This is a genomic window from Halobacteriovorax sp. JY17 (assembly GCF_002753895.1).
GTDB lineage: Bacteria > Bdellovibrionota > Bacteriovoracia > Bacteriovoracales > Bacteriovoracaceae > Halobacteriovorax.
Map to the genome: position 1 here is coordinate 115,343 of NZ_NJER01000002.1, position 57,671 is coordinate 173,013.

Annotated in this window: 50 protein-coding genes (2 of these 50 running past the window's edge); 39 read left to right on the forward strand and 11 right to left on the reverse strand. The window is 34.7% G+C overall.

Features of this window, described 5'->3' with window-relative positions:
• The 9 genes from CES88_RS08925 to fliD form a co-directional block, all read right to left on the reverse strand.
• Window positions 1-1,204, reverse strand: the 5' portion of a protein-coding gene (locus tag CES88_RS08925) for a HAMP domain-containing sensor histidine kinase (protein WP_290733511.1). 491 nt of this gene lie to the left of the window's left edge; only the first 1,204 of its 1,695 coding nucleotides appear in the window; it begins with the start codon at window positions 1,202-1,204; the stop codon falls past the left edge of the window.
• On the reverse strand, window positions 1,156-1,773 hold the full coding sequence (locus CES88_RS08930; protein WP_290733513.1) for a hypothetical protein: 618 nt from the start codon (window positions 1,771-1,773) through the stop codon (window positions 1,156-1,158). Before CES88_RS08930 ends, CES88_RS08925 begins: the two co-directional genes overlap by 49 nt.
• An 8-nt stretch (window positions 1,774-1,781) precedes the next feature.
• Window positions 1,782-3,488 (reverse strand): glycosyltransferase family 9 protein, encoded by a 1,707-nt coding sequence (locus CES88_RS08935; protein ID WP_290733515.1) that lies wholly within the window; start codon window positions 3,486-3,488, stop codon window positions 1,782-1,784.
• Window positions 3,475-3,618 (reverse strand): hypothetical protein, encoded by a 144-nt coding sequence (locus CES88_RS08940; protein WP_290733518.1) that lies wholly within the window; start codon window positions 3,616-3,618, stop codon window positions 3,475-3,477. Before CES88_RS08940 ends, CES88_RS08935 begins: the two co-directional genes overlap by 14 nt.
• Before the next feature lie 21 nt (window positions 3,619-3,639).
• Entirely contained in the window at window positions 3,640-5,292 is a 1,653-nt protein-coding gene (locus CES88_RS08945; RefSeq protein WP_290733520.1) for a glycosyltransferase family 9 protein, read from the reverse strand.
• A gap of 1 nt (window position 5,293) precedes the next feature.
• Window positions 5,294-5,968 (reverse strand): hypothetical protein, encoded by a 675-nt coding sequence (locus CES88_RS08950; RefSeq protein WP_290733522.1) that lies wholly within the window; start codon window positions 5,966-5,968, stop codon window positions 5,294-5,296.
• A gap of 232 nt (window positions 5,969-6,200) precedes the next feature.
• On the reverse strand, window positions 6,201-6,608 hold the full coding sequence (locus CES88_RS08955) for a hypothetical protein (RefSeq protein ID WP_290733524.1): 408 nt from the start codon (window positions 6,606-6,608) through the stop codon (window positions 6,201-6,203).
• On the reverse strand, window positions 6,608-7,012 hold the full coding sequence (fliS, locus tag CES88_RS08960; RefSeq protein WP_290733526.1) for a flagellar export chaperone FliS: 405 nt from the start codon (window positions 7,010-7,012) through the stop codon (window positions 6,608-6,610). Before fliS ends, CES88_RS08955 begins: the two co-directional genes overlap by 1 nt.
• A 15-nt stretch (window positions 7,013-7,027) precedes the next feature.
• Window positions 7,028-8,416 (reverse strand): flagellar filament capping protein FliD, encoded by a 1,389-nt coding sequence (gene fliD / locus CES88_RS08965; protein ID WP_290733528.1) that lies wholly within the window; start codon window positions 8,414-8,416, stop codon window positions 7,028-7,030.
• A gap of 466 nt (window positions 8,417-8,882) precedes the next feature.
• On the opposite strand from fliD, the gene CES88_RS08970 reads away from it, so the two are divergent.
• The 7 genes from CES88_RS08970 (at window position 8,883) to lepB (ending at window position 15,370) form a co-directional block, all read left to right on the forward strand.
• Window positions 8,883-10,211, forward strand: a complete 1,329-nt coding sequence (locus CES88_RS08970; RefSeq protein WP_290733531.1) for a hypothetical protein — start codon at window positions 8,883-8,885, stop codon at window positions 10,209-10,211.
• Between the two features lie 61 nt (window positions 10,212-10,272).
• Window positions 10,273-10,491 carry a hypothetical protein gene (locus CES88_RS08975; protein WP_290733533.1) on the forward strand — a complete coding sequence of 73 codons (219 nt, stop codon included), beginning with the start codon at window positions 10,273-10,275 and terminating at the stop codon, window positions 10,489-10,491.
• Between the two features lie 474 nt (window positions 10,492-10,965).
• Window positions 10,966-11,721 (forward strand): inositol monophosphatase family protein, encoded by a 756-nt coding sequence (locus tag CES88_RS08980; RefSeq protein WP_290733535.1) that lies wholly within the window; start codon window positions 10,966-10,968, stop codon window positions 11,719-11,721.
• 69 nt (window positions 11,722-11,790) lie between these two features.
• Window positions 11,791-12,699, forward strand: coding sequence for a sigma 54-interacting transcriptional regulator (locus tag CES88_RS08985; RefSeq protein ID WP_290733537.1), 909 nt, complete (start codon window positions 11,791-11,793; stop codon window positions 12,697-12,699).
• 20 nt (window positions 12,700-12,719) lie between these two features.
• The gene (locus CES88_RS08990; protein ID WP_290733539.1) at window positions 12,720-13,313 is read left to right on the forward strand and encodes an RlmE family RNA methyltransferase; all 594 of its coding nucleotides are present in this window, start codon (window positions 12,720-12,722) and stop codon (window positions 13,311-13,313) included.
• Window positions 13,314-13,415: 102 nt separating this feature from the next.
• Complete coding sequence (locus CES88_RS08995) at window positions 13,416-14,609, forward strand: penicillin-binding transpeptidase domain-containing protein (protein WP_290733541.1); 1,194 nt, start codon at window positions 13,416-13,418, stop codon at window positions 14,607-14,609.
• Entirely contained in the window at window positions 14,609-15,370 is a 762-nt protein-coding gene (gene lepB, locus CES88_RS09000; RefSeq protein ID WP_290733543.1) for a signal peptidase I, read from the forward strand. Before CES88_RS08995 ends, lepB begins: the two co-directional genes overlap by 1 nt.
• Here lepB and CES88_RS09005 read toward each other — a convergent pair.
• On the reverse strand, window positions 15,359-17,725 hold the full coding sequence (locus CES88_RS09005; protein WP_290733545.1) for a Smr/MutS family protein: 2,367 nt from the start codon (window positions 17,723-17,725) through the stop codon (window positions 15,359-15,361). The genes lepB and CES88_RS09005 overlap by 12 nt on opposite strands.
• On the opposite strand from CES88_RS09005, the gene CES88_RS09010 reads away from it, so the two are divergent.
• The 16 genes from CES88_RS09010 to CES88_RS09085 all read left to right on the forward strand — a co-directional run bounded on the left by CES88_RS09010 (window position 17,724) and on the right by CES88_RS09085 (window position 38,771).
• Window positions 17,724-19,076 carry an NFACT RNA binding domain-containing protein gene (locus tag CES88_RS09010; protein WP_290733547.1) on the forward strand — a complete coding sequence of 451 codons (1,353 nt, stop codon included), beginning with the start codon at window positions 17,724-17,726 and terminating at the stop codon, window positions 19,074-19,076. The two genes, CES88_RS09005 and CES88_RS09010, sit on opposite strands and share 2 nt — an antisense overlap.
• 57 nt (window positions 19,077-19,133) lie before the next feature.
• Window positions 19,134-19,940 (forward strand): hypothetical protein, encoded by an 807-nt coding sequence (locus CES88_RS09015; RefSeq protein ID WP_290733550.1) that lies wholly within the window; start codon window positions 19,134-19,136, stop codon window positions 19,938-19,940.
• Complete coding sequence (locus CES88_RS09020) at window positions 19,941-24,053, forward strand: hypothetical protein (RefSeq protein WP_290733552.1); 4,113 nt, start codon at window positions 19,941-19,943, stop codon at window positions 24,051-24,053. It abuts the gene before it with no gap.
• 8 nt (window positions 24,054-24,061) lie between these two features.
• Window positions 24,062-25,234 (forward strand): class I SAM-dependent methyltransferase, encoded by a 1,173-nt coding sequence (locus tag CES88_RS09025; protein ID WP_290733554.1) that lies wholly within the window; start codon window positions 24,062-24,064, stop codon window positions 25,232-25,234.
• Window positions 25,235-25,242: 8 nt separating this feature from the next.
• The gene (locus tag CES88_RS09030; protein WP_290733556.1) at window positions 25,243-26,190 is read left to right on the forward strand and encodes an AAA family ATPase; all 948 of its coding nucleotides are present in this window, start codon (window positions 25,243-25,245) and stop codon (window positions 26,188-26,190) included.
• Complete coding sequence (locus tag CES88_RS09035) at window positions 26,190-27,032, forward strand: DUF58 domain-containing protein (protein WP_290733558.1); 843 nt, start codon at window positions 26,190-26,192, stop codon at window positions 27,030-27,032. Before CES88_RS09030 ends, CES88_RS09035 begins: the two co-directional genes overlap by 1 nt.
• Window positions 27,029-27,811 carry a hypothetical protein gene (locus tag CES88_RS09040; protein WP_290733560.1) on the forward strand — a complete coding sequence of 261 codons (783 nt, stop codon included), beginning with the start codon at window positions 27,029-27,031 and terminating at the stop codon, window positions 27,809-27,811. Before CES88_RS09035 ends, CES88_RS09040 begins: the two co-directional genes overlap by 4 nt.
• Window positions 27,798-28,787: a VWA domain-containing protein gene (locus CES88_RS09045; protein ID WP_290733562.1), complete on the forward strand. Its 990-nt coding sequence runs from the start codon at window positions 27,798-27,800 to the stop codon at window positions 28,785-28,787. Before CES88_RS09040 ends, CES88_RS09045 begins: the two co-directional genes overlap by 14 nt.
• Window positions 28,784-30,571, forward strand: a complete 1,788-nt coding sequence (locus CES88_RS09050) for a VWA domain-containing protein (protein WP_290733564.1) — start codon at window positions 28,784-28,786, stop codon at window positions 30,569-30,571. Before CES88_RS09045 ends, CES88_RS09050 begins: the two co-directional genes overlap by 4 nt.
• Window positions 30,572-32,221 (forward strand): BatD family protein, encoded by a 1,650-nt coding sequence (locus tag CES88_RS09055; protein ID WP_290733566.1) that lies wholly within the window; start codon window positions 30,572-30,574, stop codon window positions 32,219-32,221.
• On the forward strand, window positions 32,221-33,144 hold the full coding sequence (locus CES88_RS09060; protein ID WP_290733568.1) for a bifunctional riboflavin kinase/FAD synthetase: 924 nt from the start codon (window positions 32,221-32,223) through the stop codon (window positions 33,142-33,144). Before CES88_RS09055 ends, CES88_RS09060 begins: the two co-directional genes overlap by 1 nt.
• A complete protein-coding gene (locus CES88_RS09065) occupies window positions 33,138-33,800 on the forward strand; it encodes a hypothetical protein (RefSeq protein ID WP_290733570.1) in 663 nt (220 codons plus the stop codon). The genes CES88_RS09060 and CES88_RS09065 overlap by 7 nt, the downstream gene beginning before the upstream one ends.
• A 102-nt stretch (window positions 33,801-33,902) precedes the next feature.
• Entirely contained in the window at window positions 33,903-35,579 is a 1,677-nt protein-coding gene (gene pilB / locus CES88_RS09070; RefSeq protein WP_290733572.1) for a type IV-A pilus assembly ATPase PilB, read from the forward strand.
• A gap of 11 nt (window positions 35,580-35,590) precedes the next feature.
• Window positions 35,591-36,721, forward strand: coding sequence for a type IV pilus twitching motility protein PilT (locus CES88_RS09075; protein WP_290733574.1), 1,131 nt, complete (start codon window positions 35,591-35,593; stop codon window positions 36,719-36,721).
• A 6-nt stretch (window positions 36,722-36,727) separates the two neighbouring features.
• Complete coding sequence (locus CES88_RS09080) at window positions 36,728-37,948, forward strand: type II secretion system F family protein (protein WP_290733576.1); 1,221 nt, start codon at window positions 36,728-36,730, stop codon at window positions 37,946-37,948.
• A 244-nt stretch (window positions 37,949-38,192) separates the two neighbouring features.
• Window positions 38,193-38,771 carry a type II secretion system protein gene (locus CES88_RS09085; RefSeq protein WP_290733578.1) on the forward strand — a complete coding sequence of 193 codons (579 nt, stop codon included), beginning with the start codon at window positions 38,193-38,195 and terminating at the stop codon, window positions 38,769-38,771.
• A 9-nt stretch (window positions 38,772-38,780) separates the two neighbouring features.
• Here CES88_RS09085 and CES88_RS09090 read toward each other — a convergent pair whose 3' ends face one another.
• Window positions 38,781-39,395, reverse strand: coding sequence for a hypothetical protein (locus tag CES88_RS09090; RefSeq protein WP_290733580.1), 615 nt, complete (start codon window positions 39,393-39,395; stop codon window positions 38,781-38,783).
• A gap of 218 nt (window positions 39,396-39,613) precedes the next feature.
• On the opposite strand from CES88_RS09090, the gene CES88_RS09095 reads away from it, so the two are divergent.
• The 16 genes from CES88_RS09095 to CES88_RS09170 all read left to right on the forward strand — a co-directional run.
• Window positions 39,614-40,516: an ABC transporter ATP-binding protein gene (locus CES88_RS09095; RefSeq protein WP_290733582.1), complete on the forward strand. Its 903-nt coding sequence runs from the start codon at window positions 39,614-39,616 to the stop codon at window positions 40,514-40,516.
• Window positions 40,513-41,277: an ABC transporter permease subunit gene (locus CES88_RS09100; protein ID WP_290733584.1), complete on the forward strand. Its 765-nt coding sequence runs from the start codon at window positions 40,513-40,515 to the stop codon at window positions 41,275-41,277. The genes CES88_RS09095 and CES88_RS09100 overlap by 4 nt, the downstream gene beginning before the upstream one ends.
• A complete protein-coding gene (locus CES88_RS09105; protein WP_290733586.1) occupies window positions 41,277-42,044 on the forward strand; it encodes an A24 family peptidase in 768 nt (255 codons plus the stop codon). The genes CES88_RS09100 and CES88_RS09105 overlap by 1 nt, the downstream gene beginning before the upstream one ends.
• A gap of 84 nt (window positions 42,045-42,128) precedes the next feature.
• Entirely contained in the window at window positions 42,129-43,232 is a 1,104-nt protein-coding gene (gene pilM, locus CES88_RS09110) for a type IV pilus assembly protein PilM (RefSeq protein ID WP_290733588.1), read from the forward strand.
• 1 nt (window position 43,233) lies between these two features.
• Window positions 43,234-43,845, forward strand: a complete 612-nt coding sequence (locus CES88_RS09115; protein ID WP_290733590.1) for a PilN domain-containing protein — start codon at window positions 43,234-43,236, stop codon at window positions 43,843-43,845.
• A 9-nt stretch (window positions 43,846-43,854) separates the two neighbouring features.
• Entirely contained in the window at window positions 43,855-44,511 is a 657-nt protein-coding gene (pilO, locus tag CES88_RS09120) for a type 4a pilus biogenesis protein PilO (protein ID WP_290733592.1), read from the forward strand.
• A gap of 6 nt (window positions 44,512-44,517) precedes the next feature.
• Window positions 44,518-44,994, forward strand: coding sequence for a hypothetical protein (locus CES88_RS09125; RefSeq protein WP_290733594.1), 477 nt, complete (start codon window positions 44,518-44,520; stop codon window positions 44,992-44,994).
• An 89-nt stretch (window positions 44,995-45,083) separates the two neighbouring features.
• Window positions 45,084-46,913 (forward strand): type IV pilus secretin PilQ, encoded by a 1,830-nt coding sequence (gene pilQ, locus CES88_RS09130; protein ID WP_290733596.1) that lies wholly within the window; start codon window positions 45,084-45,086, stop codon window positions 46,911-46,913.
• 6 nt (window positions 46,914-46,919) lie between these two features.
• The gene (locus CES88_RS09135) at window positions 46,920-48,071 is read left to right on the forward strand and encodes a CDC27 family protein (protein WP_290733598.1); all 1,152 of its coding nucleotides are present in this window, start codon (window positions 46,920-46,922) and stop codon (window positions 48,069-48,071) included.
• Window positions 48,072-48,160: 89 nt separating this feature from the next.
• Window positions 48,161-48,604 (forward strand): type II 3-dehydroquinate dehydratase, encoded by a 444-nt coding sequence (locus CES88_RS09140; RefSeq protein ID WP_290733599.1) that lies wholly within the window; start codon window positions 48,161-48,163, stop codon window positions 48,602-48,604.
• A gap of 10 nt (window positions 48,605-48,614) precedes the next feature.
• On the forward strand, window positions 48,615-49,193 hold the full coding sequence (efp, locus tag CES88_RS09145; RefSeq protein ID WP_290733601.1) for an elongation factor P: 579 nt from the start codon (window positions 48,615-48,617) through the stop codon (window positions 49,191-49,193).
• A gap of 9 nt (window positions 49,194-49,202) precedes the next feature.
• The gene (gene accB, locus CES88_RS09150) at window positions 49,203-49,637 is read left to right on the forward strand and encodes an acetyl-CoA carboxylase biotin carboxyl carrier protein (RefSeq protein ID WP_290733603.1); all 435 of its coding nucleotides are present in this window, start codon (window positions 49,203-49,205) and stop codon (window positions 49,635-49,637) included.
• 13 nt (window positions 49,638-49,650) lie between these two features.
• Entirely contained in the window at window positions 49,651-50,994 is a 1,344-nt protein-coding gene (accC, locus tag CES88_RS09155; protein ID WP_290733605.1) for an acetyl-CoA carboxylase biotin carboxylase subunit, read from the forward strand.
• Window positions 50,995-51,053: 59 nt separating this feature from the next.
• Window positions 51,054-52,637, forward strand: a complete 1,584-nt coding sequence (locus CES88_RS09160) for a hypothetical protein (protein ID WP_290733607.1) — start codon at window positions 51,054-51,056, stop codon at window positions 52,635-52,637.
• Window positions 52,638-52,686: 49 nt separating this feature from the next.
• The gene (locus tag CES88_RS09165; protein ID WP_290733609.1) at window positions 52,687-56,664 is read left to right on the forward strand and encodes a translocation/assembly module TamB domain-containing protein; all 3,978 of its coding nucleotides are present in this window, start codon (window positions 52,687-52,689) and stop codon (window positions 56,662-56,664) included.
• Window positions 56,652-57,671, forward strand: the beginning of a protein-coding gene (locus CES88_RS09170) for an outer membrane protein assembly factor (RefSeq protein WP_290733611.1). The gene runs 1,854 nt beyond the window's last position; only the first 1,020 of its 2,874 coding nucleotides appear in the window; the start codon lies at window positions 56,652-56,654; its stop codon lies off the right edge, out of view. Before CES88_RS09165 ends, CES88_RS09170 begins: the two co-directional genes overlap by 13 nt.

Consider the following 57,671-nt stretch of genomic DNA (forward strand, 5'->3'; position numbering starts at 1 on the left):
AGAAATTATCAATAATTGTTTGACACCTTTTACTGTTGATAGAGATATCTTTAATTATTGAGGACATCTCTTCATCGAAATCTTCAAGTAATAAAAGATCAGAGGCCATACTAAGCCCAAATAGAGGATTGCTGAGTTCGTGCTTTAAAGTGTTGAGTAGTTCACCCAGGAGTGAAACCCTTTGATGATGATAGATGTCAGAAGTATTAGACTCATTATCAATACCAATTTCAAAAAATTTCTTTCCAGATAAATTCTCTACAGAGTTTAATTCATCTAAATCTTGAATGTCGGTGAACCTCGCGGCATCATTAAGGGGTGTATTGTCTAAAAAGAGAGGATTGGGATAAGTCTCTAATAAAGACTTGTACACTTCTGTTCTAAGCTTATTTAATGAAGCAATGAGAATACTTTGAATTACGTCAGAAATAAAACTTACTGAAGAATTAAAAATATTAATCTCCATATCTGATGGAGGGAGAAAGTCATTCCTTGAAACGATAACTAGAATTGAATGCTTAGATAATTCAATGTCTTTTGCAAGAAAGGTTCCTACAACACCAATGTCTGATTCTAGAATTTGAGATTGATTAAAAAGTTTGTTCTTACTTTTTTTAACAAGATTAAAGATTTTACTGAAAGTTGTTACAGCAATTTCTTTCTTACTATGACCTAGATTTGTATCATAGAAGAATGTTTCTATGATGGGACTACCCTTCTCGTGAATTATTATTTGGCACGATTGATAGGCCTTGAATAATTTTGATTGTAAGATATATTCAGGTAATTCGCTTGTGTCCTTAATTTTCAAAGATTGATTTAAAATAAAGTTTTTAAATTCTAAAATTTCAATGAATAATTTTAGATCCGAGGAAGAATTTTTAGAAATATTAGAAGTTGTAAGTGAAGAGTATTTTCTCTTCTTATAGTTTTTACCATCATATCTAGCATTTAAGAGCTGGTAGATGGCCTTAGGAGATGTCTTAGAGGAAATTTTGAGAACAGGTTCACCAATAATTGAGCCGCCTCTATGAATATCGTAGAGGTTATCATTTAGGTAAATAGAATAATCAGAATGAATTTGAGACTTAGTGAATTCAATATTTGGAGACGCTGCAAATACACCGCCTCCTATACTTTCAGATAGGTATAACTTTAAAGATCTCTTAGTTTTTTTAGCTCTGGTATGGCCTTTATTTTCCACTGAGTCAGGTTATCTATAAGTTCATACTCTAGCAAGTCGTTCAACATAATTATGTCGTTTTTCTCTTTCGCAGGGATAAGCGCTTTCATAATAGAGAGAAGGTGAATTTCTAGAGTTTGAAACGTATTTGTATTCTTCAATTGCTCTTGGTGTCTTCTTCTCACTGTCTTATAGATTTTAGCCATTAATTGTACATATAGATCCATGATTTCAACAACTTCACCGAACATCATATTGGCTTCGTGTTTCTTGTTCTCACTTTGAAATTCAGAGTAAAGACTAATCTTCTGGACAATAGTATCAATATAAGATGAGCAATCGTTTAGTGCATCAAATGCAAGCTCATAGCTACTTGTTGTTGAAAAGTTGATGTCCTTATATCTTTCTACTGGCAGAGTAAGGGAAGATTGCTCTTCTTCATATGAAAGTTGAACGCCATCAATATCAATGGAAGTAATCACTTCATCATCGTGAAGAACTTCATTTAAAACAAAGTTCATTAAGTCATTCACGCTGGCATCATGCTCTGGTTTATTAATTGTTTTGTTGTTAACAGTTACTGAGACCATCCTGGTTCCTACCTTATTGTTGCTTGAGGTTTAATATTTTTATTTCTTTGATTCTGAGTAAGTGTCTTTTCACATAGTTCGTACATTACACTTGTTACATTTGCTTGATCATGAAAAGAGTAAAATGAGCTTTCAGTTAATTCTACTAAATTTTCTCCATGAAGATTTGCTCTAGAGACTTTTCCAAAGTTTATTATTGGGCTTAGCTGTGGATATGTTTCTGAGACAATATCTGATAAGCGTTCTATTTCATCAACCTTCTTAGAGTAATCTTTAATTTGATTGATATTTGGAGTATTCGATGAAATTTCTTCAAGAATGTACCTTGAATACTTTTTACCAAACTCACTTAATTCAAACAATTGCTGTAAACCCTGCATATCTTGAAGAATCCTCTGGTGTGTTTTATCGCTTATTTCTGGGAAGTCACTATGAGCTTCGACTTCATTGATAATATAGCTCCAAGTAATCATAAAGAATTTTTGAATTGTTTCAGTATATGTTACTTCGTTACCGAGTACTGATTGTAAGCTAAGTAAACCGAGGTTGTTGTACTTAGATCTAGAGATATTGATAGAGTTTAAGTGAAAGTGAGAAAGGTTCTTATTAAGTAACTCTTTAGTAACTTCTTCACCTTTAGATACCAACGAAAGAACTTCATTCACGGCCTGGTAGGGAATGTCTGCATGACATTGATAGAAGTCACATGAAGTGTCTGGCTTACATGGAAAGCATTTTGTCTGCGGTGACAAGCTATAGGCGCCATCGATATAGGGTATTGTTTCTCTTGTTCTTACTGGACCAAGTGAAATTGTAATAATAGGAATCTTCTTTAAAGAAGCTAAGTGACTAACCATTGAATCGTGACCAATAAACATAGAGTCGTCATCAAATAAGTTCTTAAGCTCTGTTATATTATGCTTGCCTGTAAGGTCTACAATTCTATTAGAGAACGAACTTAGTAGAGGGCTCGATGTTATTTTTTGGCAAGCCTCTCTGTCTGACTTGGCACCAACAATAAAGACTTTCTTTGATTCATTGTCTTTTAAAAATTTAAAGATAACTTCAACCCACTTCGTGTCACTCCATACCTTTTTCTTGTCAGAAGCGAACGGATGAATAAAAACTTTATTCTTTGGTCCAGAATTTACAGTGTTGTTTTCATCTTTCTTAGGAGCCACGCCAACAATAAGCTTGTAGAGGTCTACTAAGTTAAATGAATTAAAGCTTGTTTCTAGAACATTGGCATAGAGGTATTGTGACCATTTATCTTTAATCTTAATAGAGGCATCTGTATCATAAACAGGACCGACTTTATGATTGGCCTTAATTAGGCTCATTAGATAATTGGCCGTTTTTGAGTAAGATAAATTTATACAAACATCAATATTATGAGAGGAAATTCTATCTTTCAGTTCTTTTATATTCTTTAAAGAGTTTTCAAGATTAACTACAGGACTTTTTAAAACTAAATCTTTTAGATCAATGGTAATACATTCGTCGAATACTTCTTTAATTTGCTCGGTGAGGTGGTTCGCAAACTGCTTTCTCGCAATAAGAAGTAGCTTGTATTTATCACCATACTCAGCCCTTAGGGACTTAGCCATTTGAATTGTCTGTATTATATCTCCTAGACGGAGAATCTGAACAATCGCGATTGTCTTTTGAGCTTCTTGTGGAGGTATGTCTACACTGTCTTTCTTAGCTGTTTCCATGTCCTTCCTCTTCTAATAATGAGGCCAGGAATAGTACTTCGAGGTCATCTTGAGTTAGAGCAGTACCCGCTTGAGTACTTTTCTTTATCTCTTCGATTTTAGCTACAACCTCTGTTGCGAAATTACTCATACACCTTCCTTGGCATAAATATTATAAACTTGCTTGGTTAACTCTATTCGACGCTTTATTTTCAATTGCCGAGTTAGCTTCATGCTCTCTAGAGTTTTCTTCAATCGTTCTAAGAACTTCATAAACTTTTTGAAGTTCATTCTTCATCTTATATAAGTGACCCTCTACTTCTTTAACTGAATCTTCTAGTCTGTTAGAAGCAATCCCTTCAAGTCTTGCTCTTAAGAAAAGGCTTGGGATCGCCGTCATTGTAGAATCTTCACTGTGTGACAGTAGGTGACCTAATGAGTTTATAAAACTCTTGGACTGATTGGCACCTTCTCCAATTTGGATTAATGAGCGAATCGCACCGAGAAGATCTTTTGTAATATTTGTTACAGCTTCTTTTTCATTTGCAATCCATCTCTTAAAGTTTTCCCCTTTTAGCTCTAGAATCATTTCGCAATATGAATGATCATCCTTTGCAAGAAGAGTTTTTGAAAGATACATGCGAGAGGCAATTCTCTGGGCCTCTATTTCTGAATTTACTTCTCCCTTAACTGCAAAGTAGGAAGTACCTAGATTATCTTTGTAAGGTCTATAGAGAGTATAGCCTTCGCTTATCTCTGTATTCTTGAAGGACTTTAGTCCGAGTAGAAGTAGAGTTGAATTAACTATATCGTCGGATTTTAAGTCAGATGTCGTGTCATTTTTTGAGAAGTGTCTATCTTCAATATTTTTTGAAAGAATAATTGATTGCTCATTTATAGAGCCTTGCTTAAGAAACGGAGAAGCGCCTAAACTTACTTCTACACAAGGGGTTTGAACTAAATCACTTAGGTGCTTAATAGCCGTATCTGGAGTAATTAGACAATCGAGATTTACAACAACACTCGTTAAGGCATGAAAGTCGGACTCGACAGAAACAAGTCTTCCTTCAAAGTGATCATTTATATGTGCAGCCTTTTCTTTTTCTTCATCTGTAGGAGCGACTAAAAGCATTGTTACAACATCTCTCTGATGTAGCTTTTCAATGACTTCAATAATCACACTCTCTGGAATATTCTTTGACTCTTCAGATGTGAAGAGCTGAATACCCACTACTTTCTTATTCTTTCCTTCTTCTGCTCTTCTTAAAAAGTTTATATTTTTAGATGCATTCTCATTATGGTTAGTACTAGTTTTTAATTTGATACCATCTTTAACAGGAGTAACTCCGAGCATATTGTGATAGATATCGTTAAAGTGGATAGGTGAGAACTCGAGCTCTGTGACGACATCGTTTAGAAGCATTCCCCATTCAGAATTATATGAGTTTTTCATTTCTTGGGTGAAGCTTAGCCCAACTCTCTTCTCTGTCTTCATAAGAGATGTAATGTGAGTAGAGACCCTATCGTTTGAGTAGTTAATGACTTGGTCCCATTCTTTACTCGTGACAGGTTGCAGATCTTTGCTAAATTCCTCTAATGAGTAAGCATTGTTAAATATATCACTTTTACAAACTGTAATTATTCTCTTTCTATCAATTGTGAAAATATTTGAGAGACCCTCAATATTTAGAGCAACTTTTTCAAACTCTTTGTAGATAAGAAGAGATACTTCGTACTCACCACTTTTAATCATTGAGTTGATAAGGTGAGTAGAGCTATAGATATCTCCAAAACGTCTTAAATTTACTAGTAGTACTTTCTTCATTTTACTCTCTACCTTCTAATTCAAGTGATCCTTTAACCATTTCTTTAAATGCCATTAAAAAGTGATCGTTATTATTGACGGGAGCTTCTTTGGGATAAAGACTCTCGTCGATTGCGGACATTAAGTCGAGGTTAGGGTTTAGATTTTTTATGCTTTCCTTAACATCTTCGGTGCTAAGGTAGTCAGAAAAACTTCCAACTGTTCTTGGTGCTTTGTATGAAAGTAAATTTTTAAAGTAGTTTTCATACAGATTGAAGCTTGCTGGATGACTTATTATTCCTGGCTTATTAAGTAGATAGTTCACAAACTCTTTCTTCTTATAAAGTTCGGAAATCTCTTCGGCGGAATAGATTTGTATATTTGGATTGTCTATAAAAGAATACTTCTTATAGTCTGAATATACTTTCTCATTTGGTTCGATAACGACAATTCTATATTCTTGTCCCCATTCTTTTTCAAGGAGCAGTATGGCTTCAGCTATATGGTATCCGAATCCAAGTCCAAGAATAAGAAGCTCGTTCTTCACTTTCAATAAAGAAGTATTCTTGACCATAAGGCCAGCTGCCTCTTTTATAGGGTTATAAATTGAGTGGAGGTGAACATCATTAACAACAGGAACTTTGTGTTCTGTTTTAGAAACTTTAACTTCATACCTATATAAAGATAGCTCTTCCATGGATTTATCCTGAGTGTTATATGATTGTGAATTTTCTGTATTTGAATGATCAGACACGCTTGCTACCTCTTCCTTAAGGTTAAACTGTGAATTTAGAAGGAGAACGAATCCTAGTTCTCGCTCCTATATTTCCTCATGTCTGCGTATTTTTGTCAATGAGATTATAAAAAATAGCCGATTAACACTGAACTCATAACGACTTGATTTGTTATGAGTTCAGGAAAAATTAAGGTTATTTTTTGGTACTGTTAAGGTTGTAGCCCTTGAATTGCTGTCTTGACGTAAATATCGTAGCAATTTCCTTGGTTGTTTCAAGTTTTTGATCTTCAAGGAGTTCTGAGGATTTTAAGTCTATAGCTTGAACTTCACATGACCAGTTATATAGATCACCTTGCCAGGCTTTTAGAATTTCAATTATTTCTGGAGTAACTTCGTCGGCCTTTAGTGTTGCGACCATTTCCTCTACTTCAGTTTGAAATTTCTCTAAAACATTTACAATTCTTTCTCTATTATCGGCTTCAAAGTTTACTAGGTTGATATCTCCCCTTGAAGTTGCCAAATAGATACTATGGGTAATTTTGAGACCACTGTCTAAAAGAGCGGTGTGCCTCATTAATAGATTGTAGATACGATTAATCATTAAGCCCCCTGTTGCTCTTTTTGAGCATTTTCTTTTCTAAGGGTCTTAATAGCTTCACCCCAACCTTCATAGAGAGTATTTAAAACGTTTAGACATCCATTTAGTGGCTCAGCATCTATCTTAATATTTGCCTGAGTACTAGAGAAGAGAATAAAGTCATAAAGTGATGATAGCTCTTTTGCTATATCTCCACCGACTTCAAAGTCTAAACTATTATTTAGCTCAATGACGATGTCCTGAAGCTTTCCAATGTGTTCACCTTTGGCCGGAATGTTTTTCTCGCCAATGGCCTCTATTGCTTTCTTGCAACTTTTAATTGCCGCTTGATAGAGCATTAGTAAGATTTGTTCCTTACTTGCAGTGTGAATTGATGTTTTCTTATAAGCACCTAAACCATAACTCATAACCACCTCCAATGGTTAACCGAGTTGAGTCACAGGATCTGAACCACCAGCACCAAGCGCTGCTATTCCTGAACCTTGACTCTTCATTCTCGAAATTGTTCCTTCTAATCTTGCAAATTTATCTTTTAAATTCTTTTCTTTTTGTTCAATCATTCTTTCTTTATTACTTATTCTTCTATCTATTTGGTCAATATTAGACTGAAGAGAATTCTTTCTTGTTTGTAATAATCCGTTAGGAAACTGAAGAGATGCCTTTACGGTGTCTCCTAGGTGATCTATGAAACCTGGACTTTTACCTTCTTCAGTGAAGTGTCCCGTTAAAATCTGAGTCACTAATTTATAGTTTGAAGCTAAATTATTATTAAGTGTTTCCGTTTCAACTTTTAAAAGACCATCTCTTTGAAATTTAATTCCTAAATCACTAAATCTCTTAAATCCAAATTCTGTCTTGATATCCTTGAAGATGGTCGATCTAAGACGTCCTTCGAGTGATTGGAGTAGGATATCTCCACCAAGAGTTCTCGATGTATCTGTTGTTTCATCCATATTGTTCTGTTGTTTAATAAAACCTAGAACAGAGTTGATACTTTCTACAAGTCCTTCAACTTTTGCAGTAACAGCTTGTGTATCTTCATCAATTTTTAAAGTAAATTCCTCTCCTGGGCGTGCTTTCTTTAAGTCTAAACTCACTCCAGGAATTAATTCGGAAGATTTATTTTCTGGAAGTTCGATCTCAAATCCATCTAGCTTAATTTTGGCATCGTGTGCTTCTCTTTCAAATTCTAAATAAAGATCATTATCTCCATCTACAAAATAAAAGTAAGGAAACTCCGCACGCTTTTCATCCCCCGTTTCTTCAAGAGACATGATCATTCGCCATGGTTGATCACTTCCGCTTCCGTCATTGACAACAGAGGCTCGAAGACCATTACCACTATCTTTATTTATGAGTTTAGCGACAGCGTTTAAACTAGAATTATCAGAATCAATATAAATTTCTTTACTCTCACCATCAGGTAGAAAATATTGAATAAAACCAACACCAACATAACTATCATCAGGACTTTCAAATCCAGATGACATTGCTGATGATTTTTGTGCTAGTTGAGATACCTCTATTTGATATGTTCCGGGTTGGGCAATGTTCTTATCTGCATTAACACCTAAGATATCTTCATTTGTTTGAACTTTTAATTCTCGGAGTGATCTTGCACTTGCGTTTTGTAAAACATTTCCACGCACACCTTCCATAAGCTTTATAAGCTCACCAACGAGTGCTTTCTTATCGCCAACTTTCTCTTTACGAGTTTCCATATTTTTAACAGGAATTTTTTCAGCAGCGATAATCTGCTTAACAATATCTTTTGGAAGCCCTGTTGCAATGGAGCCAAAAGAAATACCCAAATCTTCCTCCTGAAGTTTCTCCTCTCATCCTAAGAGAAGTCGGTATACGCCTTTAAATAATAGCATATGGGGTATTCGACGCAATCGAACGGAGCATGGGGCAGTATTTTCTGTGAGGGATTTAGGGGTGTATAAAAAGAAATTTTTATAAATACTTAAAATGACTTTCGGTAAGTTAATTAATGGCCTAAAATAAAAATGGCCGGATTGGGGATCCGGCCGTTTCGAGCGAGTAATGGACATTTGGAATCAATGAAGACTCTCAAATGTTGTACTAATATGATCGGTTATTATGGATAATACTTTAGAAAAAAAGTCAGGAATATTGTATTTAAAGTCAAAGTTCTTTTTATATCGAATAGTTATGTACTTTTCTTTCTTGCTAATTCCTGTCTATGTTCAGAAATCGTTAACTTTGAAGCCTATCTATCTCTTCATCTCAATGATTCTTTACTGTTCATTTATAATGAGTCAGTGGTTTTTTCTTGGAAAAGAAATTGATCATCGCTTAAAAATCTACTTTAGAGTGAATTCATCAATCGATCGTGTTGTTTATAGGCTCTTTCTTGGAATGTTCTTCTTCATTCTGATTTTTAACTTACTCTATTTATTACCTTCAAAATGGGTTTATAATTCATTTTGGATTATATGGGGTTCTCTTGGATTATTTTATTCGTGGCCAACAAGAGGAAAGATCATTCAAGAATCTGTTACGACAAATTTCTCAGAATTCAGATATCTCGATAGTTTTGAGAAAACGCTAGTTTTTCTAATCGTCAGCTTAATACTATTCTCTGTTCCCGAGATGCCATCTTTGGCCCAGAGAGATGCATTGATTTTCTTCTTAGATCCAGCTCATCAAATAAATGAACTATTCTGGAATTTTCTAACGGTAACGTTCTATCCCTTTAAAAGCTACCCTAGCCTTTTTAAGATCGGCTGGGCCACTTACTTTTATACAGTAAATATTTCGATGTACCTCCTTACCTTTTATGCTTTTTTAAGATTCTTTATATCGAGACGCTTATCTTTATTGGGAGTATTTGCATTAATCTCCTCTTGGAGTTTTTCTAAAATAATTGGAAATAATTTGGGAACAACTTTGGTTGATACCTATACCCTAGCATGGCTTTGGGGTCTGCTTTGGGTGACAAAAAGTTCTACATATAGAACTGGACTATTCATTGGTTTGCTAGGTTTCTTTGGAACGATTGTAAACCAGTCTTATGCGCTTATCTCAGTGATTCAGATCGCTCTTCTTTTAGTATTTTTCTTAAGAGACAAGACGCCCTGGTTTAAGAAGCAAACATTTAAGTACGTCTCCTTTGGTTTGGGTCTGACTTTAGTTACGTTTGTTCTAAGTTTCGACCTTTCAAATATATTTAATCCAGGTGGAATGATAATCTTCGATAATTTAGCTACTCTAATAGATAGAAAAGCTTTTTTCATTCTCTCTGTCTTTGGAGTTTTGATTCTGTTTTTAAGAAGTTTTGTTCCAAGAATTAAATCGATACAAGTGTTAAAGTTTGGATCGGTTAAGATGGAGGAACTCACTATTGGTTTAGTTGTGATTCTTCTCTTTGGTACCTTTGTAAATATTTCAGCAGTAAGTAAATTTTCTCTACTTTGGATGATTACTCTCTTTAGTCTTATTCCTTTAGAGCTAATCTTTTTACATATTAGTAGATTACGTTCTAGTAGGAATATGATTTACCTTATTTATATTTTGATTTGTCTATTAGACTCTCATTTTGAAGGAAGGGTTAAAATATTCCTTAAACTATTTAATAGTTAAAAGTTAAATCTATGATAGAATTGATATAAGAGTACGGTACAGCATAGGAAAAGGAGTTTCTTTGTTTAAATCGAACCTTACAAAAAAGCTATATGCAGACTTCTTAGACCATTTTGAATTAACTAATTCAAAAATTCATTCCTCACCATTTGTATTTGTTGACCCTCTGTACGGAGAAATCAGACTTGTGACAAGTATGACTTCGAATTCTGTTGGAGATGTCATAGCCAATTCTGTGGCCTCTCACGGTGAGCTGGAAATTCTCTCAACGGGAGAATAGGTCGAGGAGAAATTATTCGTTTGTTTAAACGAATAGCCTACAAAGTCAGAGTCACTTTGATACTATTCCTTTCACTTTAGAATTAAATAAAATGTTAGTTTTCCCTAATATTTCGACTAAGAAATGTGGATAACTAGATGACATATATTTTGAGAAAGTAAAGTACATAAAGTACCAATTTGTGGATAACTTTTGAAATTTTGTGAATACCTTTTGGTGCGTAATGTAAGAATGTTTCAGAGTGTTAATATCTCTATGTTAAGCTCCCGAAAATAGGACTTTCTAAAGAGGGACTTAATCACTTCAAATAATTGACAGGAGTACTGTGACATTGTGGATAACTTGTCTGATTTTGTGAGTAAAAACATCATGTCAATCAAAATATTATTTAAAAATTACTTTTTTTAGGTTCTTGTTAAGGTTAAGGTTCTATGGTGTATAATGTCAGACTTATGAAAAAAATGGGAATCAGATGTGTTAAATGAAGATTTTTTAAAATTGCTTCGAACTGAAGTGTTAGAAATTGTAAAAAACCGAGTAGATAGCTCTTCATTAAAGGAGTCACTAGGAATTTCTAAGAAGTCAGATTTTTCAATCGTGACTCTTGTAGATCAGGAGGTGTCTGATCTTGTGCATAAGAAGTTCAGTCACTTAATTAATGAGGGTAGTTATCATTTTTATAGTGAGGAAGATCAGCAAAGTTTTGGTTTTCCATCAATTATCTTAGATCCAATTGATGGGACAAGAGAATTGGCAATGGGCCTTGGTGAGTGCGTGGTCTCATTGGCCGTAATGGAAACACCTAGCTCTGGTTTTGCTTGGCTATTTAATCCCTTTACAGGTTTCGAAATAAGTTCGCTCTCTCCCTATGTAAATCCGGTGACATTCAATACTGAAAAGCTGTTTGGTTACGTCTCAAAAGGGGATAAGAAGAGAGGATTATTAGATCATGTTTTTGCTAGTGATGAATTGGTAATTTCTGCAAAAGGGAGTATCGCCTTTAAGCTTGGCTTATTGGCAAGTGGTGCGTGTGACTTTGTCTATTCCAAAACGCCGAAGAATATCTGGGATATTGCTGCAGGAACACTTCTTTGCTGGGAGAGAGGAATGAAGCTTTATCAAGAGGGGAATGAAATAGTTGCTCTAGAAGAGGTGAAAATTAGCGGAGAGCTTATCTGGTGTCGTGAAAAAGACATTTATTTTTTGACAAATTCATTAGTGAAAAAATGAAAGAAATTAAAGTATAGTTTAATAAAAACAAGAGTCGCCATGTTAGGTTTCCATAAAATAGGGGGACTAATGCAAGCACTTTTCAATTCTACTTATCCAATTTTAATTCAAGGTGAAACGGGAACAGGTAAAACAAACTTAGCCAAAGAAATCCATTATCGCTCACAATTTCAAAATAAAGATTATATCCATTGTAACCTAGCAGGTCTCTCGGATGGTCTTTTTGAAAGTGAACTCTTTGGGCATTTGAAGGGAGCTTTTACTGGGGCATGTTCTGATAAAATAGGGTTTTGTGAGATGGCCAACGGAGGAACTCTATTTTTTGATGAAATAGGAGATATCACTTTGGCCCAGCAGAAAAAACTTTTACAGCTTTTAGACTCTGGCGAGTTTTATAGTGTGGGAGGAACATTGAAAAAGAAGTTTATTGGGCGTTTTATATTTGCGACACATAGAAGCCTAGAGCTACTTGTTAGGAGAGGTGAGTTTAGAGAGGACCTTTACTTTAGATTGGGAGGAGCTGCGATCTCTTTAAAGCCAATCAGAGAAAAAAGTGAGAGCGAAAGGGTGAGCGCTCTGAGAAAAATTATTAAAGAGGCGAAAGAGAAGTATGAGCTAAAAGAAAAGTATTTTTGTGAGGAGGCTTTCGATGTGCTCCTCTCTTATTCATGGCCGGGGAACTATAGGGAAATGAAGACAAGTATTGAGTTAATTTTATTGAAATCCCCTCGTATGAAGATATCAAAGGGAGAAATCCCTTCTAAGTTTGTGCTTGAAAAGAATGAGGGTGGAAGATTTAAAAGCCAAGTTGCAGAGTTAGAGAAAAAAATCCTTTATAATGAGGTTGTAAATAAGGGGGTAGGTATTACTAAGGCCTCAAAATCATTAGGTATTAGTAAGACCACCTTAATTGCAAAGTTGCGTAAATATGGTATTAGTGGTCAAAGTTTAGAAAGAGTAGAAAAGAGTGTCGCCTAATAGGCGTCGAGGAAGAAGTTATGGGTTTCAAGGTTCAAGATCACTATTTTAAAAAAGCAAAGAAAGATGATTTCCTCGCTAGAAGTGTTTACAAGCTTGAAGAGATCGATAACAAGTATAAAATTATAAATAAGAGCGATTATGTCGTAGATTTTGGTTATCATCCAGGTTCATGGGTGCAATACACAAGTCGAAAAGTTCAAGAAGAAGGTAAAGTAATAGGTATTGATATAAGACCATTAAACAAGAAACTTCTGACATTAAAGAATGTAACACTATTTGAAAAAGATATTTTTGATGTCGAAACAACATCGCAGCTTGGGGCAGATAATAAATTCAACGTTGTCCTATCTGATATGGCACCTAATACAACAGGAATAAGGTCGGTTGATCAGGATAGAAGTTTAAACCTAGTAGAGAAGGTATTCGAAGTTTTACCTGTTTTTCTGAAAGAAAATGGAAATATGGTGATTAAAGTCTTCGATAGCCACCAAGCGCAGAAGTTTTTAAAAGAAAACAAGAATATGTTTAAGGAGTATGACTTCCTTAAACCGAAGTCGACTAGATCTGTGAGTAAAGAATTTTTTGTCATAGGCCGCGGATATAAGGCATAATAAAACCTTATGAAATATATAAAAAATAAAAGAAATTTATTCTTAATGCTAACGCTTCTAACTTTTCTTTCTGGACTGGGCTTCCATAAAATGTGGGAGAACATGAAGAAAGAAGAAAGAAGAGAAGAAATTATAACAACTAGGTCACTTGTAAAAGAGAACCTTAACGAAGCATTTAAATTTAGCAAGAAGACATTTCCAAAGAAAGTAGATTTAAAAGAAGAGCAAGTCGATATTAAGTATTCTTTTAATGAAGACTTAACGGCTTATATCAAGAAGATTCTGAAGAGATATAGATCGGACTATTCGTCAGTGATCGTAATTGATAATGAGACAGGATACATTCTCTCCGCCGTAGGTTATGAAAGAAAAGATAATCAATTTAATATAACACTTCCATTTAGTTCAACACATCCTTCTGCGAGTTTATTTAAAATTGTCACGACTGCTGATCTACTAGAGAAATCAGAAGTAACTAAAGATAGTGTGTTTAAATTTAGAGGTAGAGGGACGACTCTTTATAAGTACCAATTAAAAGATAAGAAATCGAGATGGCAAAGAAGGCAATCATTTGAAAGAGCTTTTGCTTATTCAAATAATGTGATTTTTGGAAAGGCTGCAATCAAAAATACAACAGGTGAAAGACTGTTTGATATGGCCGCAGATTTTGGATTTAATGAAAAGTTAATGGAAGAGATAAGCTTGTCGAAATCAGTGTTTGAAATGCCTGATACTGACTATGAGTTGGCTGAGAAGGCTTCTGGTTTCAATAAGAAGACAATGATCTCTCCAATACATGCCGCAGTTATGGCTTCAGTTGTTGCAAATGATGGTGTTCTTAACTATCCAAGAGTCGTCACAGAAATCAGTGACAACGTCACAAAGAAAGTCATATGGAGTCCTCAACAACGAACAAAGAGGGTTCTTGAAGTCCCTACTGCGAGAGAGCTTCAAGAGCTGATGGAGGTAACAGTTAAAAGAGGAACGGCGCGAGGATCTTTTAGACGTGTGAATAGAAAGCTTTTAAACGGACTTGAAATAGGTGGAAAGACTGGGTCTATTACTGGTGGAATTCCATTTGGAAAAAGAGATTGGTTTACTTCCTTTGCAGTACCTGTGAATAAAAATCATGGAAAAGGAATTTCTATCGCAGTAATGAATATAAATTTAGAGAAATGGTATGTTAAGTCGTCGTATCTTGCCAGAAAAGTAATAGAGTACTATTACAAAGAGGTGAATCCATTAAATGATAATGTCTCTACTGCAAAAGAGGCTGAGTCGGATAAGGATACATAGTGGAAGAATATGAAGAAGAGTATCCTGTAGAAAAAAAATCTCCAAATTTAAAGAAAGAAGTCTTTCTAATTATTTCTATAATATTCACGGTTCTTGTCTTTAGATCGTCGCTCTATGAGCCATATCGCATTCCATCGGGCTCCATGATTCCAACTCTTCGAATTGGAGATTACATAATTGTAAATAAGTTTGCATACGGATTAAAAGTTCCTTTTTCTGACATAGCTGTTGGGGACATTAATTTAAACCCAAAATATATTTTTGAACAAAAACTGCCAAAGAGGGGAGATGTAATCGTTTTCAAATTCCCAAAAGATCCCTCTGTAAATTACATTAAGAGAGTTATTGGACTCCCAGGAGATTCGGTAGAAATAAAAGATAAGGTTGTTTATGTAAATGATGTTGAAACAGCAGCATCATTGGTAGATGCCCAACCATTTCTAAAAGATATGGATACTAAGTTTAAAAAACATAAGCTTAAGTTTTTTAAGGTTGGAAAAGAAGAAGAGGGCTATGTTATTCAACAGGATAGCGATAACTATTTCCTCGTGAATAAGGACAAGATTATTGTTCCTGAAGGGGAGATCTTTGTAATGGGAGATAATCGTGACTTCTCTTATGACTCAAGGTTTTGGGGGACAGTGCCACTTACTTTCGTAAAAGGAAGAGCAGAACTAATTTGGTTCTCAATTAGCTTTCCTGAAAATGATGAGGGAGAATTCTTATTTAGACCTTCTAGAATAGGATCTTCAATTAATTAGGGTAACTCTTGTTGCCCCGTCATTTCCATCTTCTGCCTGCCACTCTAGCTCTCTAAATCCTTTTAAGTAACCACGTAGCCATTTTTTTAGAATACCTTCTCCGTGTCCATGAACAATATTTAGGAAAGGAATGTCTCCGTTAATTAACTCATGAATAGAGTCATCGGTGAGTCTTTGAAATTCCTCTAGTCGCATTCCACGACCATCAATTTCAAGCTTGCCTGAAACTGATTTGGTGAAGTTTACTTGAATAGACTGTGGTGGTCTCTTACTCTGTGTAGAGGGTGAAAGGTTCTTAATACTCATCCAGAGTGTCATTTTTCCATTTAAAACTTGAATTTCTTTCTTGCGAATATTGACTGCGAGAACCTTTAGATTCCTATTAAATGTTGGGGAGTGTACGAAATCGCCTTCTTTAATACTATCAATAGAAATCTTTTTTTCGGAAACGGTCTGAGTTAAATGATCTGTAAACTTTTGTTTCTTTGGATCAGGAATGCTCCCAGTGAGAGCAATTACTTTTTTGTTAAATTGCTTCCTTGAGTCAATGTTTCCTTTTTTCGTTTCAATTAAGAGAGATTCTGCTTCAGTGATGATTTTATCAAGCTTCTTTTTATAATCAGAAGTGATGCGTTCTTTTTCTAAAAGAACTAGTCCATCCATAGATTTTTTCTGATTTTTTAGACTAATGTTTAATTGTCTATTCTCTAAGAGTTTTCTACCTAACTCAGATTTCTTTTGAGACAATTCCTGTAAAAGCTGTTCATAAGAGAGTTGTTTCTTGTCGAGAATATGTTCGGCCTTTGATGAAATAGTGTTACTGAGGCCAAATTTTTCAGCAAGTATATCAAAAATCTTGAAGGCCATGGAACTACCAGGAGAACCAAAGCTTAGTTTATATGTAGGCTTACTTGTTTCAATATCGAAGCCTACGTGTGATGAAATATAATCCTTGGAAGAGTGAATATAGGTCTTAAAAAATTGATGATGAGTTGAAATAACAACAAGAGCATCAGATCTACTATGAATTTGCTCTAAAAAAGATATAGCAAGGGCAGAAGCTTCTTCAGACGATGTTGAATTGAAAATTTCATCAACAACTATTAAAGAGTTGGGAGTAATTTCTTCGAGAAGTTCTAAGTAGTTTTTTGCCTCAGAAGCAAAAGAGCTTAACCCACTGGAAAGGTCTTGCTGGTCGTGAGAGAAGTAATATATTCCTTCTGGAAGAAAAATATGACATTCTCTCGCGGGTACATATAACCCCATTGCACTCATTAGATAGCATATTGTAATTGATTTTAAAGAAACAGTTTTTCCACCAGTGTTTGGACCTGAGATGATAAGTCCTTTTGCCTTTGGATCGAGCTTTATACTGTTCAACACACAATTGTCGATCAGCGGATGAAAGAAGTCTTTGATATATACTTCTCTTGTCTCGTTTAAAGTTGGCCTAGATAATGACAATTCTTGAGAAAAGTTTGCCTTTGTTTTAATTAAATCCACTTTGTAAAAAAAGTGAATCGCATTTAGTGGAGCTCTTTCAAATTCGAGAATTGTATTACAGAAGTTACGGCAAATTTCGTTTATGATAGCATCAATTTGCGCGAGAATTTGTATCCTCAAGTTACTCTTGTCTCTTAATTCATACGGCTCTACAAAGAGGGTCATTCCTGTACTCGACTTCGCAATGATTGCACCGAGCTTGGAATTATAAGAGTCTGACCGAATGGCGAGAACATATCTATCATTAATGATATCGTGCTCATTATACTGAAGAGCTTTGGAGAATAAATCATTCTTGGCGGATGATGTGATTGATCTTCTAAGAATGAGCTCAAGCTCTCGTAACTCCTTATATAAAGGAGAAAGTTGAGGATGGTTTTCAAGGCTTTCAATGCCATCTTTAGAAACCAAAACTCTAAACTTATTAATGAATTTATTTCTTATCTTACTCTTGATTGATTGATCAGGGTAATTGTGCTCAATTTCAAATGGTTCAAATATTCTTTCGATAGACGGGTAGTTTTCAAGAAGCTTACAAATCGTATTCAGTTCAGAAAGGTCTAGAACGATGTTTTTTTCTATCGCAGAGAGATACTTTTCAATCTGACTTGTTCTAGGGATAGTGTTGAAAATATCCTGTAAGCTTTTATTGTAGTTTTCATAGTCTAGAAGATAGGTGTCAATCAAGCATAGGTCTCGATTTATAAGACTATTCGGTTTATAGTTTAAAAGAGAGGGGATTTCCTCTCTCGTATGATCGAAGTAGGAAAATGAGCACAGCTTTTCAAGCAACTCGTTCCAGTCGAGATATTCCAAGAAAGAAGATGAATTATTTAATAAGTTGAGTACCATGATTCAAACTGTTGCAGATTTAAATAATATAATAGAAGAATACAATAGCTTATGTGTGATTGACCAGAGAGTTCGTACACCAGTTATTCAAAAAATATTCTCAACACCTCATTATCTATCAATGTCATTGAGACTTCCGGGCAAATCTATCTTCCTATATGTGGGGAGAGGGCAGAAGTATGAAGGCATATTTATTGGAAAATCTGCGGTTCCCACAGAGTATCGAATACGAGACAGGTTTATAGAGTTTTGCCGAAAATACCTTCAAGGGGGAATTGTTCATAGAGTTGAAAATCTTTTGGAAGATAGGGTGGTGAACATATACTTCACCAAGAGAGAAGATCATTACAACTTTACGTTATTTTGGAAAGGAAGAGATTTATACTTTGCTCTACATGAAAGAAGTAGCGCAGGAGAAAGAGTTTTTTGCAGTTGGATAGGTTGGCAAGAGGTCTTAGAAGGAAACTCTATTGAGAATATATTTAAAGAAGTGGGAGCGGGCTCTTATAAAGCGGAAAAACCTTCTAAGAAGGTTTTTTCGGATGAAGAATATTTTGAAGCTTTAAGTAAGAATGTTGATGTCCATAAGTTTCCTAAGAGAAAGAAGAAATTCTTCTTGAGAAAAATTCAAAATATTGAAAGAGACTTTATTAAAGTAAAGAAATGGAAACTTTTAAAAGAAGTTATAGAGCAACCAGGGTTTAAACTATCTTCTGAATTTAGTTTTGAACTAGAAGGGATTTCTTTTAAAATTGATGTAAATTTTAATGAATTCAAGAGACGTGACGTCATCTATAAAAAAATTAAAGCCTTTAGAAAAGCAGAGACAATTTTAGAGGACAGACTTCTTAGAACGAAGGAAGAGTTTAAGAAATGGGTGAGTGGGGATGTATACATTGTAAAAGGCCTTGGTAAAACCGTTGAACCTGTTTGGCGTAGCTCAAAAGAAGATGTTAATAGTCAGGTAATAAGTGTCAATAGAAAAATTTATAGAATTAGTTCAGGCGTAGAGATTGGTATTGGTCTAGATAGCTTAAGTAATGATTGGCTTAGAAAAAATTGGGCGAAAAAAGAAGACCTTTGGTTTCATCTTGATGGAGAAAAGAGTTCTCATGTGTTTTTAAAGAATAATTCGGGAGTAATTTTAGATGCTAAGTTGTTGCAATTAATAGGAAGTGCTCTCGCTCACTATAGTCAATATGAGGGCCAGCAAGTACCTATGGTTTATACTCAAGTAAAGAACTTAAAGTCGGTAAAAGGATCTGCGGGTAAAGTAATTTTCAAAAAAGAAAAGAGAATTGATGTCTATATTGATCCAGACTGGAAGGAAAGAATTTCAATCATTTCGTGAAGTTAGAATAAAATGTAAAATAGAATAAGTTTGTTAAGACTCAAATCTGAGGTAGTCATGAGAGTTGTAAGTTTATTTGTTTTATTAGTTTTATCTTTAAATATTTCAGCTGCAAATATTCCAGAAGTAAATGAATTTGATATTCGTTATTATCATCCGGAAAGCTATGGCCTTAAGGATCTTGTTTTTGAAGTTCGAGTTTCAAATTTGGTGGAAACTCTTAATAAAAGACAGAGCTTTGGAAAAATTGAAGACCTTTATTTTAAAGTCTATTGGATGTTCCCTGGTCAATATCAAATTCAAGTAAATGGATTCCCAAAAGGTTTTGAAGAAGTAAAGTATCAGTTAAAACAAATGATTAAGAATAGATTAGACTTTGTTGTTCCTTTAAAGCTTGCCCCAAGAGTAAGAAGTTATGAATTAAGTTACTTCAATCTAAAAAATGGAAAAGGAGTGAAGGGAAAAGATCGGACTGGATCAAGACCCGTCTCTGAAATCCAATTAAAATTTAAATCTAATGGAATGCTAGAAGAGTTTAAAACCTTTAGTCCTACAGGTGTAAACACGTCTACATTTGAACTTGGTGTGAAGGGATGGAGTAATAATAAATGGGTCGTAGACAAGATGACAATAAAGCTTATCCAAGGTGTACAGCTTACAACAATTGAAAACGAATTTGATTATAACTCTTATTCGGGGTTTGGGTTTCCATCAAAAGTGGATATTGAAACAACACAGGAAATCGTAACTAATAATGGTGGCAAGCCAAATAAGCGTACTGTTAGTTCATCTCTCAATTTTAGCAAGTATGAAGTTAATACGGGGAAAGCCGTACGCTTTATGACGAAAGGAATTAAGAAGTAAATGAAGCTCTGCTGTAGAATATTCTTCTTTATATTCACACTTTTATTAACTTCGTGCTTTAAGCAGGATACTCCAGAAGTCGTTTCTGATCAGACGAGAACAACTCGGGATTTAGAGCAGCTAGAAGCATGTTCAGATATAACCTTCTATGAAGGATTCTTATATAGAAAGAATCTTTTAAATTTATTTGTTTGTACAAGCTGGGATCTAAAATTTGTCGAAATGTTTAAAGCATTGGCCCAAACAAGCGATCGCCATTGGAATGACCTTGTTACCCCAATCGATGAAATGTTCTTTGGGGATAGAGCAAGAAGAGATCGCTTTATAAAATACTATCAAGATTTAGATAGTGATGGTGCTCTTGATGATCTTGGTCGAGTCATTACAGCTCTTACTGATACAAACTTCTATGATGGGCTTAACGCATTATTTGTCTGTGCAGAAAATCAAGAAGATTCAGTTTGTGAGAATAGAGAAAAACTAGTAAGTAAAGATGAAATTAAAGACCTAATGCTTCTGCTTAATCGCGATCCTCAGTTAATTTTAGAGCTAAGCAAGATTGTTGACGGGTTTCACTTTGCTTTAGGTAAAGATGCTGAGCCACTAAGAAGGGAAATTGTTAAATTTAATAATACTACTTTCTTTAATAAACTTCGAATACTTACAGTCTCTAAATTTGCGCAGAAATATCTCGATGAACTAAAGCGGGGAGACCTTGAATTACTGAAGGGGTTCTTTCTCGCGAAAGAGGGGGATTCTAATCAAAATTGGGTAAACTCTTGGATTAAGAGAGAAGACGTAAGTGAGGACTATCTTTCTAAGATAGTCCATTTTCCCGTCCAAGAACAGCCACAATTAGTAAGAGATATTAAAGTTTTAAATCAGCTCTATAATAGCAATATTTCATGTAGCGACGAAAATCTTCAGTTATCTATTGATATAAAGTCTCTTGTCGGTAATACCATTCAATACTTAAAGAAGGATGATATTGTTAGATTCTTCGATTCACTTTTAATGGCAAATGAGTCAGTTGTTTATGCAAGGCCAATTTGCCCAGATCTTACAGACGCAAATAGGGTTATAAACTATTACGAGTATTCAGGGCAAAGAAATGTAAATCACACAATAGATCTATCGAATATTCTTAAGTATTCGGTAGAACTTCTAGCTAAAAATCCTACGATAGATCTTACCAAATTTGTACTTGAACTTGTAGACTACGATCATGGCTACCTAATAGACTTCTTAGGGAGCGATGTTTTCAACATTGTAAATGAAGTAAATAAAGTGGTTGTTGAAAATAGTGAAGGCTTCTATAGAACATCTTTAGGCATTTTAAAAAGAACTGATGAGCAAATATATTACTCGTTGGCCTATATTCTAAATGATCTCTTCTCTAAAGCAACCTCATCTGATTTAAGAGCATGGACAAAGTCTTGGCTCTTTTGGAATGAGCAAGAACAGAATTTTCTGTTTAAGTTTATAGATATTCATCTCGATTCGAATACTGACTTCGTGAGACTTTTCTCTTTTTATTCTCTTTTTTTGAAAGAGGTTTCTAGTGACTGGGAGAGACTTGGAAATTATTACAATAAAGATGAGAACACGAGGGAGAGGACTTACCAAGCACTTAAGTTTGTTCTTTCTAGGTTTCACGGAAGTCAAATCTTGGGAGATTATAAAAAGTTTTTCTCAAGAGATCATATTCTTGAACTTTTAAAGGTGATTACTTCAGGTGGAAGCTTTAAAGAGAGTGCTCTTTCGCGTCTTTCTATTAGAAATATTGATAACCAAACTCCACTCGTTTCGCCTGTTGTTCAGCTGGTGACTAGAGGAGAGAGGGATAATTCAAGAGTTGCTGATTGTGCGAGAAGTATTTCAGAAAGCGCTTCTCTCTTTGATTTAATTAACTCTTATCCCGAAAGCTGTAGAGGAATTAATGAAACATATGCTCTAGATAATATATCGCAAGGAATATCGATAGCTCTTGGTGAGTTTCAAAAGAGCTATCCAAATAATGTCGTTGAGCATTTTTTTGAAGTCGGTGGATTACTATCCCCCGAGATGTCTATGTGGATGATTTCCTCAGCAGTTTCTATGGAGTCTCATCTTAATGAAAATGGAAAAGGAATTAGTTTTGTTCTTGATCAATTAAAAACGTATTTTTTAGATATAGGAGAAGAAGGAGCAAAAGGGACTTCAGTAATTAAAAAAGGGCTGGAGCTTATTGTTAATTGGCTTGGAGAAGATTCTGAAAGAGATTTAAGAAATGGAATGATTTCTGAATTAGTTGTAAACAAGAGTAGGGCAGACGAGCTCTACAAGAACTTACCTTTTTATATAAACGATTTTGAAGCCTGGAATAAGAAATATATTCAACCTGTATACGAGGAAAGAGAAGAATTTTCGTGTCAAAAATATTTAAATACACATGTTGGAAAGAGCATTTGTCCAAGCGTGGAAAAGGCCAAAGAGAATATAAATTTACTTGCAAAACAACTCGTTAAGCGTCACGAAGTATCCGAGGGGATTCCTGTTGAGTATATAATTAGGGCGGCATTACCTGATGGAGGAGTTATGATACCTCTTGATGGAGAGAAGACGAAGAAGAAAAGATTAACACTTCTTGAAACCTTTAATTACCTTTTTGATCTTTCAGATAAAGAATTAAAGGTTAATAAGGAGAAGGTTAAATATAGAGATAGTCTTGATGGAGATAAAGAATATTACACCATGACTACCAACGAGAGAATTGATCATGTTATTAGAAATGTAGCATTTGGGCATAACTACCTGGGTGTTCAATATCTTAATGCTGTTGTTAAGGGTGATGATTACAGTGATGTTGTAAAAGAAAAACAACGACTAATGGGAATCTGTCTAAATACTCCGGGTGTTAGATGTGGGAAATCAATGTCAAAAGAAGAGCGCCGAATGGGAAAGAATGCGTTCTGGGCCTATGATGGACTAGTTGACGTAAATAATGGAAACGATTTAGAGCCAAGAATGAAGTATGGTGAATATATGCAAGCCTTTATGTTTAGCTTTGTCGCTTCATCAGCTCTTAAAGCTCAGGAAGTGAAGCTCTTTCCTTTAGATGATGACGAATTAAAGAAACATAATGGAAAGGCCTTGGGATACTTCTCTGAAGTCGCTGCATTTAGCAATATGGGACGTGTCGTTCATGATAGAGTTGGGCGAACGAGAGCGGAGTTTGAAGAGTTTATAGCTTCTCCTCAGTTTAAAAGGGTGAATGACTTATTACTTTCTAGAGTTTCTGAAAGAGAAATTGTCGAAGTTGCAGAGCAATTATTTAAAACAATTAGTTCAGATGATCAAGGAGCCTTAAGCGATCTCGTTGAATGGATTAATGAATTGTCATATAGTGAACTTAGAATGGCTGAAGAGATTGTCGCAAAGTCTATCTATATCTCAACATATCTTGGTAGTGAAAAGCAAGTTTTTGGAACTGGTGATAATGTTAATTTTTCTAGTAGTACATCATTTGAAATACTTTATATCGTAAATAGATTAATGAATGAGTATAAACAGTTGAAGAAAAGTTTTGGAGAGGAATACTCTTTAAGAAGTATCGTTCCCCCAACATTGAATGCTGTTAGCTTTATTTATGAAAAACTGAGTAATGAAGGATCAAGTAAAAAGTACTGGTACTTACTTAATAGCGGTTATGCAGCTTTTAGAGAAGTATTCTACATAAGAGGAGCGATAACAAGTTTCTTGGAGAATGTAGTGAAAAAGAATAGGGCTTCATCTGTTTATGAACTTGTTTCTAACGTATATAAATATCTTGTAAATGTGGAAAGCGTCGGGGCAAAAGATTTGTCAGATACGTTAAGAATTTCTTATGAATCAAGCGTTGGATCAGAAACTCTATGGCGCTACCTAGAGGGCACAACCGTACGAAGTTTTTGTTCACAACAAAAAGAAGTATGTGAAGAAAATAAGAACTATGATGACCTTAATAGAATAGGTTACGTTCTAAGTCAAAAGAGTAATCTTAAGAGCACATTAGAATGGTTATTAATTGAAAACAAACAAGCAATTATAAATACAACAAATGACTTTTTTCCATTTTTGAAAATAGTTAATTAGAGGTTGATTTGAGAGAAGTTGAATTAACAAAAGCTGCGGCAAGGCAGCTTTCGCTATATTGCGTATCCTTCTATGAAAGAGATATAGAAACAAGTATTAAGTCTTTTCGTCCAGGTGAGTGGGTTGTTATAAAGAGAGAGGCTCAATTATATATTGGATTTGTGAATCCACATGTTATTGCAGGGCCAGTTCTTAGAGTTGTAAAAGAAATCAAAGAGGAAGTGGAGCCTAGAGACTTTGTCCTAGGCTTATTAGAAAAAGCTTTTTTAAAAAGGTCAAAATTTCGTGCATATTCAAATTATCGACTTTCGTATGGAGAATCAGACTTCTTGCCGGGCTTGATAGTAGATGTTTTTAATAACTACGTTTTAGTTCAAATAAACACAGCAGGAATAGATATCTTTAGGGAAGAGATAAAATCTTTCTTAGAGGAAAAGTATCCGAAAAGAAAAGTTGTTCTCTTTGATAATGAAAGTTATAGGAAAAATGAAATGTTACCAATGTATGAAAATACAAAGGTAGACAAGGTTGATATAGAAGAAAGTGGTCTTAAGTACAGTATTGATGGGGAGACAATTCAAAAAATAGGGTACTACTTTGATCATAGGGAAAATAGGCTCAAGCTGGAGCGATTTCTTAAAGAGATTTCCCCACTAGATAAAGGATTAGATCTCTTTTCATATGTTGGAAGCTGGGGGCTTCATATGTTGAGAGGTGGAGTGTTAAAAGTTGACTTTGTTGATCAAGCAAAAATGGATAAAAATATAAAATCAAATCTGTCTTTGAATGAATTCGAAGGTAGAGGAGAATTTATTAGAAAAGATGTCTTCTCTTACTTAGACCAATGTATTCAAACTAAAGAAAGTTTTGATATAATAATTAGTGATCCACCGGCGTTTAGTAAGAGCGAAAAGAATCTTAAAAAGGCCTTGGGTGGCTACGAGAAATTACATACTAAATCTCTACGACTGCTAAAGGATGAAGGTTACTATGTTGCGGCAAGCTGCACACATGGAGTCTCAATTGAGGATTTAGATTTAACAGTCTTGAAGGCGTCTAAGAAAATAGGAAAAAGGGTACAACTATTAGACATTGGTGTTCAAGGATGGGACCACCCTTTTGAAAGCTTAGGAAGTAAAGCATTCTATATTAAATATTTATTATATCAAGTTTATGAATAAGGATTGTTATGAGCGCGATTAGAGAAAAGTCAATTGAAGCATTGACCGAAGCGAAGAAAGTAATTTATGGTCAGGAAAAAATGCTGGATGCCATTTTGGCAGCACTTGTTTGCGAAGGCCATTTACTTATAGAAGGAATGCCTGGTTTAGGGAAAACCATGAGTGTTTCAACAATGAGTAAACTCTGTGATCTGTCTTATAAGAGAATTCAATTTACGCCCGACCTTCTACCTTCTGATCTAGTGGGAACAATGATTTACTCTCAGCAAAGAGAGGAGTTCTCAACAAAGTTTGGTCCAATATTTACTCAATTACTTTTGGCTGATGAGATCAATAGATCTCCAGCAAAAGTTCAGGCAGCATTACTCGAGGCAATGGCCGAAAAGCAAGTCACAATTGGAGATAATACGCATAAGCTCTCTAGTCCTTTTGTCGTCCTTGCAACACAGAACCCTATAGATCAAGAGGGGACATATCAACTTCCTGAAGCTCAGTTAGATCGCTTTATGATGAAGATTGATGTGGATTATCCAGATTTTGAAGCAGAGAAAAATATTCTTGGTCAGAAAGGAAACTTCCTAGATGAGATTAAATCTGTTCTGACAACAGATGATATACTTTCAATGAAAGAAGAGGTTGAGGCAATATATATTGACGAAAAAATTAAAGATTTAATTGTTAAAATTGTTCATGCAACAAGACCTGGTAATAAACACTTTGATAAATCATTTGAAGGCGCGATTCTCGCTGGTGGATCACCACGTGCTTGTATTTGGCTATATAAAATTAGTAAGTTTATAGCGTACATGGATAATAAGGACTTTGTAACTCCAGGGCATATCATGGAAATTGTTTCAGGAGTTCTTGGTCACAGGTTAATACTTACTTATGAGGCCTCTATTGATAATCTGAAGGGCTCAGATATCGCAAAGAGAATCGCAGAAAAGCTAATATAATGAATTTAAAAAGTGTAAGAGAAATTGTTGGAGGAATTAAAGGGGCTCTCTTTAAGAACTCAAATGGGTTTTCCATAGGAATGTTGAAATCACATTTCAAGGGTAGTGGATTGCAGTTTAAAGAGCATATGGTTTATTCCCATGGAGACGATGTTCGTTTTATTGACTGGAACCTCACGGCAAAAACACAGAATACATTTGTAAAAACATTTGAAGAAGAAAGAAATGTTGAAATAGTAGTTGTTTTAGATTTATCGGCTTCAATGTTCTTAGGTTATAAAGGAGTATCAAAACTCCAAGCTTCAATAGAAATATGCTGTCTTCTTTTCTTACTTTCAAGTGAAACAAGCGACTACGTTCAAGTTATTATTCTTGGTGAGGTTATAACATCACTTCCAAAGGCCTCGGGTGAAAAAGGAATTGCCATTTTAGTTTCTAAGTTAGAAGAAATAGGCGTACTAAACTCTAGTGGAAAGGTGAACATAAACTATCCTTATGAAAATGAGGGGATTGAATCAGTAGATAAAGAAAAGTCTTTGAAGTATTTGAGAAGAAATAAAGAAGTTGTGATCCTCTCTGATTTTGTAAGCTTCTTAAGTGCTGAAGAGTTAAAGAAATTAGCCTTTAGGAAGCATGTGCATTGTTTTCGCGTGATAGGACCTTTAGATGAAGCCGCTAGGAAATCATACAATCTTTATACAAAAAGTCGCGATGGTTCAGGTGCTTTGGCTGAGATTCATAAAAAGAAAATAGAAGAACTTGAAGATATCCTAGGGAAGAGAATAAAGAAGTTGAATGTAAAGGATCGATACCTTGAAGAGTTTATAAAGGAGATGATGTGAAATTATCTTTGACCTTAACTTTATTTCTCTTTATTTTAAATTTTTCTTCACTTGCTTACGAAGTGGAGGGTAGATTAAAAAACTTAAGTCCAGATAAGATAATACTTGAGGGAGAGAGCTTTGATGGTGAACTTTCTATATGGCCAATGCCTGAAGAAAGTCTTGAGGCAATCAAAGAAAGCTTGGAAGGTAAATCATTTCTAGATTATTTTTATATAGCGAAAATTGATAATATCAGATTCTCAGAAAATAATTCAGATGTTATTGTCGTCAATGCTAAAGTAGTTTTAGTTAAAGCGTACGAGTCTAAGAGTGTTTTTATTTGGACCTATAAGAGCTTGACCGTCCCTGTTGCCGTTGAAGAAGTGGCACCTCAAAAAAATGATGTCGGAAAGAATTTTGTGATACTTAATCAGAAAGAAGGTTTCCTTTCGAGCAAGTATAACTTCTCTTTATTGTTGGTAGGTCTCTTGTTTATTGTTTTAACTTTTTATTTTGGAAGAAAGGTACAAACTAGAAGAAGAATAAAGAAAGAGCAGCTCGCCATAATTTCAAATTGGAATAACCTTTTTCAGAATGCAAAGAGGAGAGCTGATGTTGAGATTATTTATGCGAAGAAAAGTGAGTGGCTCAATATTATAGGAGGAGAGACACCACCGATAATAAATTTTTTTGAAACTTTGAATGCTATTCAATATAAGCAATCGTGGAATGATATCGAGGAACATAAAGTACTTGAGGCCTTTGATGACATAAGAGGTATTTTTGCAAGAACTTGAGTTTTCAACATTTTATAATTCTCTGTGGGGAATCGTTGGTCTAGTTGTATGGACTTTCTCATTTTATCACTTTTTTAAAAAGCCAGAATTACTCCTACCGTCTGGAATGATGAAGAAAACGGGGGGAGTTAAAAGATCTTTGGTGTGGATTGTTGGCAGCCTTGGTTGGCTTCTTGTTGCCTACTCTTTAACTCAGCCAAGAGTTCCTCAGGGCTTTGCCAAGAATAAAATTGAAGTTAATGATATTTTCTTTGTCGTTGATGTTTCGAGATCAATGCTTGCAGATGACTTTAAGCCAAATAGACTTGAGGTTGCAAAAGATAAAATTGCTGACTTTGTTGGACTAAGACCTACTGATAGAATTGGTTTGATAATTTTTTCGGAAAGAGCCTTTACACTACTGCCACTTAGTACAGATTTAAAACTAATCAAGCAAATGGTTGGAGAAATAGATGTTGGAGGAATGCTTGGAAGTGGGACAAATATTGGTGATGCTTTAGGTTTAGCTGTGGCCCGTGGGGCTCAGTCGTTAGCAAAGAGTAAAGTTATTATACTTCTTACTGATGGAGTTAGTAATGTAGGCTTTTTAACACCCATTCAAGCAGCCGAAGAAGCAATGAAGCAAGGAATAAAGGTTTATACCATAGGAATCGGAGGTCGTGGAGATGCAAGAATTCCATATGGAAAGAATATATTTGGTCGACAGAGGTATCAACCCATTCCCGGGGGATCAATAGACTTCAAGACATTGCAGGCTATTGCTGACAAAACGAAAGGAAAAAGTTTTGAAGCTCAAGATGAAAAAGCATTGGCAGAAGTTTTAAGTGAAATTGAAAAATTAGAAAAATCTGAAATAAATGCTAGCGCAAGGGTAATCTATAAGGAACTTTATTTAATGTTCTTAATTCCCGGTGTTGTTTTAATTTTATTGGCTTCATTTCTTAGAAAGTATTACTTGAGAGAGGGAGGAGTATGAGCTTTGAATACCATAAATATCTTGCTATTGCAGTCCCTCTCTTAGTTGTTCACTTCTATTTTTTTAGAAGAAACGATAAGGAGTTCTTTCAATGGGTAGAAGACCATTGGTTTCTTAAGAGAAGTATTTCAAGTAAAGTTAGCAGACTTTTTTTCTTCGTTGCAATGGCACTCCTTGCCCTGTCGACTCTTGATCTTAGGGGACCTGAGGAAAAAATAGAAACTTCAATACCAGATCAAAAGACAATTATTCTTCTAGATAAATCAGCGAGTATGCTGGTTGAAGATGTAAGACCCAATCGTTTTAAAAAGGCCGTAATGATGGCAAGGCACTTTGTGAAAAAGGCCGCTGGCCATCAAGTCTCTATAATTGTCTTTTCAGATACTCATAAGAGAGTCGTTCCATTTACAGATGACATTGACTTATTAGACTCCATTCTTGGAGGACTATTGGATCTTGATATTAACGTTGGTGGATCTGAATTGTCTGTGGCAATGAAAGAGGCGACAAGTTATTTTACCCTAGAGAATGAATATAAAGGTGGAAATCTTCTTGTCTTTACTGACGGAGAAGAACATGACTCTTTAGAAAACTTTAAGCTACAAGATGACATAAACTTGGCAATTGTTGGAATTGGAACACTTAATGGCGGCCCGATACCCCTTCGAAGAAAAGGTGGAAGCTTTCAAGGTTATAAGAAGTATGAAGGCAAAGAGATAAACTCTAAATTGAATGAAGTTAATATTAAAAAATTTGTAAATAGAACAAAGAATTCAAAATATTGGATATCTCTTTCCTATAGTCTGCCTACAGATGAGATCTTAGACTTTTTTAGACAGAAATTTCAATCAAAACTTAGTAAAGGGCAATCTCGCATTAGGCCGGTTTTAGTGAAATACCTAGTTATACCTGCTGTTTTTATTTATCTTCTTTCATACCTTATCTCTCTACGTAGATCTTACGCCGTATTATCACTTCTGCTTGTAGTCACTCTTGCTACGGGAAGACCTGTAGCCGCAGAAGAAAAAGAAATCTCGCCAAATGATATAAAGGCACAAGCACTTCTCGAGAAGATGAGGCAAGGAGATCTGGACGAGACAGGTAAGCTTAAAATTGCTGAGGAATTGCTAAAGCTTAATAAATCAAAAGAATCGAGTACGATTTATCAAGAAACGATTAAGAATATTGACGAGTATCCAAATAATACTTTGTTGAACATGGGAACAAGCTTGTTGAAATCTGGGAAAATTGGTGAAGCACTAGATCTTTTTGATAAAATAAGAGAGAGGCGCGAGTTTAGTGAGGAAGAAAGAAAAATCATTGAAACGAATACGCTAAGAGCGATTCAAAAAAGTAAGCAAGATAAGAAAGAACAAGAAGATAAGAAAAAAGAGGAAGAAAAAGAGAAAAAGAAGAACGAAGATAAGAAAAAACAAGATAAAGGTGAGAAGGATCAGTCTGGAGATAAGAAGGAAGACAAGAAAGGGAAGGGATCTCAAAATCAAAATGAAAAAGACCAGAAACCTTCTGAAAATAAAAATGATAAAGATGAAGATAAGGAAGATAATAAGAAAAAGAATGAAGAGAGTGACAATAAAGATGATAAAAAAAATAAACAAAAGAAGACAATAAAAGAAAAAGAGAGTGATATTAAGAAGAAGAGAAAAATGGTGAAGATTCCTGCAACTCTGAAACAGATTATGAATGATGACAGGGGATTACAAAAGAAATATTTAAAGACAACTATTGGTAAAGATAAAAGAAGTGAAAGAAGAGATTGGTAAATGAAAAAAATAATTAGTTTAATATTGATGTTATTAACACTCACAAGCTTTGGTTCAGAGAAAGTTTCGATCTCCATTTTGCCGAATGCGCCAGTTTTAAATGAACCTTTTGAATTAATATTTAAAATAAAACTTACTGGAGATGAGGAACCATATATCTCTTTTGATCCGGGAGGAGCTTCTGTAACAGGAAGAAGTAATGGAGGTGTTTCACTAAAAACAACCATTATAAATGGAAAGTTTACTACCAGCAAAGAAGTAACTTATGTCTATAGTATGCTATCGACAAGACGTGGAACTCTCTATATTAAAAATATCGAAGTTGACTTTGGTGGAGGAAAAACAGAGAAGCTCAAAAATCTCAGAATAAATATCCTAAGAGAACCGCAAAAGCCAAAAGACATTTTTGTTATGGCGATACCATCAAAGACAGAGGTTTATGTTGGTGAGGGCTTTGATGTGAATTATTATCTCTATCAAAGAGTAAATGTAATGGGTAGCGAACTCGAAAAGTATCCAGCACTGGGAGACTTTTTAAAACGCTTTCATCTTGTTAATGAAACGATAGAAACGGTGCGATTTAAGGATGAGCTCTATCGAAGGTCTTTGAAGTATTCGGCAAGATTGTTCGCTCAGAAGGCCGGGAAGGCTCAAATAGATCCTCTAAAATTAAAAGTTCAGTATTCTTCTGGAACAAGTCGTAGTAATTTTGGGTTTGGGATACAGCTTGGTCAAGTAAGGGTGAGAAGTTTTCAGAGTGAAAAAGTTGAAATAAACGTTCTTCCTTTGCCGACAGAAAATGTCCCACCATACTTTAGTGGCCTGGTTGGAGAGCACGATTTTACATTACAGGTTCCACGAACAAAGTATGTGGTTAATGAGGCGATTGAGGCAAAACTTGAGGTCCAGGGGGTAGGAGCTTTAGAGGCCTACGAGGCCCCAAAGTTATTTAAACACAAGGACCTTGAAGAATTTGATACAAAGGGTGAAATTCAGCCGATTAATAATCAGATTCAGAAGAAGACTTTTGAATATACTTATCTTGCTCGTTCATCTTTTGATATTGAAGCTCATGTTGAAAAGGTCGCATATTTTGATCCTGTAAAAAAAGAATATGTAACGAAAGAAATTCAAGTGCCAAAGATTTCAATTTCTGGAGGGGCGGTCAAGAGCAGTAGTTATAGTAACTCTGAAAAAGTGAAGTCCGAACAACTACTACCTATTACTAGTGAAGAGAAGTCACCACTAGGAATAGTTGGAGTAAATTTAGGAAAAGTTAAAACATCTAATAAAATAATAAATTTGATAAATTATATTTTTGCAGGGGTTTTCTTATTATTAGTTATTAGTCTTTTTTTCGTGAGGAAAAGACTGTCAACGAATATGGAAATTTCGAAAGAAATCATAAGAGATATATTAAAAGGAAATCTATCCTTCTCCTCCCTTTATAGTGTTTTGAGTTTAATTTCTGATGATTTAGGGAAGAATGTTGGCGAGAAGGTGAGAGAAAGCTCTCTCTCTGAAGGAGCAAAGAGCTACTTCTTAAGTCTGCTTGATAGCCTTGAAAGAGGGACATATTCGACAGAAAAGGGTGGTAAAGGTAAAGTGAATAAAAAACATTTTAAAGAACTTAGGCAAGTTATAAAGTAATGAAAAAAATTAATAGTTTAAATGAAATTGAAAATGAAGAATTTGCTATAACAATAGGTAACTTTGATGGTGTTCATATTGGTCATAGATCAATTCTTGGAGATATACAAAGTAAGTGTAAAAAGAAGAATCAAAAATTTGTTTTAATAACATTTAGACCACATCCTCTTCGAATATTATGTCCTAAGGAAAACTTCCTGTTGAATACATATTCAGAGAAAGAGAAATTAATTTCCTCATTAAATGTTGATTACTTTCTAGAGATACCATTTGATCGAGATCTAAGTACACTTGCCCCAAGTGACTTCTTAGATAAGTACATTCTTATTAATAAAGATATACATTCGATCTATATGGGGCATGACTTTGCATTTGGAGCTAATAAAGAAGGAAACTTCTCGTTTGTGAAGAAGTATTGTAAAGATGTTCATGTTGAAAAGCTTAGAGAGTTTACACCAGACGAAGAAAACGTCTCTTCTTCTATTATTAGAAAGCTAATTGATAAGGGGGATATTCTTCGTGCCAATAATCTACTTGGTCGAAATTTCTTCTTGATGGGGACGATCGTCAAGGGGGCCGGAAGGGGAAAACAAATAGGGTTTCCAACGGCTAATATCTCATACAGCTCCGATAGAATAACGCCCAAGACTGGGGTTTATATAACGACAGTAGAAATTAGGGAAATGACCTATTTTTCTATTACTAATATTGGTGTTAACCCTACTTTCTCAGAAGAGAATCAAAAAACAGTTGAAACACATATCTTTGATTTTGATGATGATATCTATGGTGAAGATCTAAAGGTTTCTTTTCTACAAAGAATAAGGGATGAAAAGAAATTTAATAGTGTAAATGAACTTGTGGACCAGATAAGACTAGATGTTGAGTTTACAAAAGCCTACTTCAAAGAAAGATCGTGTTAAAGCTCGCTTTACTTGGTAGGGATATTTCTCATAGTAAATCACAGCAGATGTATGAAGACCTACTGGGTGAGAAGGTTCGTTATGAATTGTTAGATTTTGAAAAGGCTGACGCTATCCCTCGGATAGAAGAGGTTCTAGAAGGGCTTGATGGACTAAGTATTACATCACCATATAAGAAACATTTCTTAGATTCTGTTGAGATGAGTCCTGAGGTAGAGAGTCTTGGAGCAATTAACTGTATTTCTAAACAAAATGGTCGTTACTTCGCAACGAATACTGACTTCTTGGCCGTGAAAGAGATTTTTAAAGAGAGGTATTTGTCTAAGGATATTATAGTTCTTGGGGATGGAGTAATGGCAAAGATTACCTTGAAAGTATTAAATGACCTTGGATTAGGATATAAGCAATATTCACGAAAAAAGGATGGAAATCTAAATAATTTAGTTCTCCTTGGAGATAATACTCTAGTCGTAAACACGTGCAGCAGAAATTTTGTATTCAATAACGAATTAAGTCCAGGCAGTATTTTTTGGGACTATAATTATTCTTTTCCTGCGCATGTTGAATTTTTCAGGGGTACCTCTACTTTGTATATAGACGGCCTAGAAATGTTAAAGCTGCAAGCAAAGCACGCATTGAAGTTTTGGAGAAAATAGTTGAGTGTTTCTCTGTGGCAATTCTAACCTATTAAAATTCTTTAAATAAGTTTTAGATAATTCCGATAAGATATATATAAGTACTTTTAAATACGGTGTTATATGTTCAGGAAAGAGTTTGCAGATGTTATTGGCAAGACAGGGATGATTCCTATTAAGGATTTACGCCCTCTGTTGCTCGATAAAAATCCTGCAAAAGTTTCTGAGCTAGGTCTTCTCTCTCTTTCTTTCTTTGACGATATCAAATTTGCGAAGCAGGTTGCAGAAAATTACAACCTTACATTTATTGATCTGTCGAAAGCGAAAATCCCAGATAAAACAATAAAGCTGATTAGAAAAACAGATGTTTTGAAGTATAGAGTTTTACCAATTCAGAAAACTGCAAAAGCTGTTAGTCTTGCCGTTTTTGATCCTTCTATTGTTGAGTTAAAGCCTGAGCTGCAAACATTATTTCAGCATCCTGTTGAATTTATTTTAACAAACGTTGGGTCATGGGCAAAAATATTCGAAAGAGTTACTGAATCAATTGATGAATTACTAGAGACAATAAAGGAAGTTAAAGCTTCAGACACTAATAAAGAAGATTCTGTTAATGAAGAAGATATTGGTGAAGACGTAATAAGGTTTGTGAATAGAATCTTAGCCGATGCGTACGTGAGAAAGGCATCAGATATTCATATAGAACCATATGAAAATAATTTTAGAGTTCGGTTTCGTGTTGATGGAACATTGATGGAGGTTGCAAAGCCTCCAAAGACTCTAATGGCTCCTATGACGTCTAGAATGAAAATTATGGCGCAAATGGATATCTCTGAAAAAAGAAAGCCCCAAGATGGTAGAATAAAGCTCTCTGTAGGAGGGAAGCCAATCGATTATAGGGTTTCTAGTTTGCCAACGCTTTTTGGAGAAAAAATTGTATTAAGACTTTTAGACCAATCAAATCTTCAGCTTGATATGACGAAGTTGGGATTTGAAGAGCAGCAGTTGAAAGTTTTCAAAGAGGGGATCCATCAGCCGTATGGAATGTGCTTAGTTACTGGCCCAACAGGGTCGGGGAAGACAACCACTTTATATTCTGCTTTGGCTGAACTAAATGTTGTAGGAAACAATATTTCTACAGCAGAAGATCCGGTTGAATTTAACCTTGAAGGAATAAACCAGGTCAACGTAAAAAAAGAAGTAGGACTTACGTTCCCATTTGCTCTTAAGGCCTTTCTTAGGCAAGACCCCGATATAATTATGGTTGGGGAAATTAGAGACTTAGAGGTAGGCGAAATTGCAGTTGAAGCCGCACTTACAGGCCACATGGTTCTTTCAACGTTACATACAAATGATGCCCCTTCAACAGTAACGAGACTTTTGAATATGGGAATTGAACCATTTCTTGTAACAGGAGCACTGAATGTTGTTGTTGCTCAGAGGCTTTGTCGAAGAATTTGTTCTTCGTGCAAGGAAGTTGACACAGAAGTAACTAAAGAAGAGATTGTTGCCTGTGGTATTGCACCTAGTTCTGCTGAAAAAATAAAAATTTACAAAGGAAAGGGTTGTGACATGTGTAATGGAACAGGCTACAAAGGTAGAGTCGCAATCTATGAAGTGATGGATCTATCACCGAGAGTGAAAGAGCTGATTCTAAAACATGCATCTTCTGATGAAATAAAAAAACAAGCAATAAAAGATGGAATGAAAACACTAAGAATGTGTGCATTGACAAAAGTGGCCAAGGGGGAAACAACTCTTGAAGAAGCCGTGAATAACTCTAGTGCAGATAAGTTTTGATGGAGTATTAGATGTGTAGTGATGAAACAATACCAGACAAAACGTTTACGAAAACGAAAAAGGCTGGGGCTGAAGGCGTAAAAATTCAGCAGTTATTTAAGTTAATGGTAGAGAGTGGGGGGTCAGATCTTCACTTAACAGTAGGTACTCCTCCAGGGTTGAGAGTTAACGGAGAGGTTGTACGAGTTAAAATTCCTGCATTAACAGCTGTTGATACAAAGAGGTTGATTTACCAAATCTTAACCGAAGAACAAAAGAATGAGCTTGAAAAAAATCTAGAGTTAGATTTTTCTTTTGGAATTAAGGGGTTGGCTAGATTTAGATCAAATGTATTCTACTCAAAAGGTGGAGTAGCGGCAGTGTTTAGACAGATTCCAAGTATTATTCCAGACTTTAAAGCACTTCGTTTGCCAAACGTTTTACTTGAAATGACAGATGTCACAAATGGACTTGTCCTCGTTACTGGGCCAACTGGTTCAGGTAAATCTACTACTCTTGCGGCATTAATTGATCGCTTAAATGAAAATGAATCAGGACATATTATTACATTAGAAGATCCAGTGGAATTTGTGCATCCTCATAAGAGCTGTATTGTTAACCAAAGAGAAATTGGAACAGATTCCCTTTCGTTTAAAAATGCAATGAAGTCATTACTTCGTCAGGACCCTGATATTGTTCTTGTTGGGGAGATGAGGGATGCTGAAACAATTGAAGCGGCTTTAACCATTGCGGAAACAGGTCATTTAGTTTTTGGAACACTCCATACGAATAGTTGTGTTCAAACAATTAACAGAATTATCAATGTTTTTCCTGCAGATAGGCAAGATCAAGTAAGGACACTACTTAGCTTTGTTTTACAGGGGGTCGTATCTCAGCAGTTATTACCAAAGTCTTTTGAACCTGGACGTTGTCTTGGAATGGAAGTTCTTGTACCAACTGCAGCGATTAGAAACTTAATACGTGAAGATAAGATTCATCAGATTTATTCTCAGATGCAAATCGGGCAAGATAAGTCAGGAATGATGACAATGAATCAAACAATTAAAAAGCATGTTGATTCAGGTTTAATCGATACGGAAACGGCGATGAGTTATTCAACGAATCCGGAAGAACTTGCTAAACAGTTAGGAGTAAAAAGGTAATCTACAATGGCCAATTGGAAGTATGAAGGATTAAATAAAGATGGAAAGAGGGTTACTGGATCAGTTTCTGCTACGTCTGAAAAAGAAGTTCGAAGAATTCTTCGAAACGAAAAAGTTCGTGCACGAAAAATAATACCACCTTCGATCTTAGAGTTTGACCTTGGCGACTGGATGGTTGAAAAGGGGTTTGCTGCACCTTTTGGAGCTAAGGAACTTGCAAATTTTACAAAGCAGTTGTCTATTATGATAAATGCAGGAGTCCCTATCCTGCAGGCATTAGAAATTATTTTTAAATCAGAAAAACAACCAACTCTTAAAAAGTCTGTAAAAAATATTGCTCGAGATGTAGGTGAGGGGCAAACGATTGCAGAAGCAATGGAAAAACAAAAAGGTTTTAATAAACTTTATTGCAGTCTTGTTAAGGCCGGTGAGGCCGGAGGTATTTTAGATACAATTTTGAATAAACTCTCGACTCACCTTGAAAAACAAGAAAGAACAAAGGCACAGGTGAAATCAGCAATGATGTATCCTTTTATTGTAACTCTTGTTGGGATTGGAGTTATTTGGGGGATGATGGTCTTCGTTGTACCGCAATTTGTTGGAATGCTTGCAGATACTGGACAAGATCCTCCGTGGATCACTCAGATGGTTATTGATACGTCAGACTTTCTAGGTAAACACTCAATGAAAATGATGGGAGGTTTCTTTGTAATAGGTGTTTTGCTAAATAGCTTTATAAAAACACCTTCAGGGAAAGTTCTTTTCGATAAGTTTACTATGAAGATGCCCATCTTTGGGCTGATAATTATAAAAGGAAATTTGAGTACTTTTTCTCGAACCCTTGCGACAATGTTAGGTGCCGGAGTTTCCTTAATTGATTCCTTAGATATTTGTATTGAAACGATTGATAATGGTGTTATTGCTGGAGATGTAAAAGTTATTAGAAAAGAGGTCGTACAAGGGAAGACTTTAACAGAGCCCTTAATGAAGATTGATTACTTTCCTGACATGGTTTCTCAAATGATTAAAGTTGGGGAGCAAACAGGACAAATTGATCAAATGTTAGAAAAGGTCTCAGATGTCTTCGAAGAGGAAGTCAATGAACTTGTTGGCGGTATGACTAAGATGATAGAGCCAATTATTATTGTCGTCTTAGGTGGTATCATTGCGTGTATTTTAGTCGCCATGTATTTACCGATGTTTATGAGTGCCGGAGGTGCAGATTAAAGCATTGAAATTGCGTGTAATAAATTTATTTAGAAAAAAAAATTTCTAAAGATTAAATTATATATTTCGATGATATAATCAATAATAAGGATTGTAGGAATTTTATGGAAATCTTATTATTGGATTCTCAATATCTGATAAATGAAGATCTCTTTAGAAGTACAATTTGAACTTACTTCTCTCAATGAAGTAGGTAACGTAAAAATGTCGATCTCAATTCGGCAAAACTTAAATGGGAGGCTTTATGAAAAGCTTTAAAAACGAAGAAGGTTTCACACTTGTGGAGCTAATGGTTGTGGTTGCGATTATTGGTATTTTATCAGCGGTAGCAATTCCAAACTTTAAGAAGTATCAAGCAAAAACAAAAACATCGGAAGCAAAGTTACAACTTTCTTCTATTTACTCTGCAGAGACAGCTCTTCAGTCAGACTTTGATGCCTATGCTTCATGTTTGGCGGATGCAGGTTATCTTGCTCCGAAAGGGGGAAACTATTACGCAGTAGGTTTTGCAGCAGCTGATACTGGTGGTATCACAACTGTAACTTCAAACAGTGGTACATGTATTGGTGGAGCTGGGAATACTGGAGGACCTGCGAATAAGACTGTGGCAGGTAAGAAAGCAGTTGATGCAAACATGGGATTCACAATTGTTAAGACAACTGCGGGTTTATCTCAAACGACAAACTCTGTGGAAGCAGACGGTCTAGGTTTTGTAGCCGGTGCTGTTGGTTATATTGATTCAGACAAAGCAAAAGCAAACGTTGCAGATATCTGGGCAATCGACGAAAACAAGAACCTTGTCCACGATGTTATTGGTTATTAATTAGAAGATTTATTTAGAGGAGGACTTTGTCCTCCTCTTTTTTGGTCTAAACTTTTTCCACTCTTGTTGCGCTTTGTATTTACCATCTTTAAGTAAATAGGGAAGACCATTAAAATCGACTTTCTCGCAATTACTCATATAATTATTTAAACAATCTAGATCAATTTCAGCTTTTAAACCATAAAGATTTTCTTTTAACTTTTTTCTTAAACTTCCCTTCGGAGTATTGTTGTAATGATTAATTAGAATAATAAAAGCTTCTTTTAAACCACCACTCTCTGCTTGAATTCTACTGACTAATGATGGGAGATATTTCGAGTGATTCTTTGCCTCGGGAGACTTTAGTGCCACTTTGTACTTCTTTAGTGCCGACTCCTGATCCTGTAGCTCAAAATAGTCATTAAAAGCTCCGTTGTAATTTAGCCAAAAGTCGTTCTTATAATATTTGAGACCTAGATTATATATATCTGCAGCACCTTCAACATCATCCTTGATTATAGATAAGTAAACTCCCCCATAGACATAGTTTTCATAAAATAGTGGCTCAAGTGAGGAAATAGATTTAAATCTATAGTACATCCATGAATTTCCATCTTTAACTCTCTCAGTATCTCCTTCTAGCATGGTATGGATCCATAAAATATTAGAAAGAAGTCTTTTTTGACCTATAGAAAAAATATTAATAAGAGTCTGGTCAAAGTTAGTACTGTATTCCTCTTTAGATATTTTAATATCAGGTAAGGATATTTTATCCTTGAGAGTATTTGATATTAGTAAGAATATGGGTATTATTAAAAAGACAAAAATTTTTTTCATGAATCTATTCTAAACGTGGAACTTAAATGTTTGAAGTAAAAGATATTAAAAAGAGCTATAAATCTGACTTTTGGTCTAGATCCTTTGAGGCCTTGTCTAATGTTTCATTCTCTATAGAAAAGGGACAGATCGTTGGATTTTTAGGAGCAAACGGCGCAGGAAAGACTACATTAATTAAAATAATGATGGAATTTTCAAAGGCGGATAGTGGATCAATTTACTTCTTTGATAAAAAGAACTTTCAAGAAATCTCAAAAAAAGTAGGCTACTTACCTGAGAGGCCATATTTCTACCCACATTTAACTGGTCAGGAAATGATAGAACTCATGGGGGCTCTTTGCGATTTAAGTCATAGTGAAATCTTAAATAGCATTGAAAAGTATGGTCATAGACTAAAGATTCATTTTGCATTAAATAGAAAAATTAAAGGTTATTCAAAGGGAATGCTGCAGAGATTGGGGATGCTTTGTACTCTTATACATAATCCTAGCCTAATTATTTTAGATGAACCTCTTTCGGGATTAGATCCTCAGGGGCGAAAGGATATTAAAGATTTATTGGTCGAATTATCGAATGAAGGAAAGACGATTTTCTTTTCGAGCCATATTGTATCTGATGTTGAAGAGGTCTGTGAAAAGGTAATTGTTCTTGAAAAAGGAGTAATTGTTTACGAAGGAAATATATCTGAACTAATTGAGAGAAATAGTAACACTAACCTATTAATCTCTGTTAGCTCCAAAGCGGAGTGTTTGGACAAACTTTCAGAATCATTCTTTTCGAAAAATAGCATAACTACTTATTGTGTATTAGACAGCAAAAAGAATGAATTCCTGAAAATGGCTTTAGATAAAAAAATAGAAATTTTAAAACTATCTAAAAACAGTCCTACACTTGAAGAGGTTGTCTATAAAACAGGGCAGAATGTATGAAGTCATTTACAATTGCAAAATATACGTTTTCGGAATTTCTTCAAAGTAAAATTCTCTACAATGTTTTCTTTCTTTCCTTAGGTTTATTCGTTTTGACCTATGTTGCAAGTGAGTTCACATATGGTGTTCCAAATAAGATTGCTTTGGATTTTGGATTTGGTGCCGCAAGTATTTCAACTCTTTTAATTTCTATTTTTCTAGGGGCAAACTTAATTGTGCGAGAAGTAGAAAATAGAACTCTTTATATGATTCTTTCTAGACCGATTTCTCGAGCAGAGTTTATTGTTGGAAAAACCTTGGGGTTAGTTGGGATTGTTTTCCTCAATACAGTTATTTTGGGAAGTGTTTCTCTCTCTCTTTATTTTCTTATGGGAGGAGCTTGGAGTTATCTAATTCCGTTCGTGTTTTTCTTTATTGTTTTAGAGGCAATTATTGTTTTATTAGTTGTAATATTATTTTCTCTTGTAACAAGCACTGTTTTAGCGGTGGTGAATACCTTAGTCATTTATATTTCGAGTTATGCAATCTATGAAGTTAGTCATACTACTTTTGTGGAAAATAATATCTTATTTAAAAAGGTATTATCGGTGGGAAGTTATATTCTACCAGGACTTTCGAACTTTAATATTAAGGATTATGTTTTATATGAGAAGATTATTGCTTTGCCAAATTTAGGTTATGGTATTCTTTATGGGTTATCTTACATAATGTTTCTACTTTTACTTTGTGTAACAATTTTTAACCAGAAGAATTTAGATTGATGACTTTATATATAGTTTTCTTTATTTTTGGCTCAATGATTGGAAGTTTCTTAAATGCAGTTATTTATAGGCTTCCAAGAAAAATAAATATTGCCTTTCCTCGTTCTCATTGTACGAATTGTAAAAAGTTAATTTACTGGTATGAGAATATCCCAATTTTAAGTTATATCTTTCTAAGAGGGAAGTGCTCAAAGTGCAAGAGCCCTTATAGTGCTATGTATCCTGCTGTTGAGATTCTTATAGGTGTTGTCGCAGTTCTATTAATTCCTGACAACTTAAACTCGATGAGTCTAATGTATTATTTTCTATACTTTAGTCTATTCTGTGCACTCTTTTGCCATTTTATTATTGATATCAAGCACCAGATACTTCCTGACTCAATCAATATTTATATTGCTGTCGTTTTACTTTGCATTTCTTTTTTGAAGTATTCTCCGACTTATTATTTCTTGGGAGCGCTGATCGGATTTTTATTTCCCTATCTTGTAACACTTGCATTCTACTATCTAAAGGGGCAGCAGGGACTTGGAGGTGGAGATATAAAGCTATTTGCGGCCCTTGGAATTTTACTTGGTCCTGTTGGTATTATTAATAATATCTTTCTTAGTTGCTTTTTTGGAGCACTCTTTAGTTTGGTAATGATGGCCCTTGGGAAAATGTCTAGAAATTCGAAATTGGCATTTGGCCCTTTTATAATAATTGTTGCGGTGTTTCAAGTCTACTTTCCGACTCTTTTTAGACAGTTTTCCTCACTATGGAGCATTTAACTTTTATCCTGCGCAGTAATTACTTGAAATCAATAGTTTTAATGCGTTATAATTTATAGGCATCGGAAGCATCGAGGAAATTTTTTGGATTCAAAAAAAGTTATTAATGATTTAATTTCTCAAATTAAGGACGTCTTGAAGATTGGCCCATCAGGCTTTATTGGTATTGATGTCGGACTGAGTTCTGTAAAGGTGGCCCAGCTCGATGGAAATGAAGAGTCTGGATTTAAATTAGTTGCTTATGGATCGGAGCCTTTACCTGAAGGTGCAATTATTGAAGATGATATCCAAAAAGAAGAAGAAGTTATTGAGGCTATTCGTAGCGCTATTGAAAAGGCTGGAATTTCTTCTGTAAACGCAGTACTTGGTTTGGCAGGTCCAAATACAGTAGCAAGAAAACTGCAGTTAGCAGGTGGTTCAGAAGAAGAAATAGAAGATCAAGTAAGCTGGGAAGTCGAACAGTACATTCCTTTTAGTTTGGAAACTTCTAAAGTTTCGTTTCATATCGTTGGTGAGAATGAGGGGGGCGGAGTTGATGTCATTGTTGCAGCCGCTAAGGGTGAGGTTGTAGAGTCATATAGAGAGCTGCTTGAGAAGGCAGGTCTAAAACCAAAAATCTTTGATTTGGGCCTTCTGGCAGTCGTGAATGTTTTTGAGTTGGTTTATAGCGAGAAACTTGAAGATCCAAATGAGTCATGGATTTTAATGGATCTTGGGGCTCAGAAAACTGAATTCATCATTTATAAAAATAATAAAATAATGTTTACCAAAGAAATCATGATTGGCGGTGTAATCATTACCGAAGAAATTCAAAGGCAGATGGGCGTTAATTACTATGAAGCTGAAGATTTAAAGAATCATGGTGATGAGAATGGAAATTTACCAGAAGAAATTCTTGAAATTATAGATAGTGTAGTAGAGAGCTTCTTTGCAGAAATAAAGAAGACGGTAGACTTCTATATAAGCTCAACATCTGATGAATCTTTTGTGGAGTGTGTGCTGACTGGTGGTAGTAGTTTGATACCTGGTTTAACTGAGGGGCTGGAAGCTCTTTTGGGTATAAGTGTAAGTATCATGAACCCTTTTGAGGCCATAGAATATGACCCAAAGAAAATAAAGGAAGATCAGTTAAATGAAATTGCATATCGTGGAGCAGGAGTTCTAGGACTTGCAATGAGGTCAGTTTAAGATGATTAAAGTTAACCTTCTGGAGCAGAAAAAACCTTTTAAAATGCCTGTGATTCTGGGAATTGATTTCGCAGAGTTAAGTATCAAAGGAATGATTATTGTCAGTATTCTAAGCTTTGCTCCGGATCTTTTTATTTACCCGCGTTGGCAGAGCGAGATTGAGGATTTAGGGTCACAGATAACGGTTCTGCAAAATAATAATAAAAAGTTGTTGAGAGATTTGAAAAAGAACTCAGGGGTAAAAGAAAAACTTGCGGCCTTTAATAAGCAAGTAGAGAAGTTACAAGAGAGATCTGTTCAGGTTGATTTAATCTTAAAAGAAAAAAGAAACCCTAGTTTAATTATGGAAAAAATAGCCAGAAAGCTCCCTGGAGATATTTGGTTTAACTCCTTTATTATAGATGAAGATAAATCTATAACTATTAAAGGGGGAGGAATTCTATACAAGAGTATTGGAGACTTTATTTCAACTGCAAATAGCGCAGGTTTTTTTGATCAGCCTTTAAGTCTTACAGAGTCAAAGACGATTGAGGAAGGAAAGGCTGGAGATTATAGAATTCAGGTTTTCACAATAAAGGGGAAGATTGATAAATTTGACCCTTGGGCGCAGTAGGAAAGTAATTTGAAGAAATTAGTGGCAAATTTACATATTTTCATTTTTCTCTACCTCGCCTTCGGTGTTTTCACAAAGTTTCAAGAACACAGTGAAAAATTACTGCAGATGGAAGGGCAGATTCCAGCTCTAACAGCAAAGATTAATAAGAATAAGAGAGAAAAAAAGCAACTAAGCTCATACTTAAAAGACGTTGAGGCTGCGAAAGAGAGAATTGAACTTGTTGCGACAGAAGTTGAAAAAATTCAAAAAAAGCTTCCAGACACTGTAGATGATACAAAGAACTTATCGCTTTTAAAAAGTTTGGCTGAAAAGCTTAATATTAAAAGTATTTACCTAACACCTCTAGAGGAAATAACTAAAGGCTTTTATATAGCTAAAAGATATAGCATGAAGGCTTCCGGGACTTATCTTCAATTTCTAATGCTTATGGAGCAAGTAGGTAATGCTCAATCTATTTTAAATGTTAAGAGAATCGCTTTGGAAAATCAGCAAGAAAAGCAAAGAGGGCGCTTTCAAATCATAAATGCTGATATTATTATAGAAACGTATAGGTATAATACTGGATATAAAGAAAGCAGGGGAATTGAGGATATTGAGAAATCTTTAAGTGCGAAGAAGAAAGTGAAAAAGGCTCCAAAAAGGTCTCGAATTAAAAATAAGTAGGGAAGATTGAAACTAGTTGCGGCATTTACATTTATATTCACTCTAAATACGCTTGCTCAAACGGGAATAATGAGAAGTTCTGACCCCAGTCTGCTGAAAGGGGGGTCTTCGATAAAAAATCCTTTTGAATTGAGAGATCCATTTAAGAGAGAGCTTAGAAGAAAAAGAAGGGGGAAGAGAGATTACCCTGGAACCAAGACGGTATTTTCTAATATAGAGACAATTGATAACACACCTCTAGACCGTATTAAGATTACAGGTCTTTTAATAGGAAGAGAGAGAATCGCAGTTGCGAAAATTGTCGACGAAAGTGGAAAATTAAGTGATCAATCTTATATTCTTAAAGAGGGAATGAAGCTTGGAGAGAATGGTGCGGAAATAAAAGCAATACTTCCTGGTGGGATTGTTTTAGTTGAGAAAATTCGTAATGTATATGATCAGGATGAATATCTTGAGACGATTATTCCTGTTGCAAGTGATTAAAAAAACTAACACGCAAATTTTTCCTGTGTTATAATTTAAGAGATTTATAGTTTCTAATATGGAAACATTTACCTTAGGAAGAGGTTAGGATGAAGTTGAGAAGTTTTCTTTTTAAACTTGTATTAATTACATTTGTTATTTCTAGTAGTGTTAGTGCTACAACTCTCGAACAAATAAACTTTAAATTAAAAGATGAAGTAGCCAAGCTTGAGTTAAAGTTTGACAGTAATAATGCACAAGCAAAGAAGTTTCAGGTAACAGAAGATAAGCAAATAATAATTGATTTAAAAGATGTACAGGCTACAGATCGAGTTATCCGCGCCTTTGATACATCTGAATTTAGCGGAAGTATTGTCTTTATTTCTGCATATCGAAAATCTTCAAGCCCGAAGGACTTAAGAATTGCAATTCAACTTAGAGATAATGTTAGAAGTATTCTAAAGAGAGAGCCAAATAAAATTATCCTAGAAGTAGAGAGTCGCTTTGGTGTTTTTTCACAAAGAGCTATTGACGAAAATAAAACTTATGATGAGAAAATTGAAAAAGATGTAAAGAAAGTAGGTAAGTTAAGTATTCCAAAGTCTGACAGTGTTGAGGATATTTTAGAGAACTTAACTCTTTCTGGTAGAAAGAAATATATTGGAAAAAAGATAACGTTTAACATTAAAGACCTTGGTGTTTCTGATATTTTAAATATGATTGCAGATACTTCAGGTTTTAATATTATCCTTACAGATGAAGTAAAGAAGTTACCGCCTCTCTCATTAAATTTAACTAATATCCCTTGGGATCAAGCTCTTGATACAATTCTAGGTCTCAACAAATTAGTTGCTAAAAAGAATGGTGTTATATTAATGGTTACAACTTTTGAGAAAGCAGCAGAGGAACAGCAGAAAGAAATTGCGCAGAAAAAGTTAACAGAAAAGGAGGTACCTTTAGTAACAAAGGTGTTTCCAATTTCTTATGCAACAACGAAAGAGTTAATAACTGTTCTAACAAATTATGTAACTAAGAGAGGAAGTCTAAATGAAGATGTAAGGACAAACTCTCTAATAGTTAAAGATACGGCAGATACAATTGAGAGAATCAAAAAAATAGTAGAAGTCTTAGATACACAAACTCCACAAGTTTTAATTGAATCAAAAATTGTTGAAGTAAACGAAAGTTATAAGAAAGAGATTGGTTTACAAAATGGAGTGAACTTTGGCTACGATCCAATTGGACAGATTGGAGGAGCAGCACCTTCTGTTATTGGTCAGGATGTGATCTCTGGAACAAATGCAGGTCCAGGGTTCTCATTCAGTTCTGCTCCATCAACAGGTGATGGGGCAAGGTCTTTATTTGGCTTATCAGTTTCAAGATTTAATCGACTTTTAAACTTATCGTTTACACTTCAGTTACTGGAAACAGAATCAAAAGGTAAGATTGTTGCGAGTCCAAAAGTTATTACACAAAATAAGAAAAAAGCAGTGATATCTACGAAAGAAACAACATCATTTTCTAAGTCTTTATCAACAAATGGAGCGGCTCAAGAAGTTACATTTGAAGAAGCAGAAGCAAGTTTAAGCCTTGAAGTTACTCCACAAGTGACCAATGAAGGTTCTATCTCTTTGGAGCTTGATCTCTTAAAGCAACAATTTGGTACGAGACCATCTGCTTCGGCTCCACCTGATAAACAAGAAAGAAGGGTTACGACGAATGTTTTAGTTGATAATGGTTCGACAATTGTAATTGGTGGTGTGTATAACTATGAGAAGAGAGAGTCTCACTCTGGAGTACCATTTCTAAAAGATATTCCATTGGTAGGATGGCTTTTTAGAACACCATATGCTCCAGAAGTAATTAAACAAGAGCTTTTAATCTTCTTAACTCCAAGAATTGTGAATCAAGAAGAAGCTGGAATAGTAGAGAAGTCTTAAGGTTTTATGGCACAAAAGAGTCAAATTTTAGATAAGTATTTAACTGCACTGGAAAAAGATCCTAGGTCTAGAGTCTTTGCTCCGCTCGCAGAATACTATCGAAAAAGTGGATTATTAACTCAGGCCATTGAAACTCTTAACCAAGGAATAAGACATAATCCTGATTATGTTCTAGGTCATCTCGGCCTCGCTTTTTGCTACTTTGAAAACGGAGATTCGAAAAGATCTTATGATATCTTAAAACCACTTATCGGTTCAAATCGAGATAATTTAAGAATGTTAAGGCTCTTCTCTGATGTGTGTTTAGAACTTAAAAAATCAGAGGAAGCACTCGAAACATTAAAGTATCTACTTTTTGTAAATCCAAAAGATCTTCAAGCAGCAGAGAGTGTTAAAGCTCTTGAAAATGAAAATAAGAAATTTGGACCAATTAAATTTAATCTTCAAGATGTTCTAGAAGAAAAAAGTTCTGAAGACGTTCTTTCTAAAAGTGTTCAATTTAATGTTGATGATTTAAATACGAATTTAAATAATGAAAAGAAAATCGATGAATGGACTAAACTGGATTTGTCTGGTGAAAAATCAGAAGAAGTAGACTTAGACTCTTGGTCAATGAATGAAAGGCCTTCGTTTCATGACAAAGAAAGTGAAGCAAAGAACGAAGAAGTTGAAAGAGTTTTTAAGGTCGAACAACCAAAAGTAGAAAATGTAAAATCTAGCACGCCTGTAATAACTCATACTTTAGTTGATCTCTATTGTAATCAAGGCTATCTAGATAAAGCTAAAGATTTATTAGAAAAAATATTGGAACTTAATCCAAATGATTTAAAGACAAAGTTGAAATTGCAGGAGGTTGATCGTGTTCTAGGCGAATCCTTCATAGATGAAAATTTGGACGAAGAGGAAGTCTTAGAAGAGGAAATAGAGCGATTAGATGTTGCTTCTGTTGATACTGATGAGATAACTGGAAGAAATAATTTAATGAACTTATTTGATGAGAAATTTAATAAGGAAAAATCAGATATTGAGCTCATCGAAGAAGGAAATGAGGAAGTAGTAGATCCACTCTATTCTGAAAAAGTGAAAGTAATTGAAGAAAAGCTTTGGGCCTTTCATAGATCACTTTGTGCAAAGGCAAAATCCGTTTTATCTGTCTGATAAAACGCCATATGACTTTACAACCCGCCTCTGGGTTGGTATTTTGACGCATTATTCAATTTCGTAAATTTAGGTAGTTGAGGCTATTTATGAAAAAGAAGTTCATGGTAATTAATGGGCCAAATTTAAATTTATTAGGTTCTAGAGAACCTGAGATTTATGGCGCTGAAAACCTAAAAGATATTGAGTTTTATACTAGCGAAAAACTTAGTGAATTCTCTCTTGGCAAAGTTGAGGTTGATTGGTTTCAATCAAATATCGAGGGGGAAATTGTTGAGAAAATACAGCAACTTATAGGAAGTGATTATCAATCTCTTATTATAAATCCTGCGGCTTATTCACACACTTCAATTGCAATATTAGATGCTTTAAAAATGTTAAATATCCCGGTAGTAGAGGTGCATTTAAGCAATACGCACCTTCGCGAAGAGTATCGTCAGCAAAAGTTGACGGCCAAAAGCTCGACTATCATAATGGAGGGGCTTGGAAAGAGGGCCTACTTATTTGGAATACTTTCACAATTAATTAAATAGAGGATTAAGAATGGCACGTGAGTTACAAACGACAGAATTAAAAAAAGGCGTAAGATTAGAACTTGATGATAAGCCTTATCAAATAATGAAAGCAGATTTTACAAATCCAGGAAAAGGTTCAGCGTTTACAATTTGTAAGCTTAAGAATTTAGAAACTGGAGCAGTCTTTGATAGAACTTTTAAATCTGGAGTTGGTACAGGAGTATATGAGCCTGATTTGGCGCTATTGATTGTAGAATATATGTATTCTGATCCGGATGGTTTTAATTTTATGGATCAATCAACTTTTGAGTCAATTCATGTAACGACAGATCAAGTTGGAGAAGCAGCAGGCTACCTTCAAGAAGGTATTAAATTAGATCTTTTATTTTATAAAGGTAATCCAATCGCAATTGATTTACCTAACTTTGTTGTGTTGAAAATTGCCGAGACGGATCCAGGTCTTAAGGGCGATACAGCTCAGGGTGGAACAAAAGTCGCTATTATGGAGACAGGTCTTCAGGTGAAAGTTCCATTGTTTATCAAAGAAGGTGAGATTATTAAAATTGACACCAGAACTGGTGATTATATTGAAAGAGCAAAAGAATAGGATAGAACTATGGACTTTAAAGAATTAGAAAAATTTATTGCAATTGCTAAAGAAGCAGGAGCAAGTGAGTTAAAATATCAAAACGAAGATAAGAAGTTTGGCATTTCTTTTCCTATCGCGGGAGCAACACCTGTCACTGCACAAGTTATGAGCGCTCCAGTCGCGGCACCTACTACGGTCGCTGCTGGAACTGCGACTAATGACGGAGCCTTAGAAGTAACATGTCCATTTGTTGGAACTTTTTATAGAAGTCCGTCTCCTGAAGATGCTGTATACGCAAAAGTTGGAGATAGAGTTACGAAGGGACAAGTTCTTTGCATTGTTGAAGCAATGAAGATTATGAATGAGATTGAGTCAGATGTTTCTGGTGAAATTGTTGAAATTTGTGTTGAAAATGAAACTTACGTAGAGTTTGGACAAGTTTTATTTAAAGTAAAACCATAGCAACGAGTACGTTATGAAATTCAAAAAAATACTAATTGCAAATCGTGGCGAAATTGCAATCAGGATTGCAAGAACTTGTAGAGAGCTTGGTATCTCAACAGTTGCTGTTCATTCAACGGCGGACGAAAACTCTTTGCATGTAAAGCTTGCAGACGAATCTGTTTGTATTGGTCCAGCTAAGCCAGCGCTGAGCTATTTAAATATACCAAGTATTTTATCTGCAGCAGAAATTACTGGGGCAGATGCAATACACCCAGGTTTTGGTTTTCTTTCTGAGAATAAAGAGTTTGCTGAAATGTGTGCAAAGTGGGGCCTTGAATTTATTGGACCAAATGTTGATTGTATTGAACGCATGGGAGATAAGATAATCTCTAAGCAAATTGCTGAAGCTGCTGGAGTGCCTGTTTTAAAGCCAATCGCTGTCAATGGTAGAGAAGATAAAGAAATTCTTGAGAATGTTGAAAAGATGGGGCTTCCTGTTTTAGTTAAAGCTTCTGCCGGAGGAGGTGGAAGAGGTATGCAGAAAATAGAAGAAATGAAAGATCTTCTTGTTGCAATTGCTAGACTTAAAACTGAAGCTAAAGCCGGTTTTGGTGATGATACTCTCTTTATTGAAAAATTTGTAACAAATCCACGTCATGTCGAAGTTCAAATTATGGCAGATAGACATGGAAATGTTGTTCATCTTGGAGAGAGAGATTGTACAGTTCAAAGAAGATTTCAAAAAGTAGTGGAAGAGTCTCCATGTCCTGTGTTGTCAGATAAAAAGCGCGAAGAAATTTGTGATTCGGCAGTGGCTCTTGCTAAGCATGTAAATTACGATTCAGTTGGAACAGTAGAATATTTATATGATCAAGATGAAGATAAGTTTTACTTCATGGAAATGAATACTCGTATTCAGGTGGAGCATCCAGTGACTGAGCAAAGGACGGGAGTTGACTTAATCGCTCAACAAATTCTTGCGGCTGCTGGTGAAGAAGTGAAGTATAAGCAAAAGGATATTAAATTTATCGGCCATTCGATTGAATGTAGAATTAATGCAGAAGATCCGAAAACTTTTGCTCCATGCCCGGGCCTTATCCTCCATTATCATAGACCAGCAGGTCTTGGCGTAAGAGTTGATGACTTTATTTATACTGGCTATACCGTTTCTCCATTTTATGACTCTATGTTGGCAAAAATTATTGTTTCTGGAGTAGATAGAGAGGAATGTTTAAACCGAATGAAAAGAGCTTTAGAGGAAACAGTAATCGAAGGAATTAAGACAAATAAGTCTCTTCACCTAGCGATTATTACTGATGAAGACTTTAGGGGCAATAATTACGCTACCGACTTTCTTGTTAAGAAATTGAAGTAAAATAAGAGTTAAGTAATTGTATTCATTTGAATACTTCATCATTTAACTCAAGATTTTTTATGAATGACTTAGCAGAAAATTTAGAGAGATTAGTTTTAGAGAATAAGCTTTCTAAGGCCCATCAAGAAATAAGAAAATTTTTAAAACAAGAGCATGAAATATCCCAAAGACTTTTTGAACTATTCCAAAAAGTTTTTGGGATTTTAAAAGAAGATGATGATTCTCTAATAATTAGTTTTCTCAAGATCTCCCTAGATTCAAAAATCAATATATCAAAATTTCTATTGAAAACTCTCGTAACAATTAATGAAGAAAGCTTTTTCTACCTTTATCCAATCGCAAAAAAGTACTTTATTGAAAATGGAATGCTCTCTGATTTTGAAAAAGTATTTGTTAGATATAAGAAGAATCTATTAAAGAGTAAGTCCTATACTCGGTTGATTGAAGAGCTTGAAGATATTGAAGAGTATGGAATAGACGTTGTTGTTTCTAGAGAGGAAGAAGCCCTTTGTCATTATGGTTTGGTTGATATTGATTACTTTGAAAAAAAATATGAAGGCGTTCTTTTAAGGAAGGAAAAAACTATTCTTAACAATGTCCAAATAGATTTAAATAATTCAATTTGGAGAAAGCAAACTTTTATAATGAAAGAGAGAGTTATTAGAAGCTACGGAAATAGATCACTTGAAAGTAGAAAGGAATTTTTAAAGTCTATATATGAACTTATTTTAGGAGAGAGCGAAGTAGAGAGTTGTTTCGTCTTGCTGTTTGAGTACTCTATTGAAATGGGGCATAAAGACTTTGCTGATGAGCTTAAAAAAATATTAGTAAGTAACTATGAACATAGTCCTGATCGTTTAGAAAAAGCGGTTAAAGAATTAAGGCCCATATCGAGAGACTCTTTCGAAGAGATAGATTTGGCCGATGATCTTTTTGATGGTGGTGTAGATGCTAAAGATTTAACAATCAGACGTCTTGTGAACCAAATTAATATTCTTAAAGATGAGAGGGATTTGGAAGGTGCGACAAAACTTCTTGAGAAGTTAAAAACTCTAGATAAGGACCATACCTTAATTAAAGAATTAGAAGAAAAAGAACATAAGATTAAAGGTTCAAAGAGCGCCAAGGTTTTAAGAACGATTTCAGAAGTTGAGCAAGATCTTTTAAATGAGCTATCAGTCTACTCAGAAATTGGAAAGAAAGATATTTTAGAAGAAGAGTCATATTTAAAAATGTATACAAAGAAAGTTATAGATATGATGCCGATGAACCACCTGAGAGAGCAGTATCGAGAACTGGTTTACTCGTATAATACGTTAGGGTTTTATGATAATTCATTACTTATTATTGAAAGATTAGTTTTTGAAAGTGCTTTAGATGTTAAAGAGGAAATTGAAATTGAATTTTTGCGTGCGGAAGTTATGCGAATGTCTCAAAATTATTATGGAGCATTAAATAACGTAGAAAAATGCATCGAAGAAAAAGCAATGACAGATAGTGAGAAGATTTCATTTTACTATCTTAAGGGTGAAATATTGCGAGAACTTGGAAGAAAGAAGGATGCGCTAAAGGCATATGCAGTAGTTTATGGGTTTAATAAGAAGTATAGAATGGTTTCGTATAGGTTAAAAGAAATTGAATAGATTAAATAAAATTTTAATTATTTTCTCATTTATAACGGCATTACTCATTATGTCGACGTGGAAATTTGTTCAGTCAGAATATTTTGGAGGAATAATTGCCAATGAAATTAACAAAAGCATAAGCAGTAAGCTTGATCTTGATCTATCTTTTTCAAATATCGAAATAGAAATGTTCCCACCAGCAACCAAGTTAAAAAATGTTACTATTGTAAGCTCTAGAAAAGAGTATGAGTTTGATATCAGGGCGGGGAGCTTGATCCTTACATTTGGCTTAAGTGATTTCTTTGGAAATAAGTTTTCAATAAAAGAAATTAGCCTTGTAGATGCAGATATAGATTTAAGTAATCTAGTCTTAAAGGAAGAGGGCGGAGTAATTAAGGAGCAGGACTACTTTCCTTTTATTAAAGAACTATTTCAAGAAAACCTTCCATTTAGAATTGGAGGTATAAATCTCGAGAGATCAAATATTAGTTCTTCTTACATAGAGGGATTCTTTAAGAAGATGAATGTAACCGTGTACAAGTCTGTAGTAGAGGCAAATATAAGTGGTTATGGAGTAAGTTTAAATGAAAAAATATTAAAAAATAAAAATATTAATAATCTAGATTATCTGTCCATTGAGTTTCATTTAAATGAGAAAAAGCTTCTACTTAAGAAGAGTGAGTTTTGGAAGCAATCTCAAAATATTGTGTTAGAAGGAGCTTTGCTTTTTAATAAAGAACTTTCATTTAAGGGGGCAGGTTACTTTAGGGGAATGCTAGAGAACTTAAACTTTTTAGAACAATATGGTTTTTATAGAGAGATATCGCCAAAGGGTGTGGTTGAAATAAAAACAAATATTGAAAGTAATCTTTCCAATAAGTTTAAGCTAGATGGTTCGTTACGATTAGTAAATCTAAAGTCTAAGTACGCCAATCTCGAAAACTTGTTTAGTAAGTTTAAAATAGATGATACTGAAATATTCTTAGAGGAGGCGGTCGCCGAAGATCGTGGTGGTAAAATAACCTTGAAAAACCCTACTAAGGTTTATGATCTTAAAGAGTCTGAATTTATTGGAGAGGATGTTGCGTTTACCTTTGATAATTTTCATACAAATTCATTACTTTACTTTTTAAAAGATACTCTCGGAATTCTAAAGGGACGGTTGAATGGTGAAGTAATCGGTAAATGGGAAAATGAAAAGCTGAAGTTTAATATAGGTGAAGGCAGTAGTCTTGAGAAATTCACTTTGGAGTCTTCTTCAAAAACACCAATCCTAAAAAATGAAAAAGTTAGTATCAATGGAGTTTCTGTAAATGTTGATCTAGAAGGTCTTGTTGATATGAACTTTGATATTTCGACAGGAAGCTCATCGAGAATTATTGGAACAGGAAGAGTAAATAGAGACAAAGTAGACTTTAAGGTTGAAAAGTCAAAAGTCGACTTTGAAGAAATAGGCCCAATTTCAGGTCTTCCTCTCTATGGTGTAGGTGATTTTGAAATGATTATTAAAGGAGCGGGTTCAGATGTAAACTTTGACTTTGGTCTTGATATGTCAAAAGTAAAAATCTTAGACTTTAATATTACAAAGTTAAAAGGACACCTTGGGTTAGATCTAAAAGAATTAGTTTTAAGTGTAAAAGGGGTGACCGGAGAATTTAAGAGTACCTCTTATTCTTCAAGTGGATTTATTGATTTTGAAAAAAATAAAATAAACCTCGGTATTGATATAAAGAAAACGGAATTAGAAGATGCCATTCATATCTTAGAGCCAGTCACGAAAGATTTAAATTTTCTTAAGTCAAAATACCTATCTCTAGGATTCAAGTCTCGTGTAAAGCTTTCCGGAGGGCTTTCGAGTGATGAGCTTAGAATTTATGGAATTGTTGATGGGCGCGATCTTAATATATTTAAAGAGAAATCAGAGTCTCTCTTGTTTAATTTTGACTACGTGGACAATGTTCTTTCTTTTAACGAGGTGAAGTTGCGGCAATCTTCATCTGAGTTAATGGGACAATTTAAAATAAATACTAAAAGTAATTACTTTGAATATGATGCTAAGCTTGTAACTGGACAGCTTGAGGATTTTGAGGCCTATCGAGTCTTAAATCTAGGGTATTCAAGTGAGGTTAGTGGGGAGTTCTATGGAAAGGGAACTATAAATGACTTTTCAACAAGGTCTCATTTGAAATTTACGAATAGCTTTCTCGGAAATATTCAAGTACCAGAGTCTCTTGTTACAATTTATAACAACTCCAAAGAAGTCTTCTCTAGTGGGAATTTCTTGGGAGATCGATCATCTTATAATTTATATCTAAATTTTGATAAAAATAACCCTCAAAAATCTTATGTGAACGCATTTATGAATTTTGAGAACATAAAGGAATTGGTTGGTGTTGTCTCAAACCACAATATGGATAACGAGGTAATTGCGGGATCAATAAAAGGAAGTTTAAAAAGTAGTTTCTCTGTATATCAACTAGAGAATTTGTCAATAGATGTAACTCTTGAAGATTTGATTTTTAAAAAAGAGGATGAAGTTCTTAGAATAAATGGTGATGAAGCAAGATTTTCTTTAAAGAATGGTAGCGTCGAAAAAGTTAATTTTAATGTTGTAAGTAATAAAGGTAATTTCTTCAAATTTTTCGGGAAAGGAAATTTATCCGATGGTATAAATATAAAGCAAGAGTTTAAATTAGACTCATCTTTCTTAGAGCTACTTTCTGCAAAAATATCAAAGTCTAGCGGTGCAATTTTTGGAGAGGGAAGTCTTTCTGGAAGTATAGATGACCTTGTCTTTGAGCACTCCTTTGGGGGAGAAGATATTTTTCTTAATATTCTTGGGGTACTTAGCTCCTTCTCAAACGTTTCCTTTGATCTTGTTTTTGAGCAGAATAGTCTCATGATTAACAAGGTGAATGGACTATTTGGAAAAGGAGATGTTGAAGCAAGAGGGTTTATTAAATTCTTACTTCCATATCCTGAAATTGATCTTAACCTATCTTTTTCTAACAGCTATATCCCACTTTTTAAAAAAAGTGGTGTTCTTGCGTCTGGGTTGGCAAAAATCGAGGGGCGTGAATTTCCTTATCTATTAAACGGAGGTATTACGATTTTAAATGGAACAATTAATGATGAACTTCAGGACCTTGCACCTTCGGGAGTTTCAACAGGAAATGTTACAACAAAGTATGTTCCTGAGAATAAATTTGATAATAAGTTTGATCTCTTTGATTTAGATCTCTCTGTTAATTTTGATAAGCCAATTGTAGTTAGAAACCTATTAACAGATCTGAGGCTGCTTGGTAATGGTCGAGTAAGAGGGAAACTCTATAAACCTACTGTTAATGGTGTTGTCGAAGTTGTTCCAGGATTAAGCAAATTATTGTTTAAGGGAAATGAATTTATCTTAAAAGAGGGTACGATTGTTTTTACTGAGGATAAGGGGCTTGTTCCCGAATTGAACTTTACAAGTAGTAGCGTTGTTAATCAGTATACTGTTAACTTAGATGTTTACGGCTTGGCGAATAATCCACAGTTGAATATTTCTTCAGATCCATTTTTAAATCAAGAGGATATTTTTAGTCTTTTAACTTTAGGATTTACGTCGGAGGTTTCAGATCAACTTGAAGAGAAAGAAAGAAGATCTGCAACAACTCTTGGAATTGGTACTCTTTTATTTGATCAATTATTAAAGAATCAAGGGCTGAGTTCTAATCTCGGATTGAAGTTGAGTGTTTTACCTGAATTTGAGGAAAATGAATCATCTTTGTTGAAGGGGAAATCAGGAGTTTCTGATAATAGGTCTGGAAGATATAAGAGTGCTACCAAAATTAAACTCGAGAAGAAATTGAGTCGTAATGTTGATTTATCACTTGCTAGTACCGTTGGTGGAAGTGCAGAGCAAAAGCAAGAGATGAATGTAAATTATAATATTTTAAAGAATGTTTCACTTGAGGGGGTTTATGAAATAAACTCTACAAATGAAGAACAATCAAAAGAACCAAAGTCGTTTGGTGTGGATGTGAAAATACAATGGACCTATTAAGAAGAGTAACTCTTATTCTCGCATTCTTGATTTTATCGAGTGTTTATGCACAAGAGATAAAGGACTTTTCTTTAGATTGTAAAGGGACGATAGCGAAGTGTTCAGACGTTTCAAAAGACTTAAAAAGTAAAATTTCAGAAGGTTTTAATTTTGCCGGAGTAAAAGATTATTTAGGTCTGGTCTTATATGATAACTCTATTTCCAAATTAGGCTATGCGCTTAATGAAAATAAAATAAATCTCAATATTTCTTTCTATAAAAAAATTGAATCATTTCGTATTCAGCATTCTACAGATATTGATACTTCTGCAATTGAAAGGCTTGTTGGTTTAACTGAAGGATCATTTTATAAGAAAGATGTATTAGAGAAAGCAAAAGAGCAGGTTCTTAATTACTTCGTTGAAAGAGGGTACACAAACTCAAAAATTAAGATAGAGACAAAAGAGAAGGGATTTAGAGTATCGATACTCTTTAATGTAACAACAGGTTCTTTTACTAAAGTGAAAGATATTGAAGTTGTTTCAAGTAGTCCAAAAGGGGCAATAGAGTTAATTTCAAGAAGGTTTAATAAGTTTCAGAATAAAGTTTGGAATAAAATTGATTTGAAGTTTGAAGCGGAGAGACTATCTGCTGATTTGTTTAATCAAGGATACTTTTCAAGTTCTGTGGCGATTCTTGAGCCTTCGATTGAGAAGAAAGGAACTGAAAGTTTTGTGAAACTAAGAGTTAAAGTTGACTTAGGAGACAAGAATAGTTTCAGTTTTCATGGGAACAATATATTCACACACCAAGATATTCTTTTAGAGCTTAAGGAGAATATAAAGTCTAATCTAGGGACTTTTAAAGAGGAGGACCTTCGCTTACTTGTTGTGAAAATGTATGAAAACATTGGAGTCTTTAATTCAGATGTTTCTGTTTATAGAAATCTTGGAACGGATAAGGACGGACAATCTTTTATTAATTACTTTTTTAACATACGAGAAGGGGGAAAAATAATTACTAATACT

Excerpts from the sequence above, each read along its gene's own strand:
- CES88_RS08930 (WP_290733513.1), bottom strand. The coding sequence starts at position 1,773 with ATGGTCTCAGTAACTGTTAACAACAAAACAATTAATAAACCAGAGCAT.
- CES88_RS08935 (WP_290733515.1), bottom strand. The coding sequence starts at position 3,488 with ATGGAAACAGCTAAGAAAGACAGTGTAGACATACCTCCACAAGAAGCT.
- CES88_RS08940 (WP_290733518.1), bottom strand. The coding sequence starts at position 3,618 with ATGAGTAATTTCGCAACAGAGGTTGTAGCTAAAATCGAAGAGATAAAG.
- CES88_RS08945 (WP_290733520.1), bottom strand. The coding sequence starts at position 5,292 with ATGAAGAAAGTACTACTAGTAAATTTAAGACGTTTTGGAGATATCTAT.
- CES88_RS08950 (WP_290733522.1), bottom strand. The coding sequence starts at position 5,968 with ATGGAAGAGCTATCTTTATATAGGTATGAAGTTAAAGTTTCTAAAACA.
- CES88_RS08955 (WP_290733524.1), bottom strand. The coding sequence starts at position 6,608 with ATGATTAATCGTATCTACAATCTATTAATGAGGCACACCGCTCTTTTA.
- fliS (WP_290733526.1), bottom strand. The coding sequence starts at position 7,012 with ATGAGTTATGGTTTAGGTGCTTATAAGAAAACATCAATTCACACTGCA.
- CES88_RS08970 (WP_290733531.1), top strand. The coding sequence starts at position 8,883 with ATGAGTCAGTGGTTTTTTCTTGGAAAAGAAATTGATCATCGCTTAAAA.
- CES88_RS08985 (WP_290733537.1), top strand. The coding sequence starts at position 11,791 with ATGCAAGCACTTTTCAATTCTACTTATCCAATTTTAATTCAAGGTGAA.
- CES88_RS08990 (WP_290733539.1), top strand. The coding sequence starts at position 12,720 with ATGGGTTTCAAGGTTCAAGATCACTATTTTAAAAAAGCAAAGAAAGAT.
- CES88_RS08995 (WP_290733541.1), top strand. The coding sequence starts at position 13,416 with ATGAAGAAAGAAGAAAGAAGAGAAGAAATTATAACAACTAGGTCACTT.
- CES88_RS09010 (WP_290733547.1), top strand. The coding sequence starts at position 17,724 with ATGATTCAAACTGTTGCAGATTTAAATAATATAATAGAAGAATACAAT.
- CES88_RS09005 (WP_290733545.1), bottom strand. The coding sequence starts at position 17,725 with ATGGTACTCAACTTATTAAATAATTCATCTTCTTTCTTGGAATATCTC.
- CES88_RS09015 (WP_290733550.1), top strand. The coding sequence starts at position 19,134 with ATGAGAGTTGTAAGTTTATTTGTTTTATTAGTTTTATCTTTAAATATT.
- CES88_RS09020 (WP_290733552.1), top strand. The coding sequence starts at position 19,941 with ATGAAGCTCTGCTGTAGAATATTCTTCTTTATATTCACACTTTTATTA.
- CES88_RS09030 (WP_290733556.1), top strand. The coding sequence starts at position 25,243 with ATGAGCGCGATTAGAGAAAAGTCAATTGAAGCATTGACCGAAGCGAAG.
- CES88_RS09035 (WP_290733558.1), top strand. The coding sequence starts at position 26,190 with ATGAATTTAAAAAGTGTAAGAGAAATTGTTGGAGGAATTAAAGGGGCT.
- CES88_RS09050 (WP_290733564.1), top strand. The coding sequence starts at position 28,784 with ATGAGCTTTGAATACCATAAATATCTTGCTATTGCAGTCCCTCTCTTA.
- CES88_RS09055 (WP_290733566.1), top strand. The coding sequence starts at position 30,572 with ATGAAAAAAATAATTAGTTTAATATTGATGTTATTAACACTCACAAGC.
- CES88_RS09060 (WP_290733568.1), top strand. The coding sequence starts at position 32,221 with ATGAAAAAAATTAATAGTTTAAATGAAATTGAAAATGAAGAATTTGCT.
- pilB (WP_290733572.1), top strand. The coding sequence starts at position 33,903 with ATGTTCAGGAAAGAGTTTGCAGATGTTATTGGCAAGACAGGGATGATT.
- CES88_RS09075 (WP_290733574.1), top strand. The coding sequence starts at position 35,591 with ATGTGTAGTGATGAAACAATACCAGACAAAACGTTTACGAAAACGAAA.
- CES88_RS09080 (WP_290733576.1), top strand. The coding sequence starts at position 36,728 with ATGGCCAATTGGAAGTATGAAGGATTAAATAAAGATGGAAAGAGGGTT.
- CES88_RS09085 (WP_290733578.1), top strand. The coding sequence starts at position 38,193 with ATGAAAAGCTTTAAAAACGAAGAAGGTTTCACACTTGTGGAGCTAATG.
- CES88_RS09090 (WP_290733580.1), bottom strand. The coding sequence starts at position 39,395 with ATGCTAGAAGGAGATACTGAGAGAGTTAAAGATGGAAATTCATGGATG.
- CES88_RS09095 (WP_290733582.1), top strand. The coding sequence starts at position 39,614 with ATGTTTGAAGTAAAAGATATTAAAAAGAGCTATAAATCTGACTTTTGG.
- CES88_RS09100 (WP_290733584.1), top strand. The coding sequence starts at position 40,513 with ATGAAGTCATTTACAATTGCAAAATATACGTTTTCGGAATTTCTTCAA.
- CES88_RS09105 (WP_290733586.1), top strand. The coding sequence starts at position 41,277 with ATGACTTTATATATAGTTTTCTTTATTTTTGGCTCAATGATTGGAAGT.
- CES88_RS09115 (WP_290733590.1), top strand. The coding sequence starts at position 43,234 with ATGATTAAAGTTAACCTTCTGGAGCAGAAAAAACCTTTTAAAATGCCT.
- pilQ (WP_290733596.1), top strand. The coding sequence starts at position 45,084 with ATGAAGTTGAGAAGTTTTCTTTTTAAACTTGTATTAATTACATTTGTT.
- CES88_RS09135 (WP_290733598.1), top strand. The coding sequence starts at position 46,920 with ATGGCACAAAAGAGTCAAATTTTAGATAAGTATTTAACTGCACTGGAA.
- CES88_RS09140 (WP_290733599.1), top strand. The coding sequence starts at position 48,161 with ATGAAAAAGAAGTTCATGGTAATTAATGGGCCAAATTTAAATTTATTA.
- efp (WP_290733601.1), top strand. The coding sequence starts at position 48,615 with ATGGCACGTGAGTTACAAACGACAGAATTAAAAAAAGGCGTAAGATTA.
- accB (WP_290733603.1), top strand. The coding sequence starts at position 49,203 with ATGGACTTTAAAGAATTAGAAAAATTTATTGCAATTGCTAAAGAAGCA.
- accC (WP_290733605.1), top strand. The coding sequence starts at position 49,651 with ATGAAATTCAAAAAAATACTAATTGCAAATCGTGGCGAAATTGCAATC.
- CES88_RS09160 (WP_290733607.1), top strand. The coding sequence starts at position 51,054 with ATGAATGACTTAGCAGAAAATTTAGAGAGATTAGTTTTAGAGAATAAG.
- CES88_RS09165 (WP_290733609.1), top strand. The coding sequence starts at position 52,687 with ATGTCGACGTGGAAATTTGTTCAGTCAGAATATTTTGGAGGAATAATT.